We start from the raw sequence: 54,666 nt of genomic DNA on the forward strand, positions 1-54,666 counted from the left end.
TGCACGGGAATTAAGGATGAACTGCCCGTACCTAACAGAGAGATTATGTATGCGATATCGAAGGATCATCGGGGTAAGGGGTATACGACGCAGGCAGCACGAGGGTTAATCGAGTACTTATTTGAGCAAACCGATGTAGAGGTGTTGAATGCACTAGCGCTTCTGCGAAATGAACCTTCGAATAAAGTCATCATTAAATGTGGATTCACCTATCAGGGTATCGTTGAAATCGAAGATGAGCGATTCAATACTTACACGCTAAATAAGCAGGATTGGTCTTTTATGCAAAATAACTGCTGTCACAACCGTTAAAATTTTGAATGTAGTCGTTTTGAATGTTGGGGTTATGAGGCTGAGCGGAGATTGCCGCTCAGCCTGTTTGTCTACACCACTAGGCCATCGCCGCCGCGGCCAAGTGAAACGGAGCGGATCCCGTTTCGAAGGTGCGGGGCGCTCAGCTTCCCGTCGATATGGTATTCGCTGATGGCATCGGTATCCTTGAGCATGCTGCCGGTGAGGATGCATGCCGCCGATTCTTCTGGCGCGATGACTCCTTCACGAACAAGCTTGCGCAGCCCGGCAACGGCCGCGGCGGAAGCCGGTTCGCAGCCAATGCCGCTGCGATCGATGTGGGCTTTGGCCGCCATGATCTCCGCGTCACTGACAGCTGCGGTTACGCCCTCTGTCATATCGAGCATACGCAGCGCTTTGAGCCAGCTAGGCGGATTGCCGATATTTAGCGCAGACGCCCGCGTCGAAGGCTTCAGCTCCGGTGTGATCGTCCGAAGGGAAGCTGCTGCCATGCGGTGGAAGGGGCTGGCACCTACTGCTTGAATGACGGCTACTTTGGGTAACTTATCAATGAACCCTAGTGTATAGAGATCATGTAATCCTTGTCCAAGTGCGGCTGCGTTGCTGAGTGCGCCTCCCGGCAGGATGATCCATTCAGGCAGTTTCCAATCAAGATCATGGGCGAGCTCGAAAATAATGCTTTTCTGACCTTCAATTCGCAAGGGGTTAATGGAATTGCACACATACATGCTTTGCAGATCAGCGTTGTTGCTTAACCACTCAATCCCATCGTCATAGGTACCGCTGAACGTATTCACCGTTGCCCCATACGCTAGGGTTTGCAACACTTTATTGGGTGACACCTCATTGCTTGGAACAAGAACCATCGCCTGCTTGCCAGCCGTAGCTGCATACATAGCTAGTGACGATGAAGTGTTCCCAGTTGAGGTGCAGGCGAAGGTAGAATAGCCGAGCCACTTGCCATGCGACACGGCAACGGTCATGCCATTGTCTTTGAAGGAGCCGCTCGGATTCTCGCTTTGAGCCTTTAAGTACAGACGGCGAATACCGGCAAACTCCCTTACCGATGCTGGTTCGTACAACCCTGTATTACCTTCGTTTCTGGTCACAATTGCGGTGTTCGGCAGCTCCGGAGCAATGAGCTCCTTATACCGCCACACGCCGCTGGCCGCAGTACAGTTCCGCATCCCGCGCCGCTTATCGAATTTTCGCTTCAATCGCGCAGAATCCACCTGACTGAAATCATGAACGATTCGCAGTAATCCCCCGCATAACTCACAATGATAATGCATCGGTTTACGATCCAGCATCACCTGGGCACTACATGCTATACAAGCTCCCTGCATCATCCTGCCTCCCTTTAGCTGTTCTTTAATGTTTGTTCGCTTGTGAAGCCGCTTCATACTTCATACAATAAATTGGAATGATTAATAATTCCAATACAGAGTTTTATGGTAATCATAATTAATAGTTATGATATATATATAGGCTTAGGTTAGCTCTGTCTCAATAGGGAGGCTCCAACGAAACGATGAACCTGTATGGACTTATTGTCTTTCACCATGTCGCTGCTTCGGGCAGCGTTACGAGGGCGGCTGAAATTCTTCGTATCAGCCAGCCAGCGGTTACCGCTCATGTGCGCAATATGGCAGCAGAAATTGGACTCACGCTGTTAGCGCCTAAAGGAAGAGGGATTTTGCTCACCGAAGCAGGCGAGCGTCTGGCAAAACACGCGGCTAAGGTATTCGCGCTTCAGAATGAGATCATGCGCGATCTCGACCTTTACTGCTCCGGTGAAGCAGGGGAGCTTCGCATTGCGGCAACCTCTTTGCCTGCGAACTTTCTGCTTCCCGAACAATTGGTTTCCTTCAGAGCCGAATGCCCAGCTGTCCAAGTCACCATGCAGACGCTGAACGCAAGCGATGCCCTTGGTGCACTTCAGCATTATAAAGCCGATATCGCTGTAATTGGTGGCGGAGGAGAGTCTCGCCCAGGACTGGAGCGGAAGCTGCTGCTGGAGGATGAGCTCTGGTTTGTCGTAGCAGCGCATCACCGTTATGCGGGGAAGCGAATAGCTTGTGCAACACTGATGGAAGAGCCATTCATTATGCGCGAACCCGGCAGTGCAGCGCGCGATAGACTACTCTCATTATGCCGCGTTCAAGGAACGAACTTGCCTAGAGCTGCCTTGCAGGTGAACGGTGTACATGAATCACTTCATGCCGCTGCGGCCGGACTTGGCGTATCATTCGTATCTTCGCTTGAAGCAAAACGAGCCGTCATGCGCGGCGAGCTGGCCCGAGTTGAAGTGGAAGGCGTGGACCTGCGCAATCCCATCGTGGTATATACGAGGGAAGGGGAAGCGCCGCCGCCTGCTGCACAGCATTTTATCCATGTGATTATGAAGCAAGTGGAGGTGATGGTCTGATCGAAGTCGTTTGTCGATGGAATGCGGACCATCATGTGCGAGGATGAATTTAATTTGCTCCATTTAACGTTCCGTTATGTACTTGCATAACGAGGAGTCCACGTTAGTTGACCGTAAGACTCACGTACTTTTTGACATTGTATCCAATAAAACTTACTGACATGCGGCGATTTGCCATACATCGTTCGTCCCCAGCCGGCACACTCTAATCAGCGTGTTCGTCAATCTAACGAAGAGGCGAGGGATCAATACCTTATGGCAAAGCTCCTGTATATTACTGCTCATCCTCATGATCACCAGGCTTCGTATAGTATGGCTGTCGGCAAAGCATTTATCGATTCCTACAAAGAATCTCACCCGCAAGACGAGGTTGAACATTTGGATCTGTACAACACCCAAATCCCCAATATCGATGCTGATGTGTTCAGTGGTTGGGGCAAGCTTGGGGGCGGGAGCAGCTTTGATAAACTGAGTTCGGAGGAGCAGCAGAAGGTAGCACGGCTGGGCGAATTGTCAGATCAGTTTGTTGGGGCGGACAAGTATGTGTTCGTCACGCCGATGTGGAACTTCTCTTACCCGCCAATTATGAAGTCTTATATTGATGCGATCTGCGTTGCGGGCAAGACATTCAAATATACGGCGGAAGGTCCTGTTGGTCTCCTGCCGGACAGATCAGCTATTCATATACAGGCTAGCGGTGGTATATATACGGAAGGTCCGGCTATGGATTTCGAAAGCGGGCATAGACATTTGTCCAAGATTATGCAGTTCATCGGCATTACGGATTTCAAAGGCATCTTCGTTGAAGGCATGGCCGCAAAGCCCGATCAGGCTGCCTCCATTAAGGAGAAGGCGATCGCAGAGGCGCAGAAGGAAGCCAAAGTATTCGGCAAGCAAACAACAGGCGCAGGGAAATAACAAACCCGAACTCCTTCCGCTACAGGTGCAGATTTCAGAGCACTTGTAGTGAAGGGAGTTCTTGTGTATACATATAAGAAGATACGGCTGTCGCCGGAACCTGATTAATTCTATAATAGTACTAACAAGAGACACTGATCAGTTCGGCGTCTCGGTGATGTAAGATATGCATCGTATCTTTCTCTACAGGCTGAAGATGAAATCGGCAGCGGCTCTGCTGATACTCGGCGGGTTGATTTTATCTCAAGAGAGGATGGGTTTAGGTTGAGTCAAGACGCGGTATGGATGTCAGAACAAGATCGTGTAGTCTCGGTCGTCAAACAGATCGGGCAGCGGATTGAAACGCTGGAACAACAAACAGCGGATACAAGAGAAGAAATGGTCGATATTCGCAAAAACTTCTGGGATGAAGTAACCGTCAACTTCGAAGATTCGGTTGAAATGGCGGAATCCTTTGCAAGCTTGAAGCAACAGGCGGAGGTTCTCTCGGAGCGTGAACGGACGCATCGTCAAGCTGCGATGCAGCTTAAGACGCTGAGGAAGCTGAAGTCGTCGCCATATTTTGGACGGATTGATTTTCAAGAGGATGGCGAGGGTGTTGATCAAGTATACCTCGGCATAGCATCGCTTCGTGATGCTGCGGATGAGGATTATCTTATTTATGATTGGCGTGCGCCCATTGCGAGTCTCTATTACGATTATCCCCCAGGTCCGGCTCAGGTGGAGACGCCCATGGGAACGGTTCACGGAGAGCTGAAGCTGAAGCGACAGTTTGTCATCCGGGACGGGGAGATTCGCAGCTTATTTGATACAGGTGTGACAATCGGTGACGAGCTGCTGCAAGAGGTGTTGGGCAAACAGTCGGATGCAGCCATGAAGAGCATCGTCGGCACCATTCAGCGGGAGCAGAATCGAATCATCCGTGATGAGCGCAGCCGTCTGTTGCTCGTTCAAGGTGCAGCGGGGAGCGGTAAGACTTCTGCAGCGCTGCAGCGCGTGGCCTATTTGTTGTACCGGTTCCGTGGAACACTGAGCGCCGATCAAATCGTGCTGTTCTCACCGAACCCGATGTTCAACAGCTACGTTTCGACGGTATTGCCTGAGCTTGGTGAAGAAAACATGCAGCAAACGACTTTTCAAGAATACTTAGCGATTCGAATGGGAAAATCGTTCAAGCTGGAAAATCCATACGCACAGCTGGAGTACGCTCTTACGGCGGAGCAGGAAGCCGGTTATCAGGCCCGGATGGCGGGTATTGGCTTCAAAGCATCGACTGACTTTGTCGCGATAATTGAGCGGTATTTAGGTGTTCTGTCGAACGAGGGGCTGAAGTTCCGCGATGTTACTTTTCAAGATGAACTGCTTGTTTCAGCGGATCAGATTAGTGAGTACTTCTATGCGATTGATGGCTCTGTAGCGATTCCGAATCGGCTTCGCCTCGTTGCGGAATGGCTGCTCGGTTTATTGAAGGAGCGGCAGCAAGCTGCTCTGGAAGAGGCGTGGGTGGATGAAGCGGTCGAGCTGCTGGATAAAGATACGTATATGAAGGCTCACCAAAGCTTGAAGCGGCAAAATCGTAAAAACAGAGAAGATACGTTCGACGATTTCGACCGGGAACGTGAGCTGCTCGGTCACTATGTCGTTCAAGAGCAGTTTAAGCCAATTCGCGCTCGCGTGCGGAAACTTGCTTTTGTCGATTTGAAGGCAGCGTATGTGAAGCTGTTCAGTGATCCTGCATTCGCAGCGAATTTGTCTGATTCCATTGGCAAGTCATTGCCTCAGGAGTGGACTCAAATATGTAAGCAAACGACATCGCGGCTGCATAATCGGACCATGGCTTATGAGGATGCCACGCCGTTCTTATACGTTATCGAGCGAATTCGTGGATTCCAAACGAATACATCAGTGCGTCATATCCTTGTGGATGAGGTGCAGGATTATACCGCTTTCCAATTTGCGTATTTGAAGCGGTTATTTCCGTTTAGCCGTGTAACCGCGTTGGGTGATCTTAATCAATCGATTAATGCGCATACAGCATCGGATGAGAGTACAGGTTTTGCCGCGCTTGGAGCACTGTATCCGCAGGAAGAAACGGAAACGGTGGTGCTCAAGCGAAGCTACCGCTCCACGCGTCCCATCGTGGAATTTACCAGCCAGCTCATACCCGGGGGCAGCGAAATCCAGCCATTCAATCGGGATGGCAATCGGCCGACTTTAACGGTAGCGGCTGACTATGAGGATTTGCATCGTCGCCTTAAGGCTCGCATCGTTGACCTGGTGGCAGAAGGAAACCAGACGATTGCCGTTATTTGCAAGACAGCCGTGCAAAGCGCAATCGCTTACGATGCACTTCGTGATGATGGTAAGGTCAGGTTGATTGAAAAAGAAACAACGACCTTCGAACCTGGCGTTGTCGTCATCCCATCCTACCTTGCCAAAGGGGTGGAGTTTGATGCGGTTCTGGTGTATGATGCATCTGCTGCCTCCTCAGGCTACACAAGGGAGAGCGAGCGCCGGTTGTTCTATACCGTGTGTACACGCGCGATGCATGAGCTGCATCTGTTTGCTGTAGGTAGCACACGAAGTCCGTTTCTGAGTGAAGAAGCGGCAAAATACTACGATGTTCCAGGCACTAGGTCTTCTGACAACACGCCGGTTCATACTTTATAAATGTGAAAGAGGTATTATTCGTGGATTATATACGAGCTACTACTACTGATTTGTTAGAAGAAGCGATTGCCGTACGATTCAATGTGTTTGTGGATGAGCAGAAGGTGCCTGCGGATTTGGAGCGGGATGAATACGATGATTCACCTGAAGCCTGTCATCATTTTGTCGTGAAGGATGACGGCAAAGCTATCGCAGCCGGAAGATGGAAAGAATATGAGCCGGGCGTAGCGAAGCTGCAGCGTATTGCCGTTCTGCTGCCTTACCGTGGGCACGGTATAGGTAAGAAACTAATCGAAGTGATGGAGCAGGATGCTCGCGAGTCCGGCTACACTTCATCCATATTAGGCGCGCAATGTACAGCTGAAGGCTTTTATCAGAAGCTGGGTTATGTGACGGAATCGGAAGAGCCCTTCCTTGACGCCAACATCCCGCATGTGAATATGCGCAAAGTATTCTAATACGGAAGTCATTTGACAGATAAGACACCTATAGAGAAGCCGGCAGTTGATGCCGTGTCTCTATGGGTGTTTTTTTATACTTGAAACCAGATTACCATTTCTTGCATCCTACAAATCGAATATGCGATAATCGCGAATAGAAAGCAGGTGTAGGTTCGTTGAAGCGCGTGTTGATTATCGGCGGGTATGCTTTAATTATTGCGATTGTTTGGTATAACAAAACCGAGCTTCTGAGTTGGATGAAAGAAGGGGATGCGCCGCTTCTGTTGATCATGCTGCTTGTAACCGGCCTTGCATGCATACCCATCGTCCCGTTCAGTGTTGTCATTGGAACGATGGGATTTCTGTACGGGCCTTTGCTTGGCGCACTGCTTAGTTTACTCTGTGCATGGCTTGCCGCGCTCTTCATGTATGGCTTGTTCCGTTACGCCCTTCGTGAGCGAGGGCGAGAGCTGCTTCGTCGTTATAAACTGACTGATCGCTGGACGACGATGGTGGAGCGGCACCCGTTCCGATCCATTCTGCTTGCAAGGCTGATGCCGATTCTGCCGCAAACGGCAGTGAATTTGTATGCAGCCGTTGCAGCGCTCCCATTCTTGCCCTACATGCTTGCAACTTTATTCGGCAAAATACCGGCGATGCTCATATTTGCTTTCATCGGTGATCACATTTCGGGGGATTGGCAGTCGCTGCTGCTTGTGGCAGGCATATATGTCCTATTTCTGCTCACGGTTTATGGTTCTTTTCGGTATTGGCAAGCAAGGGGGGCCTGACGATGAATGACTTACATCAAGCTATTGTGCTGCGAGAGGCAGGGCAATTAGAAGAGGCGCGTCAGCTGCTGCTTAAATTGGTGAAGAAGGACATAGACGATCCGCAAGTATGGTATCAGTGCGCATGGGCACATGATGTATTGGAGCTCGAACGAGAAGCCGTACCCTATTACCAGCAGGCGCTTGCACTTGGAATCTCTGGCAAAGACAGACAAGGCGCTTATCTGGGACTTGGCAGCACGTTTCGAGTGTTAGGGCAGTACGTGGAGGCTAAAGCGATCTTCGAGCAAGGACTCGCCGAATTTCCGGAGTGCCGAGAGCTTCACGTCTTCTATGCGATGGTGCTGTACAACTTGAAGGATTACGGCGGGGCAATGGCAATCATGATGCGAGAGCTCGCTGAGACGAGCGAGGATGCAGGTATTCGCGATTATAAGCGAGCTATTCTCTATTACTCGAGCAAGCTGGATGAAGTGTTGGACGTTCAGTAGCTTATCGCTTATCGCTCTAATCCAAAGGAGGACTAAATAATGACGCAATCGAACTCACTTAACCACACTGCAGCTTTAAAGCCTTTATTTACGCCATTTCAGCTGGGAGATCTTACAATACCGAATCGTATCGTGATGGCACCGATGACTAGAGGGTTCTCTCCTGATGGAGTGCCGGGTCAGAATGTCGCTGACTATTACCGTCGCAGAGCTGAAGGTGGCGTAGGACTGATCATCACGGAAGGCACGCTAATTAATCATCCTGCTGCGTCAAGCAGTCCCAATTATCCTAGTTTCTTCGGTGAAGCAGCGCTGCAAGGCTGGGCTCAAGTTGTCAAAGCTGTGCATGATGTCGGCGGCCTTATATTTCCACAGCTGTGGCATCAAGGTACTGTCCGACAAATCGGCAATCTTCCTAATGTGAATGCATTACCTGTTGGTCCGTCAGGACTTACTGCTGAAGGTGTTAAAGTAAATGAACCGTTGACGCAAGCGGAGATCACTGAAATTGTTCAGGCTTTTGCCCAGGGAGCCGCTGATGCGAAGAGGCTTGGATTTGATGGAATTGAAATTCATGGCGCCCACGGATATTTAATCGATCAGTTTTTCTGGGACAAAACAAATCAGCGTACGGATGAATATGGGGGAAGCCTTGTAGCTCGCACGCGATTCGCGGCTGAAATCATTGCAGCCTGTCGTCTTGCGGTAGGTCCTCATTTCCCTATCTGTCTGCGCATCTCGCAATGGAAGGTTACGGATTACAATTATAAATTGGCTGCCAATGCAGATGAGCTTGCACAGTTCTTAGCGCCATTAGTTGAAGCCGGCGTTGATATGTTTCATTGCTCTACACGCCGATTCTGGGAACCGGAGTTTGAAGGATCCGAGCTTAATCTGGCCGGATGGGTCAAGAAAATAACCGGAAAACCGACGATTACTGTCGGATCTGTTGGACTTGACGGCGAGTTCCTCGGGTCCTTTGCAGGGAAAAGTTCCGGTAATGAAAGTATCGACAAAGTGCTTGAGCATTTGGGACGGGAAGAATTTGATCTAGTTGCCGTAGGGAGGGCTATTCTTGTTGATCCAGAGTGGCCGCGGAAAATAATAGAAGGCAGGAAGGATGAACTGCTGCCCTTTACTTCGAATGCATTACGTACATTATCTTAATCGATATGACTTCTTACGCAATCCCTTCAAGTAATGGAGGGGTTGCTTTTTTTATTCTAAATTGTGTGCATCTTTATAAAAAAGTAAAATTTTAGAATTAATTAAGTTCGAAGCTGGTGAGTTTCGTTTAGGATAGAGATATAAACTAGGTGATCCCACTGGAGGTGGAGCAGCGTGTTGAACAAGATCACGAATCCGTATATTGAAATCGTCGGTTATGCCGCATCCATCTTCACGACTGTGCTTTGGCTGGTGTTAGTTTGGAAAGACCCTTACTTCGAGGGGATGAACAAGGTTGACCCCACCGATTCCTTTCTGATGTTAGTTCTGCCCGCTTGTTTATTTGGCATTGGATTATTGCAATCTCGGGTCATCCTCATGCTCGCTGCGTTTCTTTGGAGTGTCCCGTTCAGCATTTTTATGTTATTCTCTTCCAGTATGTATGTCTTGTTTGGCGTTTGCTGCATCCTCTATTTGATTTGTGCTGTTCTGTCACGCATGAATAAGATTCGATATTGGTAGAGACGAGAGACCCAGTGAAACATTATTGCAGATCAAGACGTTGGTAGGATATAAACCGAAATGGGGTTTCCTCCCAATGGAAGGCGAGGTGTACGATGAGTCGAATCCGCAGTTTGAATCCCATACCCGATCCTTATTCGAGAAGGCGTTCGGGCATAAGTTCTAAGCGAGTGATGCGTAGTCTCGCGTCGGTTATTGTTTTGACACTTCTCGCAGTCATCCTGCTTATTCACTCCCTGTATCTATTTAATCCAGTAACGTTTCATCGAGATAATGTGACGTTATACAGCTGGTGGCATTATCCCAAATCAATGGTGATGGAAATCGCAGATATTGATAAAGCGTGGAAGACCGTAGTCGTTACCGATCCGGATGAGATTCGGCAGATTTATATGGAGCTTAAGTCTGCTACGGAAACAGAGAGTACGAGTACGAAGCAGCTAGGCAAACACTTCGTCATCACCACGCGACACGCCGGCACTTCTGGGAATATAGGCTGGATTGATCAGTTTAGCGGATATACGGAAGGCCGTACACAGATTAATAATGGGAAGCAAGTCGTAAACGGAAGTACGCTTAAGACAATGCTGGAGAGACTGATGACGGAGCAGGAGTGAGGCGGGACGATCTGTTTTCAAGGCGTGGCGGAGCAACCGTAACGATTATAAAACTCCGATTCTTATCTAGTTCGAAAAGAGGGATTCCATGCCAAAAGGTCAGGATGCTTCAGGAATCATTATCATTAATGAGCAGAACAGAGTACTGCTGGTTCGTCAAACGTATGGGAAGAAGAAATGGTCCATTCCCGGCGGCATGGTCGAAGATGGCGAATCCGCATGGCATGCGGCCGAGCGGGAGCTGCAAGAAGAAGCTAATATTAGAGTTCGCGACATGGAGCTGTCCGGGCTCTATTTTCAACCGCATAAGAACCGATACATTTACACGTTTAAGGCAGATCATTATGTTGGAACCATACGCGTAGATAATACGGAGATTGATCAGTATGGATTTTTCGATCTGGAAGCGCTGCCGAGGCCGATCTCCAGCTTCACCATTCAACGACTTAAGGATGCGATCACACATACGAAAGCTGTCTTCATAGAAGAGATGATTGATAAGTATGAGATTTTGTATTAATAGCATTGTGCAGCATTAGACTGCATCTAGCCAGTAGAACTTCTAGAATGTTATATACTTTGCAACATTGTCTCTGGATGCCCAAGGATAAGATTGATTTCATAGATTAGTTTCAATTGGACAACGATCCGGGAGGCGCCAATGCAGAATTCGATTAAAGCTGTTATTTTTGATTTGGATAATACGATTCTCGATCGAACCCGAATGTTTAGCGATTTTACGAATGCGTTCCTGGGTCATTACTTCAATCACCTTGAATCGACTCAGCCCGTCTATGACCGGATGATGGAGCTGGATCTGGATGGCTACAAGGACAGAAATGTGTTATTTGCTGAGCTGCTTGCAGAACTGCCATGGCAAGATACGCACACCCATGCGGACTTAGCAGAGTACTATAAACGTGAGTTTATCAAACATGCCATCTTAATGGATCAAGCTACGGACGTCATCTCTCACATAAGAGAAAAATATCGAACAGGGTTAATCACCAATGGGAGAAATGCCGTCCAATATGGAAAGATAGAGCAATTGGGCATTCGGGATGCGTTTGAGTTCATTCTTGTGTCGGAAGAGGCAGGGGTGAAGAAGCCGGATGCGCGAATTTTCCAAATGGCGATCGATAAACTTCAAGTGACAGCTGAAGAATGCATCTATGTCGGAGACCATCCGATCAATGATATTGAAGGAGCATCAATTGCCGGGATGCGAACGATATGGATTAGAGGCAAGCATAACTGGATAGATGATTTGAAAGCCAAACCATTACATACGATTGATCAACTCAGTGAACTGATTGAGCTTCTGTGAGGAGGACGCTGATTAATCAATCAGGGAGGACAATACCATGTTGACGTTCATTACGGAGCTTCCGACGGATTATCCGATTGGCGGCGTACATTGTGTACCCATTATGGAGAATGGCAACTTGATCATGGTTTGGGATCGTGAGGAGAAGGTGCTGACAACCGTCGGAGGCAGGTTGGAAACGAATGAGTCTTTAGATGAGGCTTTGAATCGGGAAGTGCTGGAGGAAGCGGGGATTGAACTGACCGAGCGACGGATTCCTTTTGCCAGCTGGTTCTGGAAGGAGTCTGGCGGATATACGATCTATTATTTAGTTGAGGTGAAGAGGTTTGTCGCTATGCCCGAAGGGTTCGAGAAGACGGGCTACGTGATCATGAATTTCGAAACCGCCATCGATATGATAGCGAGTATTGAAGGCAGACAGGAAAGGATTGCTATTATTCGTCGAGCTGGGGTATTGTCAGGACTGCTCAAAGAAGATGCTCAATCTTAGTTTGGAGGCGATGACGTGACGGTTAAAGCTGTTTTCTTCGATTTATTCGAAACCTTAATCACTGAATTTGAGCAGGGCAAGAGAATGTCGAATCGGAACTATGATTACAGTACGTTACTCGGCATCTCAAACGCAGACTTTAAGAAAGAGTGGAGCCTTCGCCAAGAGAAGCGCATGAATGGGCATTTTGATACGTACGAGGAAGTGCTTAGAGATATTGCGTTATCCAGAAACCTGGAGATGAATGAGGAATCTATCCGATATCTGTACCAATCCAGAATAGAAGAGAAGAGGCTCCCCTTCCATGCGATTCAAGATGAAATTATCGAACTGTTGACGGTGCTTCGCAGCCATCCAGTCAAGCTCGGCTTAATAAGTAACTGCACGGAAGAAGAAGTGCCCTATTGGCCCGATTCCCCGATATCGGCATTCTTCGATGATGTTGTGTTCTCTTTCGACGTCAAATGCAGCAAGCCGGATGCCAGAATCTATGAGATCGCTTGTGAGCGATTGAATGTGAAGCCTGAAGAATGTGTATTCGTTGGTGACGGTGGCTCGAATGAATTGGAAGGGGCATCTCGAGCGGGAATGCGCGTGTATCATGCCTTCTGGTTCAACACTTATGTGCAAAGTGATTATCGTAAACTACGAAGCCCGAAAGATCTCGTTAATGAACTTTGGTAGGCGCGCGGTTATAGTATGATCGAGAGAGGAAGTCCCCATGGAGCTAAGGCAAATGGCAACGGTGTTCTTGTTTCATGACAATCATGTTCTAATGATGAAGAAAACAAGCAGCAGGCTCTATCAGCATGAGTTTTATTCGGGGTTAGGCGGGCATCTGGAGCCAAGTGAGCTTAATGACCCGAAGACAGCCTGCCTCCGTGAGGTTCAGGAGGAGTCGGGAATTCCGGAGCTGAACATCCATGATTTGAAGCTCAGATATGTGTTGCTGCGCGTGAAGGATGGAGAGATTCGGCAGCAGTTTGTCTATTTTGGACGGACAAGCGACAGGCAATGTGTGCCTTCTGAGGAAGGCGAACTGTTGTGGGTTGAAGAGGCGGAATTGCTGAATCTCCGAACCTCCTCAATCATTCATTTCATGCTGCAGCATTACTTCGCTCATCGTCAATCCGACGAAGTCATGGTTGGAACAATCGCCTTAAACGATGAACAAGAGCCTATTATGCAATGGGCACGAATGCAGGATCCGATTGTTTTCTAGTTGTGCGAAATACCGTTACCAAACCTGGTAATGGTATATTTATTTCCGAAGAGGTGTGTGGGTCGAATGAACATTCGCGAAGCCTCGATTGATGACTGTGAAGGAATCGCCAAGGTCCACCTGGAAAGCTGGCGGACAACCTATGCCGGTTTGGTTTCCGATTCCTATTTGGCAGGGTTGACATTGGAAGGTCGTACGCGTAACCGGATTTGGACATTCAATAATCCCAATCCTGATCAAATTACGCTCGTTGCCGAAGAGGAGAACGGCCGTATTGTCGGTTTTGTCGATGCTGGGAAGAGCCGTGAGCCGGATTGGGGCTATGAAGCCGAAGTGTATGCCATCTATCTCTTGAAAGAAGCACAGGGTCAAGGCTACGGAAGCCGTCTGTTCGGCGCTGCTCGGGACGAGATGAAGTCAAGATCTTATTCCTCGCTCATGCTCTGGGTATTGAAAGACAACCCATCCCTGCAGTTCTATACTAAGCTTGGCGGTGAAGTGATCGGAAGCAAAGACATTCAAATTGGTGAGCAGTTTCTGTTGGAATCGGCGATTGGTTGGAAAACCATATAAAGGGAAGGTGCAGAGCAAGATGTCGTTTCCTATTCGAATCAGACCTACCGCTTTGATTATCGAAAATGATCATGTATTGCTTATTGAATACAGCGAACAAAAGGATCGGTTCCATTATAATCTTCCCGGCGGAGGTGCCGAGCCGGGGGAATCGGTAACGGAAACGCTGGTTCGCGAATTGTGCGAAGAAGCCAATATCGAGATCGATATTGGTCCGATCGCGTTCGTGTACGAGTTTGCACCGCATCGACAGTCGGGGGAGTATGATTCGGTAACGCCATGTCTTAATCTTATTTTTGACTGCTCGATTCAAGAGGGATCCGTGCCAAGATTGCCGGATATCCCCGATCCGACGCAGGTAGGCGTTCGCTGGGTTAGTCTTCAAGAACTCGAAACCATTACGCTGTATCCCAACATGAGTACACTTATTATCGAATACGCCCGTACGAAGAGATCCATTGCATTGGTTGAAGACCATCAATTAGAACGGTATGCTAATAACAGGTAATAACTTGACCAATTACAAAAGGAGCTGTTGGCAAAATGATTCAAACGACATTGATTGCTGAACCAGGTAAACAGGAGTATTTCATGAGCGTTACGTTCAACGCGCCGCGGGAGCTTGTTTTCAAGACTTATACCGATCCGAATACGATTGCAGAATGGTGGGGGCCAAGACGCCTAACTACGACTGTCGACCAAATGGATGTCCGAAAAGGCGGCGTATGGCGATATGTACAGCATGACAGCAAAGGGAATGAATATGCGTTTAGCGGGGTTTATCATGAGAGCGTTGCACCTGAGCGCCTTGTACAGACGTTCGAATTTGAAGGTATGCCAGGTCAAGCCGGGCTTATTGTAGTGACTTTCGAAGAGCTCCCAGATGGCAAAACAAAGCTGACGGAGCAATCGATTTTCCCGTCGCTTGCCGCCCGCGATGGCGTGCTTCAATCCGGCATGGAGGCAGGGGCGAAGGAGCTTTTTGAACGTTTTGCCGAGCTGCTGGCGAAGCTTCAAGCGTAACTTGAATGATTAACCGGAACGAGGGTGATATAACCTTGTTAGACAAATCGGTTCCTTACTTTAACATCATTATGAAGCGGTCACCGGGTAAGCCGATCGCTGAGGCTGTGCTACCGCCGGGCTATTCTTTTGTCCCTTATGCGTCTGGCCTTGAGCAGGCTTGGGCCGAAATTGAGACTTCGGTGGGGGAATTCGATGATCCCGCGGCGGCGATGGCTTATTTTCAGAACGAATATATCATTCATCCGGCGGAGCTTGCGGAGCGGTTGACGCTGCTTCAGAATCCGGACGGGCAGTTCGTTGGTACGGTCATGGCGTGGTGGAATGGCGATGGGGACGAGAGAGTCCCTTCTCTGCACTGGCTGTCGGTAAAGCCGGGCTATCAAGGATTAGGTCTTGGTCGGGCGCTTGTGTGTCAGTGTCTGCAACGGTTGCTCGAAACAGAAGGCGACGAGAATGTTTACTTACATACGCAAACATGGAGCTATCCCGCAGTCGGATTATATCTCAGCATGGGATTTGAGCTTGTACGAACGGGGAGCTTCGGCCGCTATCGGAATGATTTTGAATTGGCGGAACCTATCTTGCTCCAGCATCTGAAGGGATATCGAATAAGTGACTGAGTGAGGTGGGAGCGGGATGTTGCCATCCTTGACGATGAAAAGTGAAACGGCCTACACCTTGAATTTTCTTGTGTACATTCAAAATCTGTATCTAAACCAACGAAGCGGACAGGGCGATGAGCGCTATAAATTTCCTTTTCTTTCGGAACGAGAGATTCCGTTCTTGGCTGATTTTGAGAGGGAATTTGCGAAGGTGTGGGCGGAAGCCGCTACAGCACGTATAGCCGAGGTGCCCTTTCATGATCTGAACATGTTCAAAGCGCATCGGGAGCTGGTGTACGAGAGGCTGTTCGTGCAGGAGGAAGACAATGATCGCCACTATGACGAAATCCATCAATCTTTCCTTGCTTGGTGGAACAGCATGGCCGGGAGGTTCGCGCTGGAGAATGCTTTTGACATTCGGAGGCTATATGCAGCACTGACCACTGCTGTTCAAGCGAGCGGCTGCGAAATTCGCAAAACGTTCGATATTAGCATTTTGTATGACGCTTGCACACTAGGGGACGAAGAGGTATTTTCGTATTTTGCGATTATGCCTTATGCGGATTGCTTATTGAGAGAGGATGTCCTTGTGGATAAATTGATGGCTTGTTTACATAACTAGAGGTTGGAGAGAGAGCTATGCAGCTTGAACGTATAAATCATCTTTGTTTCTCTGTAAGCAGTTTAGAGCGTTCCGTTTCCTTCTATGAGCAAGTGTTCGGTGCCAAGCTGCTGGTGGTCGGGCGCTCACTTGCTTATTTTGACTTGTTCGGTTTGTGGATTGCTTTAAATGAAGAGCGGGACATCCCCCGAAATGAGATTCATCAGTCGTACACGCATATGGCCTTTACGATTGCGGAATCAGACTTTGATGCTTGGCTTGCGAAGCTGGAAGGGCTTGGTGCGAACATATTGCCGGGCCGGTCAAGGGAAGCGGAGGATCGTCAATCCATTTATTTCACCGACCCGGACGGACATAAATTCGAGCTTCACACAGGAACGCTGGAGGAGCGGTTGGAGCATTACCGAAACACAAAGCCGCATATGACGTTCTACACGTAGGCTGTCCCGTGACTTGATTACTGCCACTCTAGAAACTCTAGACGATTGCCGAAAGGATCAACGACATAGAATCGTGTGACGCCCTCGTCTACCCGCGCCTCATCATCGATGACATGAATCTGATTGCGGAGCAAATGATTGCGCAATTCATGAATGCCGCGAACGTGGAAGGCCGGATGCGCTTTGGTGGCGGGGACAAAATCACGCTGCACCCCGATATGGACTTGGTGGATGCCGCATTGAAACCATACGCCGCCGCGCTGTCGCAGCGGCTCAGGCTTGGGCAGCTCCGGCCAGCCGAGCACATCGGTGTAGAAGCTGCGAGCTGCTGATTCACAGCCTTCGGGTGCTGCAAGCTGAACATGGTCAATGCCTTCGTAATGGTAGGACATAGAAGGTTCCTCCTTGTCGTTGTAGCTTGAAAATGGTTTCATTCTGCGAAACTTAGTTTCAAAAATAATCATCTCAATCATAGTGGAATTCGATAAAACGGTCCAGCATAAAAAAGCTCAGCCCCGACTTGCGGAGCTGAGCTTCATAGTAACGAATGGCCTTACGCTAGTGCAGCGCCTCGTCTCCGACATCGCGCATTAATTGTTCCATCTCAAGCGTGAGCGATTTAACAATCTGCTCATAGTCCGGAGAATGGTATACGTTGCGAAGCTCGTAGGGATCCTCGGCAAGATCAAACAATTCCCATTCCGGCGGCTTCGATTCGTCGCGGGAACCTGTTGTACCGAGTGCCTCGGCGTAGTAATAAATAATCTTATAGCGCTGCGTTCTCATCCCGTAATGGGCGTACACCTCATGTGCACCGTCAAGATGCATCCAATAACGGTAGTACATAGATGTTCTCCAGTCCGCCGGTGTTTCGGCGTTCAGTACGGATCTGAAGCTGCGGCCTTGCATCGTCTCCGGGATCAGGTGGGCGGCGTAGTCCAAGAAGGTTGGCGCGAAATCGACATTCAAGATCATGGTGTCGCTGGAGGTTCCGGCTTGAATGGCCCGAGGATAACGGATCAGGAATGGCATGCGCAGCGATTCTTCATACATAAATCGTTTATCGAACCAGCCATGATCACCCAAGAAGAAGCCTTGGTCGGATGTGTAGATGATAATCGTATCGTTTGTTTCGTCTTCTTCATCCAAATAATCGAGCAAACGTCCCACGTTGTCGTCAACGGAGGCAATGCAGCGTAAGTAATCCTTGATGTACCGCTGATATTTCCACTTCTTTTCCTGCTCCGGTGTTAGCCCCGCGGGCGGTGCGCCTTTGGTATCTAGTTCATGCAGATCTTCGATGCGCATCTTTGCGTTTACGGCAGCTTGAGAGCGAGTGGCATAATCGTCGTAAAAGGTTTCCGGCTCCGGAATGTCGATGGCCTCGTATAAGTGCATATGCTTCTGATCCGGCTCCCAGTGACGATGAGGCGCCTTGTGGTGGCACATGAGCATGAACGGCCGCTCTTTATCCCGGTTCTTCAGCCAATCTAATGATTTGTCGGTAATAATATCAGTTACATAGCCGTCAACTTGCTGGGACACGCCCATCTCGATCATGACGGGATTGTGGTACTCTCCTTGGTCGGGAAGGACGCTCCAATAGTCGAAGCCGGTCGGATCGTAGTTGCCGCCGTGACCGAGATGCCATTTGCCGACAATTGCGGTTTGGTAGCCAGCCTTCTGCAACAGCTTCGGAAAGGTTGTCATGCGCCCATCGAGTGGGTCGGCGAGCGTCTTGACGCCGTTCATATGATTGTATTGCCCGGTTAGTATGGCTGCGCGGCTCGGCGTGCAAATCGAGTTGGTGCAGAAGCAATTATCCAAACGCATGCCGCCTTCCGCGATGCGGTCTATATTCGGCGTTTCATTGATTTGGCTCCCATAGGCGCTGATGGCGTGGGAGGCATGGTCATCTGACATGATGAACAGAATGTTCGGTCGTTTCGGAGTATTCGTGGTCAATTTTCATCTCTCCTATCCTCTTAGAAACGTTTCGATAGACTCAAAGGTATTGTATAATATTCCCTTGGAAGCGTCTACAACGGTGCCGATACGGGCAGACCGATTACGATATGCAAGGAGATGACAAAGATGGATGAACAACTTAAATCCTGCTGCTGTGCAAGCAGGGGTAATGTTTCCATAGTGGCTCCGGAATCCACTGCGTCAATCGGGCGCAGCGTAAGTGCGGATCAACAACAACGATTACCGGAGCTTGCGTCGTCATCGCAGGCGAACGAGAATATGGTGCTCATCCCCGGAGGGGAATTTCTGATGGGAACGGATGATGCGGAAGGTTTTGCGCAGGACGGAGAAGGTCCAATCCGAAATGTGAAGCTGGATGCATTCTACATCTCTCGTTATGCGGTTACGAATGAGCAGTATGCTCAGTTTGTGACAGCTACCGGCTATGTGACGGAAGCGGAGAAGTTCGGTTGGTCTTATGTGTTTCATCTACTGGCCACTGACGCTGTTCGTGAAGCGGCGGCTGGTTCACCTCAAGGCACGCCATGGTGGCTGGCGGTTAATGGCGCGTATTGGGCACAGCCGGAAGGACCGGACTCCAACATCCTGGAGCGTGCGGATCATCCGGTTGTGCATGTGTCTTGGAACGATGCGACAGCGTATTGCTCGTGGCGCGGAGGGCGACTGCCTACCGAGGCGGAATGGGAGTATGCGGCAAGAGGCGGTCTCGTACAGAGGCGTTACCCGTGGGGGGATTTGCTGAAGCCGGATACCGAACATCTCTGCAACATTTGGCAGGGGAAGTTTCCTATCAAAAATAATGCAAGCGACGGCTACCATGGAACCGCGCCTGTACATGCTTATAAGCCGAACGGTTACGGGCTGTATAACATGTCCGGCAACGTGTGGGAGTGGTGCAGTGACTGGTTCACTCCGCAGTATCACCGAGTTACATCGGCGGTCAGTCCTCATTATTCGAAGCCGACGCATGCGCGCTCCATGCGCGGGGGCTCCTATTTGTGTCACAAATCGTACTGCAACCGATACCGGGTAGCCGCGCGAAATTCCAATACACCGGACAGCTCTACCGGCAATTGTGGTTTTCGCATCGTTGTTGCAGGCGAGGGAGGCAATCAGCAGTGAGTGATCCGATCATTGTTGTTCCTTATGATGCAGAGTGGGTAAACGAGTTTCAGGAGATTGGTCTGCGACTGCGCGAGGCACTTGGCGAAACAGCGCTGCGAATTGACCATATCGGTTCAACGTCGGTTCCCGGATTGGCTGCCAAACCTGTAATCGATATTCAAGTTTCGGTCCGCTCACTTGAGCCGGTGGACTTGTATCGCCATGGTTTTGAACTGCTGGGTTACAAGTTCAGAGCGGATAATCCGGAGCTCACCAAACGCTATTTCAGAGAAGGAGCAGGTATGCGGCGCACGCATATCCATGTCCGAGAAGCGGGCAGTTTTGGGGAACAATTCGCCCTGCTTTTCCGCGATTACCTGAGAGTCCATCAAGATGAAGCAGACGGCTATGCGAATGTGAAAAAGAACCTGATGGCGCAATTCTCGCAAGATCGGCAGCGCTACGTCGATGAGAAAGATCCTTATATCTGGGCTATCATGCGCAAAGCCAGCGATTGGAGTCAACGTATGGGCTGGAAGCCGGGGGATTCGGATCTATGATGAAGGTTGATTTTGTAGTCTGGAGGCATTATTTTCTGCATAACCAGCAGAACTTGAGAGCGATTGATTGGGACGATTCGTATCGGCTGACGGAGGCTGAGCGAGGGTGCATTCAGAAATCCATTCAGCAGTTTCAGCTCGGCGAGAGCTCCGAAGGCAAACATCTGATTCATCAGGCGAAGCGTTATGCGGTGCGAACCGGGAATCATGATTATTATGAGGCGGTTACTGCTTTCATCCGTGAGGAGCAGCGTCATGCCAGAGACCTGGCTCAGTTTATGAGAGGTCAGCAATTGCCGTTAATTCGCGGTCACTGGGTAGATCATGTCTTTCGCAAAATGCGCCAATTTGCCGGGCTAGAGCTCTCTGTCATGGTGCTGATCACCGCTGAAATTATCGCGAAGGTCTATTATATTGCACTTCAGCGAAGCACGAGGTCGAAAATGCTGCGGGACTTATGCGATCAGATTTTGCAGGATGAGGAGAAGCATGTCGAGTTTCAATCGGAGACGCTCTACAAGCTGGGTGAGGGCAGGCTGTCAGTTATGAATCGCTCCTATAGGCTAGCCCATCGTCTGCTTCTTGAAGGTACGCTCGTCGTGGTTTGGCATCAGCATCGAAGTGTTTTTCGGGCCGGCGGGTACCGATTTCGTGACTTTCTGGCAGCGTGTCGAAAGGAATTTCGCTTATCAAGCAGCATAGCCGCCGGAATCACACAATCGGGGAGGACGTTTGAGGGATGATTCGGATTATGGAGCTGAGTGATCAGCCGCAAGCTTTTATCGATGAGGCGATTACCTATATCTGGCGTCAATGGGGTACCGAGCATAATTATGTGTTTTATCGCGACTGTATCGTTCACGCGCTGCAAGGTGATGTGGATGTGCCGAAATTTTATGTAGCCGTTGATCAGGAGAAGGAGCAGTTTATCGGCATATGCGGCGTGCTGCGCAACGATCTAATTAGCCGGCAGGACCTGTTTCCTTGGCTCGCTTGTCTCTATGTAGATCCGGGCCACCGGGGCAAAGGGCTTGGCAGTCGTCTAATGTTGCATCTGGAAGAGGAGCTTGTCGGCAAGGGTTATACGCAGCTTTACTTAAGCACGACACTTGACGATTATTACGAGCGATACGGGTGGAGCTACTTCAGCCAGGGTTATTACATGGATGGGAGCGGCACGAAAGTGTATCGCAAACAGCTAGGCGGATAAGTCTATGGCAATAGGAGGGAGAGGGCAAAGTATGATCGTGGTCAAAACGATTACACCTGAAGACGTGGAGTTGTACTGGCGATTACGGCTGGAAGCGCTCCTTGACAGTCCGGAAGCGTTCGGAGCGACGTATGAGGCATCGGTTGACACGCCGATTGAATCGGTTAGAGCACGGATTCAAGTGACCGAGGATCAGTATGTATTAGGAGCGTTCACGGAATCTGGTGACCTAGTCGGCATGGTCGGATTTCGGAGGGAAGAGTCCGTCAAAGTGAAGCATAAAGGCTTCGTGTGGGGGATGTATGTATCTCCGATCGCACGCCAGCAAGGTGTCGGACGTCTGTTACTGCAGGAGTTGCTGAACCGGGGGCGTGAGTTGGACGGGCTGGAGCAAATCAATCTCATGGTCGTTACGGGGAACGAGCGGGCGAGAGGTTTATATCTGTCGCTGGGCTTCGAGGTGTACGGCTTGGAGCGCAGAGCGCTTAAGTATAGAGGGATCTATTACGATGAAGAACTGATGGTGTATACGATCTGATTTGGATAAAGGGAGGTTATCAGGATGGTGATTGTACGTCCATATGAGTCGGAGTCGGATTTGGAGCCGCTTACCGCGCTGATGTCTGATCTGGGATCGCCGTCGACGCTTGAGGATATGAGGCTTCGAATGGCGCATATTGAGGGGAGTCCGAATTATTTTACATTTGTGGCGGAGCTTGAAGGTACTGTAGTCGGGATGGTCGGTCTGAGGATGCAGTTCAGCTACGTCAGCAATGAAATTAAGACTCAAGTATCTTCGCTGGTCACGAAGAAGGAGTTCCAGGGTCGCGGCGTCGGCCGAGCCTTGCTTGCGCATGTGGAGCAGTGGGTGCAGGAGCAAGGCGGGCATTTTATCTACTTGAACAGCGGGATTAAGGAAGAACGATTGGAAGCTCATGAATTTTACAAGAAGCGGGGCTACAGTATTACGGGGTATCGGTTTGCAAAGAAGCTGCAGCGTTCGTAGAACAAATTGCAGGGGACGTAGAACAGGATGACGATTCGTCAATTAAGCGCGGATGAAGAGCTGCCGTATGAGTTGCTGCTTCTGGCTGATCCGGAACGTGCCGCGATTGATGCTTATGCTGGGAGGAGTATCTGTACGGTACTGGAAGAGGACGGACAGGTGATCGGTGCTTATCTGCTGCTCGCGACTCGGCCGAAGACAGCTGAAATTATGAACATCGCCGTGCGGGAGGACTGCCAGGGCAGAGGTCTCGGCAGGAAGTTGATCGAGCATGCCGTAGCGCAATGCAAGGAGCAGCGGTATCGCGCGGTTGAGATTGGGACGGGCAATTCGAGCTTAAATCAGCTTGGATTGTATCAGAAATGCGGGTTTCGCGTGATTGGCGTGGAGACGGATTATTTCGTCAAGCATTATGCGGAGCCGATTGTGGAGAACGGGATTCCATGCCGGGATATGATCCGGCTGCGGATGGAATTGGCGTTAGTGTAGAAAGGCAGCGATAATAGCTGCCTTTTCTTACTACAATGGGTATGTTAAATGTTATTGTTAACAGTCATTTCTTAGGGGTAAGCCCGTTGAAAAGTTTCTCGAGTTGAGCGATATAGCTGCCTAAACGTGTACTAATCTCAGACCTCACTAAAAACCTCATTAATGCAAACTGATGTTCATAGCCTCGATAGTAAAATTTATAGTGTGCGGCATCGTCGACGCGTTCTTCCTCAATGACTTTAATTTGATTTCCCCTTAATTCTTTGCGGATTCCGGCCAAGTCTGAATGGATGGCATTTAACAGTGTGTTTGCTGCTGCCGCATAAATTGTCTTCAAGGAGTGGTTCGATCTCTCGATCTCAAGCCGATTGTTCTCAACCACCGTCATCATAATCGGTAAAAGTACGGAGTCACGTACCAAGATCAGTATCTGTTGAGGGACCTTCTGGGATGCTCCTTTATCAGGTTCGCTAAGCTCGTTCAGCTGATCACGATGCTCCGGAGAAATAAACTTCGTGCTCCAACGACCGTTCCCCTCGAGAAATTTGCTCATTTATAGTGCCCTCCAATTTTGTGAGCCCGCTCACGCGCCTGCCCAGATTTAAGGAGCGATGCGGCGCTTAAAATGGCCGCCTCGCCGAACCGTTCTTTGATGTTATCCTTGGTTGCGGCGAGTGCGTGCTGTCTGGGTAAGTCTTCAAACAGGTCCAGCTGGTACACGCTATTGTCTGTTAACTGGGAGAGGTCCACGGCAAGATGTGTCAATGGATTGCCGTCCCAGTACGACATAAACAGTTTCTGTGCAGCTGCGAGTATGTGATGCTCCAAGCAACTGGAACTATTCAGTGTTGTTTGGCGGCTGAAGCCGTTAGTTTTAACCCCGTCCGTTGTACCCGCACTGACAGTGACTGTTCGCCCTTTATACTTGTAGTATCGGCTTGTGCGGCATACCTCGATCACGAGTTCGAGCAAGAGCGGCTCAATGTCCTCTAAGGTTTGGTAAAGCACCCAAGGCAAAGCGCGGCCTCTTGTGACCGACTTCGGCTTGCCAAACGCTCCGGTCACGACAGGGCTAGGGTCAATGCCGCGAGCAGTCTGCCAGTAATAGATGGCCTTAATATCGCTCTGTTTGCCCATCCTCTGCTGCATCCGCCGTTTAAAGTCATGAAGCTCCATCCTGGCTAAGTCGCCAATCGTATAAATCCCCATTCGTATAAAGTGCACGGTCATGCGAGAGGCGACCATAAACATACTGCTGATCGGCAGGGGCCATAACTCGGATTCCATATTGTCGTAATCAAGTGTGAAAATCCCGTCCTGCTGCTTTTTGGCGAAATTGTCCGTTGCTGTCTTGGCTAATATCTTGGTTGGCCCACAGCCAATACGCGTCCAAACGCCGGTGGAGAGCAGCACCTTGCTTTGCATTTGGTTCGCAATCTCGAGTGGAGATCCGTAGAGCGAGACTGATCCGGTGACATCCAGAAACTGTTCATCAATCGAGAACGGCTCAACAAGCGGGGTGAATGACTTGTATATTTCCGTAATGAGCAGCGACACGTTGATATACGTCTGCATCCTTGGCCGAATCACGACGAGGTGAGGACACTTAATAACGGCTTCACCCAACCGCATGGCTGTAGAAACACCGTAAGATTTGGCAAGCGGGCAAGCAGCCAATACGATACCCGATTTACGATTGGGATCGGCGCCTACAATGACAGGCTTATTCGCATGTTCAGGATGCGAAGCCTTCTCTACCGACGCATAGAAGCTTTGGCAATCCGCCAACATGATGATCCGATCTTTAACCGACATCGCGGATCACCGGCTCGTGTGCCAAAATATTTTGCAGCTTAAACAGACGAGGTCCGCCTGATTCTAAGCAAGTTGCTCGTACATGCGTATGGGTAACGGATCGTATTAGGATTTGTCTCTTGGTTATCCGGTCGTTTCTGTCCTGATAAATGATAACTACGGCCATCCCGATATATTTGCTGAGATTTGATTGTAATGATGGCATTCCTATTCGCCTCCATACGAACGTTTGTTCTTTATTATACTACAAACATATGTTCGATATGCAAGGTGTGTTTCTGGAATTTTTCGGATTGATGACATTATATAGATAGAGCAACCGCGAAACTGGCAGATGAAGCCGTCATAATTCTTTCGGCAGTCGCTCAAGCGACAAAGAACATTCGCGTAATAAGTACCTTGTCTGTCATCAGTACGGCAGACCCGGTACGCGTATTTGAAGACTTTGCAACACTTGACCTTGAATCCGGTGGACGTGTGGAACTTATTGCCGGTCGCGGAGCTTTTTTGGAATCATTCGAGCTCTTTGGAGCGGACTTGCGAAGTTATGACGATCTATTTGAAAATAAGCTTGACCTGTTGCTGAAGTTAAATGAGCAAGAACGTGTAACCTGGAATGGTCAATTCAGATCTGCACTATTTGATGCGCAGATTGCGCCCCGACCGTATCAGTCCAAGCTTCCAGTGTGGGTTGGAGTCGGAGGTACGCCAGAGAGCGCCGCTAGAGCCGGAAGATTAGGTTTTAACCTGGCACTTGGCATATTGGGCGGAGATTCAAGAAGATTCAAGCCGTTGGTGGATATTTATCGAGCTGCCGGCAAAGCTGCGGGGCATGATTCATCGAAGCTACGGGTTTCGGTCACTGGTCACTCCTATATTGCTCAGACATCCACTCAGGCGTTGGACGAGTTTCACATCGTAACGGGAGACATCGAGAAACTATCCGGTCGCCTAGCGCAAAATCTTGAATCTATTCTTTCAAGCGCCTTCAAGTAAAATAACACTACACAATGTGCAAAACAAAACAGGTCAACCTTACAAGTGATATCGTGACCTGTTTATAGTTGAACAATATTTTGATAAGGAAGCATGCACACGGTTTGGCAAACTGAGTCATAAAATAGTAATACAATAAATTCCATTTGAGCCAAATAAGAAACAAGCCGCGGTTTTGCGGTTTGTTTCTTATTCTATCAACTAGCAAGTCTTAGCAAAAAGCAACTGCTTATTTATTCTTCGTTATGCGTGTCAATGACTTCATTTAACACAGAGGAATGCTCGTTGCTAGCTGCAACAATCTCTTGATCAACGTCATGCTGGCCTTGGATTTCTGCGGCTGCCTTGGCCTGTTGATTTAATTGTTTCTCGGCTTGCCCGATTCCGGTTGCACCTTGATGGCCACTACTGGATGTCATTATTTACTACCCTCTTTCCCTATATGCATTAAAAGCACCTATATCATGTGTAAAATTAGCCGAATGATACGTTTTTTGATGTTTATCGGTTGAAAAGAACATTGTCCGAATGTCGACGATAAAGTTTAATGATGTCATGAAATTAATAGGAAGTTCAGCACAACGGAAAGGGACAGGATATATCAAATATAAATCATATTTTATGAAGCTGCAGAGTTGCAGCTTTTTTATTTGTCCATCTGAAGTTGGACAGATACGATGGACTGCCACTAGTTCTTCATAATAACGAATGGCACGATATAACTGCTGTAACAGCCCTAAATCCTTGGAATGTATAATTAAATTAGGAATACACAATCTAGATTTAACTTTTCGAAAGGGTGAATGAATAAATGGCTAATAACAAGAACTATAATCATAACCAACATAATCGTACCGATAATAACGGACAGCGACAGAATAAAGTTCATGGTGGCGAGTTCCGAAATGGGCGTCTCAGCCAGATCAAAAATAATAATCCTGATGGTGATGCTGTGCAAAATGAATTTTTAAGTCAAAAAGAAGAATAATGGCATTAGCGTATGTTGATTGTTGGGTAAAATAAATTCATCCCATCAACTCTCCCATGAAACCGTACCAAGTATCCTACTTGGTACGGTTTTTAACTTCAATTAATTCAGTACTTTTCTACAAAATAAAATTGCTTTACAAACGCCTTAAATCACGAGAATAGAGGTAAGCAATTTGGATACTGAGATGCATTACGGAAGCGATTATCATGGTTTTCCGGTTACTTCCATACGAAGTGGAGAGGGTACCGAAGTAAGGCAAGACTTGTTCCAGCTGACGGTTCAAATCGCAAATGTGGCATTCATCGGCAATCCGGAAACAAAAGATTGGATACTGGTGGATGCTGGAATGCCGAATTCTGCAGATTCTATCATTGCAGAAGACAGGTTCGGAATCAATTCCCCTCCGAGAGCGATCGTTCTGACACATGGTCGCCATCACAGGGCATGGGAAGCCGGTGGAAGGAGAGACCTTAACAAACGGACTACGTAGACTGGCTATCAATTTCGATCAGATGGCCTTACCGAATTAATTTCTCAAAACAAGCCCGCCAATATGGTCTTCATGCCCATAGGAAACGATCATAGCCCGAATTTGTCTTGGTTCTTGAGCAAAAAGGAAATATTTAGAGGTGAGTTTCTAAAGCGTTTAATGGGAATGCTTCGGACGTTATTATCAACGGAAAAGTGGTGGAACTATGAAAGCCTTAACTTATCAAGGGATGAAAAAAGTAAAGGTTAAAGAAGTAGAGGATGCCAAACTCATTAAAGCCGATGATGTCCTTGTGCGCATTACGACAACATCCATTTGTGGTTCGGATCTGCATATCTATAATGGGGAAATTCCTAATATGCCTGACAATTTCATTATCGGTCATGAGCCAATGGGGATAGTGGAAGAGGTAGGAAAAGAGGTAACGCGTGTCAAGAAAGGTGACCGCGTGATTATTCCGTTTAATGTCGCCTGTGGTCAGTGTTGGTATTGCAACCATCAACTAGAAAGCCAATGCGACAATTCAAACGAGTTTTTACATGGTGACACAGGGGGTTATTTCGGTTATTCCGACACCTATGGCGGATACGCAGGCGGCCAAGCTGAGCTTATGCGGGTGCCATATGGTAATTTCGTTCCCTTTAAGGTTCCTGAAGACGCGGAGATGGAAGACGAGAAGATATTGTTTCTATCCGATATTGTTCCAACTGCTTACTGGAGCGTCGAAAACGCCGGAGTAAAACAAGGCGACACCGTCATTATTCTTGGTTGCGGGCCTGTCGGTCTTCTGGCTCAAAAATTCGCATGGCTTAAAGGTGCGAAAAGGGTCATTGCCGTGGATCATGTAGGCTATCGTCTGGAGCATGCTCGAAAGACCAATAAAGTAGAGACGTTCAACTTCAAGGAAACGGATAATCTTCTTGGCCATTTGCAAGAAATAACAGCAGGTGGAGCGGACGTCGTGATCGATGCAGTAGGGCTGGATTCCGAGAAGACGCTCTTGGAAAAAGTGGAAACACTGCTTAAGCTACAAGGCGGTGGACTCGGTGCATTTAGGATGGCTACAAAGTTAGTCCGCAAAGGTGGCACAATCCAAGTAACCGGGGTGTATGGAATGAATTACAATTTCTTTCCGTTCGGCGATTTGTTTGCACGTAACATAACTGTGAAACTTGGGCAAGCGCCGGTTATCCATTACATGTCGGAACTTTATAGACAAATCAAAGATAACGTGTTCGATCCGACCGATGTTATCAGTCACCGGATTAGCCTGAATGAAGCTGAGCATGGATACAAAGTATTCAATAATAAAGAAGACAACGCGATGAAGATAATTTTGAAACCTTAATGATTATAGCGGGATATAGTGGGTGAAAAAACTGATTCCAATAAAGGGATATCTTGTTGTTTGAATATTGGAACTAACTGTCTTGCCCTCCTTCGAATAGTTGGCTTTTATGCAGGAGACTGTAAAGGGAAGGAAGACGAACCAAAGGGAGGGCAATAACGACATGTATTACTACAAAGAAGAATTAATAAACAAGATTGAAGTGGATCAACCTGATCCTGCAGCTGCGAAAGTTTTGCAAGAGACTCTTGGTGGTCAGTTTGGTGAGGTGCGAACAATGATGCAATATTTCTTCCAAAGCTCGAATTTCAGAGGCAAAGAGAAACAATTCCGCGATTTGCTGCGAGGTGTGTTCCTGGAGGAAATCGCTCATGTTGAGCTCGTTCCATGGGGGCAAAAAGTTCTCTTCCAGTTGATGCTGGCGGTAACCCCTGGAATGGATCTTGGGTCTACAGTCACGGAAACTTAATCAGCGATATGCTAAACAACGTCGTTCTGGAATCAACGGGGGTTTTGCAAAAAACAAGAATATATGAGATGAGCTCAAATAAGACTTTCCCTAACTACGACATCAATAAATATCCTGAATGTCGTAAATACGTGGACATGGGATATCATAATGTTCAGTTTAATTTCAGAATGGATCAGACCCGCATTGGGGAAGTGCTTAATGGCAATTCACCAAGTCGTAATGTCAAGAATTCAGCGTAACGCCTCCACCGGTTGGATTTACAGTGCCTCAACTGCCTGACATGCCTAACGAACATAGCCCAGGTTTGGTAGATATGATGAGATAAGGAAGTTAGGCGTACAAAGGATGTGACATAACGGATGAAATGTGTATATTGTGAAAACTTGAAGCAATTCAAAGGAACAAAACATAAGTGTTATATTTGCTCTATTATAAAGACGCGTTAGTGGAATAGCCTCTAGATCCTTTAATAGTTCGTTTAATATGGTTCTAGGGGCTAATTAGTTATGGAGGAGGGGGACAGTGTTCTTCTTTAGTAATATATCAGGTAAAGGATGCTTATATAGTTTAATCATTATGTTGGTATGTTGTGGATTGTCCTTATTGATTAGTAGAGCATTTGGTTTTTCCTTCTTTCTTTTCATTCCATTTATCTTACTGCCATTTATGTTTAAAGGAAAATAGCTGCTTGTTCCGGAACCGTTCGAGGGAAGATCTCTTACTAACGTACGTATGAATGGGTTTTCTTGGTCAGGTAGATTCCGAATAAAATCTCACATCGAGGGCAAGCTTTGCATAGCAGTATAATCTAATTCAAAAGGAGTGCGGCGAAATGAAAAAGATATTCTATACATTTGTGGTTGTAAGTTGTTTTGCTTTGATGCTGGGAATGGGCATTGTGAGTGCGACTGGAACAACGACAAACGGATACGGTACTGGGGTTCGTACAAATAGCACAGATATGGCAAGGAACGATTATAACGCGACCTCAGTAAATAACGGTGGGGACTACAGAGCTACAGCTTTAGCTGATGATGACAATGACATGGACTGGGGATGGCTAGGTCTTCTTGGCTTAATTGGCTTAGCAGGACTAAGAAGTCGCAATCGTGAACGCGACGGAGCGCGTTAACACCCGCTACGACTAAAAATTAGAAGACGATGGCCGCTCATTATTGAGCGGCTTTTTCCATGCAATACATACTCAACGACTTAGCTGGTCAAGGATAAACCACACTAAACTTATAGGTTCATTTTGGTGGGGAGAATCGTTCAGGGCATTGGAGCTGCTGGTGCATTTCCGATCGTAATCCACTGGTCGGCGATATGTTTGATACCAAGGAAGAAGAAAGTAGTGGGCTTGGCATTATCGAAACCTCCAACACCTTTGGTAAAGTACTGAGTCCTGTTTTGGGTTCTGCACTTGCCCTGGTCGTCTGGTTCCTGCCACTTGCTGTAATTCCTTTCATATCCTTTGTATCTATTGTTTCTGTAATTTTCCTGGTTAAAATGCCAAGTCCAAGCAGTTCGACTGATGATAGTGATTCAGTCAAGGATAAGGATAACCGGTTTAGTACGTTCGTCCGTACCACTGTATCGTTACTAGTGGAAAAAGGACATTGGGTCTACGCCATATTTGCAATTGGCTGCTTGGTCATGTTCATTATGTTTGGCTTTCTTTATGACCTATCATCCGTACTGGAAGACCATTATCGAATTCATGGCATCAAGAAAGGATTATTACTTGCAATACCCTTAAGCGCAATTTGTGGATTATCTTATGTGACTGGAAAATTCGTCGGAGAAAATAAGCACCGGATGAAGGTATTCAGCGTTATTAGGCTTATTGCTTTATTGGCAGCAATGCTGATTTGTGCGCTTGTTAATAGCAAAAGCCTGTGGTTTCTTATTTCAATGATGTTCGTAAGCGGAGGTGGCATTGGCCTCGTGCTTCCAAGTCTAGATGCACTTATTACAGAAGGAGTTGAGAAGGAGCAACGTGGAACGATTACTTCCCTGTATAGTAGCGCACGCTTCATTGGCGTTGCTCTAGGCCCATTAATTGCTTCGGTAATGATCCAGCATCAAGAATGGCTATTCTATTTATTCGCCGCTTGTGCGCTCATCTGCTCGGCTTTGGATATATTTATGCTTAAGCCGAAAGATGCGAAGAGTAAGAAAGAGATGGATAAGCAAAAGAATAAACATAGTAATAAACATAAGAAAAAGAAAGGAAGCCCGTCGTTATGACGGGCTTCCTTTCTTATTTTCGACTCTCTTCAAGCCGAGGCCTATTGATAACAAAAGGAGGAGGAACAAGCCATCCCTTTTCCTTGCTTAATCGAAGGGCCTTTAATCCAATTACCGCTTTCGTGTCATGGTATTTCGCAAACAAAGCACCGATGTCTTATATGCTTCGGCTCACTGCTTACTAATTCAAATTTACGATCTGATTGATATCCGTACCTTCCGTATTTTTTCCCAACAGCCTGCTGAACAGAAACTTGGCCATCTTAAACTTGTTGCCAGTATCCCAATACTCGGCGGTTTCGGCTATTACCTTAATCAGAACGAGGTTCGGATCGTCATAGGTTGTCTCCAGCAGTTTCTCGTAAGCTACGTTCCAAAATTCTTTTATTTTCTCGGTACTGCCCACGAGTTCTGCTTGACCTCGAATGGAGACGAATGATTTACCCGCATATGAAACGTTAACCTGCCGGTTGTGAAGCAGTTCTTCAAACTTGCCGGTATCTTTCTTGGTTAGAAACCAAAGGTTACCGTCGAACTCGACATCCTGAGTCTTCATGGGACGTGAAACCAGTCCATCCTCCGATACTGTTGTTAGCATCGCTATTTCAATGTCTTTGATTAATTCACTTACTTTTGTAATCGCTTCTTGTTTGTTAGCAATTGTCTCCATAGGCAAATCCCCTTCTGTAATAATTAGTCTGAGGATTATATTCCCAAGCTCAATCACACTTTATTCATTTTAGGCAAGAACGCACCGGAAGGATCGCTGATTTTTTTCGTAAGTATTTATCATGCCATTTCTTCGTGTTTATCAGATTCTCCAGTCTCTTATTGAGATTTTTGAGTATGGACAAAAGGAAGAAAATAGCTTTGGAGCTTTCCAGCCCGAATTATTGGCTATTCTGGTAAGAAGAGTGCGATTGACACTTTGAGTGGGCGAATTGCAAAAGATGGAATTTAAGATATACACCGTACCATTGAGGAGACAGTCCATACATTCAATTTAGCAACGAGGTGTGATAATAATGAAAAAGATTCAAAAAGACGCAATGCAAATTACCGGAATTGTTCTGAGTCTAATCGGTCTTGCAACAGTTATACAGCCGCTCGCTAATCCGCTTGAACGAGAAGAACACCACTATAATTGATAGCAGGTTTTTGAAGTTCAGAATATTAGCTATGAATTTAGTCCTTTTGAAGGTTAAGTCAATTCAGTGAAGTACAATTTCTTGTTTCGGAATATACTGGTTTTTGAAGTAAAGTGCCGGTGGAAATTAGTTGGGCACGATAGAACAACAAGAACCTGATATCGCTTAAATCATAAGGCTGGAGGGGGTTGACGTACAAAAGGCCCATATAGCGGGGCTACGCCGAAGTGAACGATCAGAGCAACTGTTCGTAAGCGGGAGCAAAAAGCAAATGTACGTCAAAAAGCCGCTCCGATCGGTCGCGAGACCTTTCGGTACGGCTTTCTCATTTTCAACACCCGGCAGCAACCGCCGCTACTTGCCGTTCTCAAGAATTTCCTCGGTGCGATCTTTATACTCGTTGCTTCCTTCGATTACGATAATCTTTTTTAAGTACATCATAGTTGTATTGTTACTCTAAATTTGTCTTTCTGGTGTCCGCCGTCTCAAAGCTGACAATCCCCACATCAATAGAGGCAGACCGATCATGAAAATAGGCAGCATAATACGGACGGCGATCTTTTGCGGGAAAACGATCGAGGTTTCCACGACGTTTAGCGGAATAAACGTTATTCCGTAAGCGATGCATGCTATAATCCAGGTCATTCTCTTCCAATTGCGGACGCCGAACAGTTGAGCGGAGCCGTGTCCGGATATGAACAAGTACAGCGCGAGCTTCGTAAAGACGCTCATAATCCAAATCGTAACCGCGATGGCATCCAAATTCTCGATGATTCCGCCGAGGGAGACGGCCCGCACTAGCATCATCAAGGGATAATTGTTGCTCTGGCTCACCATGGGGCCAAATGAAAGCAAGCTGGCGAAAATCGAAAGCATCGTGAACAATCCGGACACAAGTACGCCGCTCACGGCATACTTTACCGTTTTGCCCTTGGATTTCACGAAGGCGATGATCATAACCAATAAGACGCAGTCGCCGAGAAACGTGAGCGTGGGAATGGAGCCCTTCAGAATGACGAACACGCTGACATCGCCGAAGAATGGCCGAATGGACTGTAACTCCATATTATTGACCGACAGGACGACGGGGAAAATAACGCCAGCCATGACAATCGGTCCGATGACCTCGCAGCAGCGAGCGATCACGCCGACACCGTGGAGGGTTGGATATAGAATCACGGCCAGCATCATGGCGATGATGACAGACATCGGCGTTTCAGGCAATATCGTTTCGGAGAGGAAGAAAGCGAACTGCTTCAAGATCACCGTGAGCAATACGAGCCAGAAGATCATATAGAGAAAACCGATGGCTCGGCCAATCCATCTGCCGAATAGAATATCGCCATAATGTATGACCGTCATTCCCGGGAAGCGAAGAGCCGTCTTGGCGCATACGAGCGCGATCAGGAGCCCGGCTCCCGTCGCGATTAACGCCGATATCCAAGCATCCTGACTGGCGATCTGTATCGTCGGCGCAGTCGTAAGCAGCAGCGTCATCGTAATTTGCGTGCTGGTCATAATCCAGAACAGCTGTCTTTCGGCTATGTTCATGTCCGTCATTGGGCGTCCTCATTCTTTCTGGTTGCTTGAATGCTCGTTTTTCCCGGCTGCCTGATGAATACGTCAACGTCAAAGTCGACCTCGACTTGCGTAAACCGTTCGTCCCAGCTGTTCATCACCTTGCGCCATTGTCCGGGATAGCGGATATGGAAAGCTTTCGCAAATCCAATGGCGTCCGTGCGGAAACGATGCTGCGCCTGCCACAAGGCGCTTCTCAGCTGCTTGGTCATATCCTCCTCGAATCGCTTACCCAGCTTTCTCAATCGATCGTCATCTTTCATGAGGTTGTAATGCGTACTGTTCATCAGGACGTCGCCGTCTACGCGTATCCGAATCGTCATCTTCCATTTTCCGTCTTGAATGCGCGGCTTCCACTTCATCCGGTAATGCCTCATTCGAATGGCGACGATGCCGCCGTTCTCTGTAACGGACATGGTCGCGAATCTGCTGAGCTGCGTATTGGTCAGCCATTTGAAGCCTTGCACATGCGGAGCATCCACGAATCCGACCAGCTTTAAATCCTTAATAACCGCCATGCCTTCAACGCTTATGATGGCCTTCTTGGTTCCGTTCGAGGCGAGCATCATTGTGGTTGCGACGGGAATAACGAATGATCCGGACTCGCCGCTGTTCAACTCCTCCACGATGTGAAGCGTCGAATGCTGCAGGGAAGGCTTTTGGGATATTTTAATCAGCGTTTCGTACGTATTGGGATCTTGGAGCGATTGAATCAATTCCTTTGCCGTTCCCTTGCAGATGAAGAGATTGGCCTGTTCCCGAGGCTGAATATCTCGAACGAGAAAATCCATCTCATCTCGTAACCCGTCCCTGGCAAGCGCCTCTCCGAAAAAATAAGCCTTGGCATGGCTCCACGAGAACCTTCTCGGCAATTGGGCTTGCAGCTCCGCGAGCGCATCCGGCACCGTTTTGCCCGTATTGGTTGCCGTGTATAGCCTGCCTTGGCCGCCACCGTCAGCGCCCCCCGATGAAGAGGGGTTCGGTATGAACACTTGAATCGTCAGAGACACCATGCCATTCTTTTCTTTATCGATCCCGGCGGAAATGATTAAAGCCATATTATTGACCTCTTCCCGATCCCAGCAACCTGTAAGGAGGAACGCGAACAGGCATGGGAGGAGCAAGCGGCGAATAGACGCTAGTTTCACTGGTCTTCCCCTTTCGCCGGCTCCCCTTGACGCTTCGAATTGCCCGGACTCGCGAAAGCGGCTGGACGCCGTTTCATAAATCCGATTGGCGCGCGTATGAGCGTATCCTTAAAGCTGTCGGTTTGTATAGGAGCGATAGGAGTCAGATATGGGACGTCGAAGGAGCGAAGGATGCATAAATGGCTAATGATGACCAAGATGCACAGGATCAACCCGTAGAGGCCGAACATGCCGGACATGATCATGATGGGAAATCGCAAGATGCGGAGCGCGATATTAAAGGCGTATTGCGGAAGCATGAAAGAAGCGATCCCCGTAATCGCGACGATCATGACCATAGGCGCCGACACGAGTCCCGCTTGAATGGCAGCCTGTCCAATCACGAGCGCGCCTACGATGCTGACCGCCGACCCGATCTGCTTGGGCAGCCGAACGCCGGCCTCGCGAAGCGCTTCGAAGGTGATCTCCATGATGAGCGCCTCCATGAGCGCGGGAAAAGGAATCTCTTCCCTGGATTGGGTGATGCGCAGCAGCAGGGTGGTCGGTACCATCTCCTGGTGAAACGTTAACGTGGCTACATACACGGACGGAGCAAGGAGCGCGAACAGGAAGAAGAGATAGCGAAGCCACCGGATCAGCGTACCGATCAGAAAGCGCTCATAATAGTCCTCCGGCGACTGCAGCATGGACCACAGGGTAGTCGGAGCGATCATGACGAAGGGCGTATGATCGGTGATAATCAGCACTCGGCCCTCCAGCATGGCCGCGACCGCCACATCGGGGCGTTCCGTCGTTTGCAGCTGCGGAAACGGGGAAAAGACGCTGTCCTCGATGAGCTCTTCGATCATTCCGCTCTCGACAATGCCGTCGATCTCGATTCGTTGCAGCCGGTGTTTGACGCTGGCTACGATCTCTTCTTTTGCGATGCCTTGCAAAAACACGACGCTTATATCGGTCTCGGAATATCGGCCGAGCGAGAATGTATCGATTTTCAGAGCAGGCGTCTTCAGACGCTTGCGCAGCAGCGTCAAATTGACGATTAGCGTCTCGGTAAAGCCGTCCCGAGCTCCCCGAATGACCGATTCCGCTTGCGGTTCTTCCACGCCTCTTTTCTCGCAATGGATAAGCCCTAGGCTTAGCGCCCCCGGGATGCCATCTACAAGGAGAAGGGGCCGGCCGCTGAATAATTCAGGCACCATTTCTTCATAGGTAACATGCTCCTTGCTGTCCATAACCGTAAGCCAGGCACGCAACTCCGTCAGCGAGGACGCGGAGAGCGCATTATCCGGCTCCATCATTCGCTTTAACACATCGTGATCGATCGAAATGACGTCGGCAAGCCCGTTAATGTAGACGATCGCAGCCTCTCGGGAGTCGGAAGCGCGGAACCGGTGATAAAGAACGTCGCCGCAGCCTTCAAACTGCGCTTGAAGCCGCGGCAATACAACGGCTAATTCCGCGGCAAGCGGCCCTCGGATCGTCGGCTCGGCTTGTACCCGTTGGCCGATGCGATCGGCTAGACTTCGTTTCTTCATCCTTTCTCGCCCTCCGTTCCCACGTTCTGGATATCCTATGTTTTGCTCTAAAAACAGTCAAATTATCCGAGTTTGGAAACGATGTACTTCTTTTGGAGTTACAAACAAAGCCAACAAAACAATTCACTTGAGTTGGGCGTGTTACTGGCTCGTTTTAACTCAGTAGGCGACGTCTACTATGGCGCCGGACTTGAGGTTGAACGAGAGACGAACTATTATTAGCATGATGAGCGGTGAAACATGGATGCCTGCTGCTTAGTAACATCGACAAAGTTGATCAACTATTAGGGTAGTTTAGAGGAGGTGTTGGGGGTGAAACCGAATATGCAGAATAGAAGCGTCATTTACTTGATTTCAGGCCCTCTTGGAGTCGGCAAATCCACGACTTCAAAAGAACTGGCACGCAAAGTCGGGCAATGCGTGTTAATTGAGGGGGATATGTTGCTTCATTTGCTCAAGGAGGAGCTGCCCCTCTCATGGGAAGATAAATTACGCCTCACTTGGGATAACATTTTAGCTTTAACGAGAAATGTGATACGGGATCATATAAGCGTCGTCATCGATTTCGTCGTCGAAGATGAATTTGATTGGTTCTGCGAACAAATTGCCGACCTGGACGTAGTCCTTAAGTATATTGTGCTCCTAGCCGATCAAGAAACCATCATCGAAAGGTTGACGATTAGAGGGGATCTGGATGCTTTGGAACGTTCATTGTTTTTAATGAACAAAATGGAGCAATCGCCATCCGCAAACCGCTTTGGTTACAATACGACGGGAAGCCGGCCCGCGGAAACGGCAGATGAAATCCTAAAGAATACCCGGTATCAGGTTGAGCTTAAACCATTGTAAATTCAAGCGATTGCACGCGTCCATTTAGATTTAACATCGCCTAAAGAGCCTGTAAGGTCGCAGGCTTTTGTCAGTTCTGAAGATTTATTGCTGCAGAGCAACTAATGCATAGATTCTTGCGTTAAAGGTGTAAAAAGCGACGAAGGGAAGCGTGCCCCATGAAGCGAATGACCCTTACTGTACTACTGGCTATTCTACTGTTAACGAGCTGCGGCCGCCACATGGAGCCTAGTGGCAATGTGCAAGGCGGCAACGCCAATAATTCCGTTCAAGTAACCGACAATGAAGTGAAAGGTTCCGGGACCATCGATCCGCTGAGCGAGCCAGGTGAAGTTCGCAGCTTTCTCCAAGACAATGAGATTCCTAACGGCGATATTTATTTGAAGGACGGGCTTCTCTATATCAATCTCGTCAAACCGACCGAAAGTGGCGAGCAGTTGCTTGCGGACCGCTATAAAGCGGGGACATACAAGACGGTGCGCGTTACGCATTCGATTGAGGAGCTGCAGGCAGCACAAGATAAGCTAGGCAATCAGGAGCTGTTCAGTAGACTAAACCTATATTCGACTAGTATGGATGTCATCAAAAACAAAATCACCATATCGATGCCGGATTCGAGCGAAGCTGAAGCAAAGCGAGAAATCGAGAAGCTGATTGATCCCGCTCTGATTGAATACGACATTCAAAAGCTAAGCGAGAAGCCCGACGTCGTCGGCACAATCTCGAAAATCGACAACGAGTCGCATCGCATCCTAGTTCTGGAAGACGGCAAGGCCGAGCCGAGCTACTGGTTTAGCTTCAACGATCATTCGGAGATGGTAGACAGCACCGGGCGCACAGCCACCTTTGACGATTTAAAGGAAAAGGGCAAAGTGCGGGTATGGATCAACGGCGCAGTCATGGATTCCTTCCCGGCGCAGGCGGGAACCCGCAGACTTGAGCTCGTTGCCTCGAATTAAGGCGCGGATGGATAGGGGGTCTGGTCTGCTTCAGTAATTTATGATTTTGAAGCATGGGCTGATCATTATAGTACACGACAACACTAGAGTTGTTTCTTTTAACAGATTCGGAGGGTCTAATGAAACGTCGAACTAAACGGATCAGCGCGATTATCAGTGCGGCTGCGGTTGTATTTTTATTTTACTGGCTTGTCGGCATTCCGGCCGCATGGTCGATGCAAATGGCGGATATCGCGAATAACACGGAGAAGTTTACGGATAAGCACGGTTATGCCGTTCCGGGGGAGTATTCCGTTTCCGTCGATTTGGGCGATTTGGAGAGCAACTTGGGTAAAGAGCTGTACAATGACGGGGCGCACCGCATCTATGTGATGTGGATGGATAATGTCGACTTGCAAGGTGGAGGTTATCGGATCGGATTTCGATCGGTCGGAACTTATTCGCGTAACGGAGCCTCATTAATATCAGGTACGCATCACAAGACAGTAGGCGAACATGAGTTCACCTACGATATGACTGCAAAGATGACAGCCGAATATAAGGGAAACATGTATGAAAGCGCCACGTATGGCACCGGCGGTCTAAATTTCAAGGATGGGGATGAATTTTCTTTCTATCTTTTTCCGAATGATGCGTATACGAAGGATGGGATCACGCAAGACGAAAAAGGCATTGTCCGGTTGACGGTCACGGGACTTTATCAAAATCTATGGTCCAGAAAATAGGAAGATTAGGCTGGCGAACTTATTAAGTGCCATGCCTAATCTTTAGCATGTTGCATCAACGGCAGCGTGATGAAATACGTGGTACCTTCTCCTTCTTTGCTGCGAACCTCGATCTTGCCGTTCATGCCCCGGATGACGCTGAATATTACCATGGTGCCAAGACCGGTACCCTTGTCTTTGGTGGTGTAATAGGGCGACCCTAGTCGGTTAAGCTGTTGCTCATTCATACCGATCCCGGTATCGGCGATCGTGATGGTAACGATTTGTTTAGGCTCATTGACCATATAAGTCAAGGTCAACATGCCCCCGCCGGGCATCGCCTCGATGGCGTTCTTGCCGATATTGATGATGGCTTGTCTGAACTTAGACTTGCTGCCGTATACCGTTGCGGGGAGCTTGATGTCCGTGACGATCTCGACGTTCTGTAAATTCGCGTAGGAGTTCAGGATTTGGGATGCCTTGATAAGCGCTTCCTCCAGGACAATTGGTTCCAGCCTCTCGTTCTGCGGTTTAGCGAGCGACAAGTAATCGGAAATGATCGATTCAGCCCGGTCCAGCTCCTCGAGCGTAATGGCGGAGAACTCTTGACGCTTCCGATCGCTGAGTGCCGGATCGGACATTAATTGGATGAAGCCGCGGACGGACGTTAACGGGTTGCGGACTTCATGCGCTACGGACGCCGCAATTTCGCTGACGACCTTCATTTTCTCGGCGTGGATGATCTCGTCTTGCATCCGAATTTGAGTGTGTATCATTTCAATGATGAAGACCAACATCACCGCCATAATGCACTGAACGAAGATGATGGGCAAACTCGGAACAAACGACGCTATAAAAAAGGAAGTATTCCCTTCGAGCAGGGCATACAGATTGACGACCGTCACGCGCAAGAAGAAGCATGAACCGGCAACAAGCAGCATTCTCTTCTTAGCGCCGGCTTTCTCGTACAACCTGATTAGGATCAGCAGCAGCACGATTGTCGGCAATAGCGAAAGGAAGTAATGAAATAGATCGATATCGCCCAGAATCTGCCGGTAAGCAAGCAGACTGCCGAATAAGAGCAACATCGTATAAAGGCCGCCGTAGAGAGAGCCAATCACGAGTGGAATACCTCTTAGGTCGAGCACAGAATCGAAGATTCTAACCGGAAAGGTCATGGTAATGATCATGGGAATCAAGAATAATACAAATACGAAGAGCGGGTGCTTGCGTTTATAGAAAGGACGGTAGAAAATCAAAGGCAGGAAGATAATGAATGCATTGAGGATGAATGCGGAATGTGAGAGCATGAGGTTGCTCCTTTTCTGTGTGCTTGCTCTTAATTTCGAGAAAAGGTCCGTAATTTCCTTCAAATTAAGGAGAGAATTTACGTGCAAGAAGCCAAATTCACGAAAAGAGGTGCTGCTGTGCTGCAAACGGTTTTAGGTCGAATTTCAGCCAAGGATGCAGGACGAATTTTAGAACATGAGCATGTCATGGTAGGGTTTGTTGAAGACGCGAAGCTTACACCGAACATGTATGACCGTGACGAGGTGGTCACATCCGTCCTTCCGTCCTTGTTAAAGTTGAAGGAAGCCGGATGCAGCACCATGGTGGACTGCGCACCGGAGTATTTAGGGCGGGATCCTTACATTCTGCGGCAGCTGTCGGAATTGTCCGGAGTCCATCTAATCACGAACACCGGATTGTATAAGAAGCCGTATTTGCCTTCATTCGTTTATGAGATTTCAGAACATCATCTAGCCGATATATGGATTCGAGAAGCGCGGGACGGTATCGGAGAGAGTAAGGTGTTGCCGGGTTTTATCAAAATCGCGCTTAATGACGGCAGGGCAATCGACGATATTCAATTGAAAATCCTCCGTGCTGCTATGCGAACTTCACTGGAAACCGGCCTGCCGATTCAGTGTCACACGATAGGCCATGATAACGCCCTGCATGCTTACGAGATTATGAAACATGCGCAATTCGATCAGGAACGGTTCATTTGGGTGCATGCACAAACCTTTAAAGTCACTGATGTTTACAAGCGGCTTGCGGAGGCAGGAGGCTGGATTTCCATCGACTCCATATTGCCGGGGACGTATGAGGAGCATGTGGATTTGTTAGGGCAGCTGCTCAACGACGGCGTTGGTGACCGAGTGCTTCTGTCACAGGATACCGGCTGGTACAATGTAGGACAGCACAAAGGCGGAAATTTGCGTCCCTATCATCACTTATTTACCGACTTCTTCCCTGCAGCGGCGGCCGGTGGTCTCGAACCGCATTGGCTCGAGCGATGCGTTACGAGTCATGCTTTTCAAGCCATGAGCAGGCGCTCCTAAACCGAATAAGGGGAGAAGTTTTATCACACATTCCTTAAAGAAAAGAGATCTGCGCCATGATGCCTATTAAAAGAATGGAAGTGGAAGCCGAGCTCCGGAACTTTGTCGGGGCGGAGGTATATATTCACAGCGAAGCGACATCGTTTATGTTTGTGCGCAACTTCAAGGTGCGGGTTACGCATGCTTTTATCGCCGGTGAAGGGTCTTTCCGCGCCGCGCTCCGTTTCGACGGCCACGGCTGGCTGCGGATGGAGGCGCTTACGCATTTCGAGGTGGACGGGCAGGGTTGTCTGCTGCTAGCTGGCTATGACGACAGAGGTCGCATGAATGTCGCGCTGCATCTAGGAAGGGAGCCGTTTCCGGAATGAGCCATGAACAAGTGCTGAAACGCAAGCTGCTTGCTGTATTCGCCCATCCCGACGACGAGTCGTTTATTTGCGGGGGTACGCTGGCGAAATATGCTGCCGAAGGCGTCGAGATCACGCTAGTGAGCGCAACGAAAGGCGATATGGGACGCCGGATGGGTAATCCGCCGTACCTTAATCGCGAAACGATGGCTGCCGCCCGCGAGCAGGAGCTGCGGGAAGCCTGTGACTTCCTCGGCATCGGCAGGCTGATCTTCTTCGGCCTCCGCGACAAAACCGTTGAATTCGAAGACGAAGCATCGCTTATCGAGCGGATTGAAGCGCTTATCCGCGAAATAGAGCCGGATGTCGTGCTGACGTTCCATGAACGGTATGGCGGTCATCCGGACCACTGCGCGATTGGCAAGGCCGCGACGGCCGCCTTCCAGCGTTCCGCGGATAAGGGAGCGCTGTATTTCATTACGTTCGGGGACGCGCTGGAGCATCCGGAGCATTACGGACACACCAAGAACGACGTCATCCGTGTCGATGTGAAGCCGCACAACGCAGCTAAGTTAGCCGCTTTCCGCGCTCACCGCTGCCAGACCGAAATCGACGAGTGGGTATGGCAGTCCGATAAAGCCGCGCTGTCCAGGCTCGGAAAATATGAGTATTTCCTGAAAGGGAACGTCAACTCGCCGTCACGGGCTGACGATTTGTTCTGATTATGTTCCTTCGCCAAGCGCGGAAGCGGCCAGCGTCTGGATAACCGAGCTGTCCATCGGCGGGTTGTGCAAGCCGGCACGGACGTCGCGGTAATAGCGCTCAAGCGGGTTCGTGCGCGATAGGCTGGTGGCGCCGACGATTCGCATCGCGAGATCGACGACGCGGATGGCGTTGTTCGTTACCGTATATTTCGCCAAGCCGAGCTCCGGCTTCATCGCGGTTCGTTCCGTCGGTTCCTTGTCCCATCTGTCGGCCGCCGCATACAGCAGTGTGCGGGCGGTGCGAAGCTCGATCTCCATCTCCCCGATCGTTTGTTGAACGGAAGGGAGGGCAGCAATCGGTTTATCCAAGGAATTAGGCTTATAAGAGCGGGCGAATGCCAGTGCATAGTCGCGTGCGGCAAGGGCAATGCCCATATAACAAGCCGGAATATGCAGCAGCCAACCGCCGCCGTCATCCGTGCCTTTGCCGGTCAGTCGGCCGTCCGCGCCGGTGAAAGCGCCGTCCAGCACTACGTCATGGCTGCCTGTTGCGCGCATGCCAAGCGTGTCCCATGTCTCCACGATTGACACTCGGTCCGACTTATGGACAAGAAAATCGGCCGTACAATCTTCGTCCGGGAGATAGGCGGACACGACGAAACGGTCAAGAATTGGCGCCAGCGTGCTGAACGTTTTGCGTCCCGTGATCCGCCAGCCGCCGTCCGAGGCAACCGCGATCGTTTCCGGACGGCCGCCGCGGCTCGGACTGCCGGAGGACGCCTCGCTGGCGAACGTGTTAATCATCGTGCCATCCTTCACGACAGAGCGGCAAAGTGCTTCAAACGTCTCCGCCGGCCACTTTCCGGTCGTGCGCAAATGCATAATTTGGCCGAGGTGCCAGCCGACGGCAAGCGCAGTCGAACCATCCCCGTATGCAAGCCTTTCTTGCAGCAGAACGAACTCGTACAGAGAGATTTCGTCGCCACCGAAAGCCCGAGGAACGGTCAGCTTTAAATAGCCGTCCTTGCGCAGGTCGGCAAAATTATCAAATGGAAACGAGCCCTCGCGATCATACCTGGGCGCTCGCTCCGCGAAACGGGCTGCCAGTCGCTCGACGAGCGCAGCTCGATTGCGTTCTTCATCGTTGCGAATGGGGCTGTCAATGAATCGTTTCATTACGGCTCACTCCTTCTCCTCGTAGTATAACAACCTAATCAAGGATAGCGCGAGCACGTATATAAGCTGATTCATGTTCACTATGTTGAAGGTTTTCGGTTTCTGAGAATTTTGAACATTGTGGGAGAAATTACCTTTGCTATAATTAGGCTAAGAAAACCTAAGCAGCAGGTGATGAAGCATGCGTTACCAGGAATCCGTGCAGCGAGCGATTGATTATATCGAAACCCATTTAGAGGAGGAAATTGATCTCGCAGGCTTGTCAGAACGGTCCTATCTCTCTGTCGCACAATTGTACCGAGTCTTCTCCGCGCTTACCGGGCACCCGATTAAGGACTATATACGAAAAAGAAGAATGAGCGTAGCTGCCGATCACCTGAGAAACTCGAAGCGATCCATCGAGGATCTCGCATGGGAAAGCGGGTTCGAGTCCTATCACTCATTCGCAAAGGTATTCAAGAAGATTGTCGGGCTGACTCCATCAGCGTATCGCCAAGCTGACATTTATTTCAGCTTCGAACCGATTCGGTTGGAGGAACGGGTCGCTTACATGGAGGATAGGGAGCAGAGCGAACGTTTTCCGGACGTCAAAGTGATCCGGTTCATGCCGGAGAAAGTCTATGCCTACTTGCATATTTCGGAACAGAAACTGGAAATGGAGAATGAGGCTTTCCGAGTCGTTAATGAATTCTTAGTTGATTCCAAATCAGTTTCAAAGATGAGGATTTTCGGTCACAACGTCGATCTTCCGGAAACAGAAGGCAAGACGCAATTCGGTTACCAGGTGCTTGTGTTCTGCGAAGAAGGGCAAATTCGGCATCATGCTTTCGCGGAGGAGGCATTCGTCGGAGGTCTCTATGCCGTGAGAAAAGTCTCCGCCAAATCCCCGAAGATCGTTCAAGAGAGTTGGAACCAGCTGCTATCCGAATGGTTACCTAAGAGCACGTTCGAAATCGGTACGCATGCGTACGTCGAAGAATTCATCGCCTACAACGGCAAAGTTGCGCGAATGAACCTCTATCTCCCGGTACAGCGAAAGCTGCGCAACGAATCCATTGTAATCGTGAGTCTTCCGTCGACGGAAGCGTACTTCTGCAAAGAACAGGGGTTTGGGGCTCAAGAGGTCGCCGAATGTCGATTAATCGACTGGTATGGCAAGCAGTCTTCCGGCCCTAGCTGGAATGATGAAGGTTATTATTACATGTCGTACCACTATGGCGCCGGCGATTCCGAGACTTACTGGTGGGAGAATGGAATCCTTGTAAACGCTGAGGTAAATGTGCCAGAGACGGGTCTCGAGCGTAAGTGCATGGGAGCGGGATTGTATGCTTGCCGTGTATCCAAGACTTACGGACAGCTAACCGGCATACTGGATACGATGCATCGGTGGATTGCGGTTAACGCAGCGTATCGGTTCGATGAAGCCAGGCAATGGTTTGCCTCCTATCATCCATTGGAAGACGGGGATATCGAGCGGGATACGCTCGTTAACATATATATTCCAATCCTATTGATAGAGGAGTGAATTTAAGATGGGGTCTGTTACTTTGAAAACTCCAATTCGGACGGCTACAAACCAGAAAGGGTGCGAACAATGAGTCGCGATCCATTACGCACAGATATACCGAAAGACTATCGGCCGTTGATGGTACCGAAGGCTTTTAAATTGATTAGTGGAGGAAAAATCATGAAAGAACAACAGCAATCCATAGCGGAATCATTATCATCGAGTCCTATCAAGAACAAAGTCGGAAGCGTGTTCGTCCCGGTTCGGGATATAGAGAAGTCGCGCGATTGGTATTGCACGATTCTTGGGCTCAACGCAGCCGACGTTTCAATTTTATCCGGTCACCTGTGCCCGCTGCCGATGGAAGGCACCGGCCTCATATTGGATACGATGCCGCAATGGGGTGGGCAAGAGCCGGGTGGAGCACCATCAATCGAGACGCCGGCGTTTATGCTGATGACGGAGGATTTGCAAGGTTCCCTGGACTACATGAAGAAACTCGGGGTCGAGCTTGTCACGGAAATTGAGCATGACCATTGGTTCGTCGTGAAGGATCCGGACGGGAACAAGTTGATGATTTGCCGGGAATGATGCTAATGGCCGCCCCTTGCAACTTTCGCGGGAGTCTTCCCGTCGATAGGCATGAGGTGATGATCAGATGATGAGAAAAGCGGCAATTATTGGATTAGCTTTGCTGCTGCTGACGGCTTGCGGCCGAGTGGGAAGCAGCGGTCATACCGAAAGCGGTCAGACGTATGAGGCCGGAGATGATTTTCCAAAGGTGACTGAACCTTACGAACCCGAACAGGCGATACAGAACGGTGACGTTGTTAATCTGCATGGGAAATACTCGAATTTGGAGAAATGGAATCAATTTGTGAAGCATGTGAACGAAAAACAAGCCGGTCGCATGAATGTGCGGATTACCCAATATACGATTGAAGGGAGTCCGATTTTCTATGAGCTTACCTACGACGGGAAGCAGATTCATTATACGTTTGACAATAGCATGGATGCCTTCGGAAGTGATCTGGGCAGACCGAGTACGACATGTGAGGGCTTGGACACGAAGGAGAACGATCAAGGACAGTCGTTTGTTGTGCTGTCTGGCTGTGTAGACCAGAAGACGGCGGATACGTTCTACTTCGCAGCTAATGCCAAATGATCATTACGGTTGAAGGTGGCCTCTGCTTCCATTAGAATAGGAGGACATCAGCAAGAGGAAAGGCGTTCACATGTGGAAGTATACGTATCATCTATTTCGTGATCTATCTCCGGGGGTTAAGCGATTTATTGCCACGGAAAGTCTGTTTGGCATCGGGGCAGGCATCCTCAGCCTCATACTCAATCTGCATCTGCTTGATCTCGGATTCTCCAAAGGTGCAGTCGGTCAAATAACGTCGCTCGGGGCGCTCACCATCGGGCTGACAAGCTTGCCGGTTGGTCTCATCGTACAGCGTGTCGGACGCAAACGAATGCTGGTTATTGGGATGCTGCTCTCCTTTGTTTCGCTCGTTGTGTTTGGTTTCGGTACGAGCAGGGCAGCCGTCACAGCGGCGCAGCTCATCTGGTCGCTTGGGGTTACAGCCATCGTGAATTCAGAGATTCAACTGATCTTCCAATATTGCAAGAGCAAGAAGGAAGAGACGAATGCTTACTCCCTGTTATTTGCCGTATTCACGCTGTTCACGGGGATCGGCACACTGCTTGGCGGGTTTCTGCCGAACTGGATTCAGGGCAGTACGACGGTGTATCAATATGCGTTCTTCGTAGCAGCAGGCTGTTTTGCACTATCTGCGATCCTAAGAGGAATCTTATTACCGACGCCTAGCCAGGCACCGAAAGTAGGGCAAGAGAAGCAGAAGGAAGACGTGAAGGGAGAGGTCGGCAGACGGCAAAAGAAGCGGCATGCTGTTTATTTTCTGCTTGCGCTTTCGCTGCTCATCTTTAATTCCGGCTTCACCTACGGATTGCTCAGTCCGTTCTTGAATGTCATTCTGAAATTCCGGTTTGAGATGAATGATGACACCATCTCCGGTTTGCTGGCGCTATCCGGATTCTTCTTCTTCATTGGCTCGATCATAATGCCGTATTTCATCGAGAAGCTGGGAAGCCGCAGAAGCTTCATCATTCTGTTTCTCTACAACATTCTGATTGTGGCGTTGATGGCTGTAGCAATTCCGGCGGCGCCATTTGCAATTCTGCTCATGCTGCGCGGGACAGGCTTTACAATGTTAAACAACCTCATAGACAGTAATTCCATGTCCGCAGTAGCCGAGGAAGACCGCAATTTATTCGCGGGCATGCGAACGGTATCCCGCAGCATCGGCAATACGATTGCTTCCTTCTGGGCCGGGTATATTCTGGCCGGCGATCATTATTCGCTGCCCTTCGTACTGACGGCGGCAGCTACGCTGCTTGGTTTTATCGGCTATACGTGGTTTATTCAAGGGATGCTGGAGCGAAGAGGGCAGAGTGATCAGGCAAGACAAGGAACGGTTGAAGCGTAAGCGAGAACACGCAAATAAACGGCAAAGGCGAACAATCAGCCTTTGCCATTTATTTGTGAATCCAGCAATTGATTCGTCTTGGATTTCATGGCCGAAACGACCATTCGCTTGTGACGAACCGCGAGAAGCAGCACTTGTGCCTGCTGCCTGTGGGAGAGTTGTTTGAAACGGTGATCCTCCTTCAAGTAAGCACGCACGATTACCCAACTGGAAGGGGTTAACCGTTTGAGCATATTCTTCGAAGAAGCAGGTTCAGCCGCAGGCGGTTTGCGGGAGAAACGCTGCAGCCAATACTGAAGGCCGGCTCCAAGCTTCGATTCATTGACGATACAAGGAGCCGTCAATTTCTTCGTATGGTTGCGCAAATATTCGTAACGGTCATTGCCGAGCAGGATTCGATATTGGCCGTCCTTACGGTCTCTCTGCACGACGATGAGATGCAGGCCATCCCACATCAAATGGCGCAAATACCGAAGGCGGGCGGTCATGCCGACTGGCAAGCCGGGTTTGATTTTGCTCAGCGGGATGTAGCGGACTGTGAAACGCATCATGATCCCCTCCCTTATTGGAGGATATGGGGGCATCCATTGTCCTAGTCCTCGCGGCATACGCTACTTGCCTTTGCGAGACAATGCAGCAAGTGTGTCCCATTGTTCATCGGTGACATCGGCTAGACCGTTGAACTGGCCTGCACCTTGCAGCCATTCACCACCGTCGATCGTTACGACCTCGCCGTTGATGTAGCCGGCGTAGTCGGAGATCAGATAAGCAGCGAGATTGGCGAGCTCCTCCGGATCGCCGACTCGCCCGAGCGGAATTCGGCTGAGCAAGCGCTGCTCAATCTCCGGCGTAGGCATCAGGCGCGACCAGGCACCTTCCGTTGGAAAAGGTCCAGGTGCAATAGCCACCTGCCGAATTCCGTGTGGTGCCCATTCGGCAGCAAGCGAGCGGGTGAGCGCAAGCACGCCGGCTTTGGCCGCGGCTGAAGGCACGACGTAGCCGGAACCGCTGGAAGAAGAGGCGTAGGTGGTCACGATATTGAGCATCGTTCCAGAGCTGCCTTGCGCAATCCAGCGTTTACCGAGTTCTAGCATCGTGTAGAAGGTGCCGTGCAGCACGGTTCCGAGCACGGCATCCACTGCACGGTGGGAGAGGCGTTCGGTTGGACTGATAAAATTGCCGGCAGCATTATTGACAAGAACGTCGATATGGCCGAAATGACCTTCAACTGCATCCATCAGCGCTTGCACGGCAGCAGGATCACGAACATCACAGCTGTGGTAGTACACAGGTTCCGCTGCAGTCCAGGCAGAGCTCATTTCCAAACTTGCTCGCTGCAGCACCTCTTCTCGGCGGCCGGAAATGGCCAGTTTAGCGCCGAGGGAGAGAAATTTGTCCCCCATCGCACGGCCGAGACCGGTGGCTCCGCCTGTAATGAGCACGACTTTCCCATTCAATAAATCAGGTACAAAAGGTCCCATAAGCCGATTCTCCTTTATATCAGACATGCGGCAATTATGGTTATAGGTATGTCAGTAGGGCAAGCGGCATGACTGCATGCGCTCCAATGTTAAGTGGCGATTTGGCGAAGCTCCGGATAGTCCTCCAAATAACCGGCATGCTTCAGCTCAAGCAGCGCTTTGCGGATCGTTGACTCATTCTCATCGGATTGATCGGATAGGGCAATAAGCTCGGCTACGCTAGTGCTTGGATGTTCCTTGCAGTAGGTGAGCAACCCTTTCGCGGACCAGGACAGTCGATCGTCCTGAAATTCGCCGATTAAATGCCGAAACACTTTATGGGAGATCAGCTTCTGCTCGGTAAGATCCTGCATGGCTTTAATGACCTGCTTAATGGTCATTCGGCCCTTGCGGGCCATGTCAGGCACGCTCAAGGATAACGAGTCTGACGCGCCGGAACTGAGCACGATGTACGTCATTTGGGCATAAATATCGAGATTGGGCATCGAGAAAATTTCTCCGGAAACCGTGAAGCTGCGCGCCGAGGCTGCAGAGGATTCTTGCGACATATTGATCTTCCTCCATTTGGCAGAATAGATGGTATGCCTATACAATACGCGCAAGCAGCCTTGAATCAGGGGTATATGAAAAGTTTCTAACCTTACTTACCGATACATTTTCGCGCGGCATTGTGAGCCATGCGGTGCAGGGCGTTGTTCGTCTTATGACGGTGCATATGCGTGATACGGATCTCAATTTCCGGGTGCTGGGCACGCAAGCGCTTAAGGATTGCATGAATGGCATCTCGAACCACGGCATAGCGAGCATCGGCAAAATAAGCCTTCGTGAGCAGCCGCTCTATGGCGTGACAATCGGTGAAAACAACGGCAGATTTGGGCATGGGATGGAGCTGTTCCTCTGTTAAGGCATGTGCAAGCCATTCCAGACTGTAATAAATCGCCTGCAGTTCGCCATAATCGGAGCCGAGCGCATAATCATATTCGAGCCTCTTAGCCTGCACGCGAAGGGTTCGGTTGAAAACAAACGTGCAGGCAACCGCATGATTATGCTGCTCGGAACCGGAGTAGTCGCAATACAGCGAAATCATGCCGGAGTTGACTAGGTTCGCTCGGACTGCCGGCGTAGAATAAGCTTGTCTGGTTAAAGCATCCATCGTAGAATCCATCGTGATTGAGCACCGCCTTTTGCATTTTCTCAGTACCGGTGAGTGGCGTTGGCACTTACAATAGTTAGCATGGACAACAAAGCTGAGGGGCAAAACCGTGTCATGTGACAAAACAAAAAAGGGACAACCGATGCAACTCCGGTTGTCCCTTTTCTCCATGTCATCCACGACCTAAGGCAAATCAAGCAGCGTCTCAAACTCCGATAGATCCTCGCTATTTTCTTTATATATTCTTCTCCAGCTCATCACGACTTCATCAATAATACTAATTAATGCGGGATCGAATTGCGTTCCGCACGCCTCTTTGATTCGTTCAATCGCATCGTTAACGGATGCGGCTTGGCGGTACGACCGGCTTGATGTTATAGCATCGAATGTATCGGCTATGCTTAATATCCTTGCTTCAAGCGGAATATCAAGACCTGCGGCTCCGGTCGGATACCCTTTTCCATCCCACCGCTCATGATGATAGAGAACGCCGGGTTTTAATTGTCCCAGACCTGGAATTTTCTCCACCATCCGGCCACCGACAACCGTATGCGACTTAATGATCTCGTATTCTTCCTCCGTTAGTTTCCCAGCTTTCGTCAGCACCGATTCGGGAATGTTAATCTTTCCGATATCATGAAGCAAGCCGGATAACCGAAGCGTCTGCATACGCTGCTTATCCTGAAACTCGGGAAGTCTTGCGGCCAGCTCGACTGCATATTTGCTCACTCGCTCGCTGTGACCGAAGGTATAGCTGTCTTTGGCCTCGATCGATACAATGAACGTTTTGACAACCTGCTCAATCGTTGTTTCCATGGAATGAATAATCAGATTAACTTGATTGTTGTACAGCTGATCCAATTGTTTCGGCAGCAAGTAGCTGAATGTTCCGACGACCACATAAAGCAGTGCCCGATTGGATATGTCGATGGAGTCAAACACGCCGCTAACGAGAGGGTGGTTCAGATCTACGCCGAGCATCATGACAAAGCCAACAGCCGAATAAACGAACAATACTCTCAAATTACCATACATGCCCGCCAGAATAGGGATGACTAGAAAATAGCCCCATGCCTCTCTGTAACCGGACCCATAATATAAGCTGCAAATGACAAGAACACTAAAGGATAGAACGACATGCTGCATAATGATCGGCTTGATTTTGATAAACCGGTTGAGCGTTAGTATAACGACCAGAATAGCAACCGGAATGAGCAGAAATTTGATCTCGGCTCTCGAATACGGCATATGGAGCAGACGAAAAACGGAATTCCATCCAATGCTTAGAAGCAAATAGATGAGTGCAATCTTCAATATGTTTAAGCTGAGATTTCGCTGATGTGTTTTGTAGTACGAAGACAGTAGTTTTTTTCGTTCGCTCAGCATACGTCCATCCCATCCGGAGTAGTAGACTCCAATTCTTAAATCATACGATCACGTACACCTGATAACCTCTATGAATACGACAAACCTTTGGTATAGTGGATATATAATCCATTTGAACTAGGAGATGATAGATGAGGAGAGAAAAGTCCTATAGCAATCGACAACCTTGAGCCATTCAATCGCAGCATGAGATATACAGATTATTAAAATCAGTGTATCACTCAGCATTCGACAATAAAAGACCAAATGCAGAAAGAAGCAGCCGAACTTTTCATACTATTTTGCTGAAATATCGTACAAAAATCCAAAATAAGGGAGATTATACTTATGAAAACAGATAATCAATACTTTTACAGCGTTGCAAGAGGTAAATTACGTGAAAAAGCGATTAAGCTGCATGTCGAAAGATATATTGAAGTTGGTTTTTTTAAAAAAAACGAGAAAGATCCCTATCAAGCAAATTCTACCTATTTTACTTCGCAATCTATAGATTCGGATGAGGTGGTTGGTGTTACCCGTTTAATTTTCGAAAAGCTGGATGAGTTGCCTACTCTGCAAAACTTTCGCATTTTTGACATTGAGCGAATCAAACTTCAACAGCTTGATCTGATTCGGTATGCCGAACTGAGCGCATTTACTAAATTGCCTGCACATGACGTAGCGCTTGGCTTGCTGAAGACTGCCTTGCAACATTCACTTCATATTGGCATTACCCACTGGGTTTGCTGCGTTGATGAGAGAGTCTATAATTATATGAATCGGATTTTCAAATTCCCATTCCGACTTATCGGAGAATCACGCGTCTATCTGGGCTCGAATACGATCCCATGCGTTCTCGTGCTGGATGATGTATTGAAGACGGTTAGAGAAGAGCGTCCTGCGCTATACGATTATTTAGTTGAACAGGAAACTCGCTATTTGGAGGTGCTTAATTAATGAAAGAGCAATTTACCCGTAATTTAGGCATTATGTCTGAAATCGACATGGACAAGCTTCAGCATTCGACCATTGCGATTGCCGGCTGCGGCTGCATTGGCGGCTTCTCGGCTGAACTGCTTGCGCGAATGGGAATTGGTCGCCTCCTGTTGGCGGATCCCGACACTTTTGATATTTCCAACATTAACCGGCAGTGCGCAGCAACCTATCATACCGTCGGTATATCCAAAGTGACTGCACTCAAAAATCATCTGCTGGCTATTAACCCGGACCTCGAAATTATTGAATATCCAAACGGCGTCTCGGAAGCAAACGTTGGCGAATTCGTTCAAGATGCTGATTATGTCATCGATGCGATCGATTATTTCGCCTTTCCCGATGCGGTTGCGCTGCACCGCGCAGCCCGCAGCCATGGCAAGTATATTATTACGGCAGCGGCGCTTGGGTTTGGCACTACCGTACTCACATTTGCACCGGATGGGATGACGCTCGAACAAATCGCCGGCATCTCGGAAGATATGCCGATCGAGCAGTTGATAGGCGCAACATTCCCGCCGTCCAGCTATGCGGATAAGCTGCCTTCTTACGTGACGGCTGCCCATCTCCAAGAATGGCTGACGAATAGGACGATCCCAACGATCAGCGTCGGCCAAGCCTTAGGTCCGGGTGTGCTCGTATCGCAGCTTGTTCTCCATCTGCTAGGCAGGAAGAAGCCGCTGCTTGTGCCGGAATCTTTTCAATTGCAATTTGAAATGTAGTTTTAATATTGACCAAAAATTACCTTGCGCATATAGTTGAATTAATTTAATGAAGGTGAGTGATTCTTATGCAAATGCGTCCATTCCTGAACAAAACGGTGCGGAAGGGATAATCCAAAATGAGTCCCTTTCGTGAACAATGCAAACTCATGGAGGGAAGAATCGATGTCGTATAGCTATTATGGGAAATTATGTACCGAGGTTTATGATTTAACGAAGCGGGTCGGTCAGTCTATAGGCGGCGATCTGGAATATTATCAAGAACGGCTGAGCTCTTGCAAAGGGAAAATTCTCGAAGCTATGGTGGGTTCGGGGCGCGTCATTATTCCTCTGCTGGAGGCGGGAATGCCTGTTGACGGCGTGGATTATTCACCCGAAATGCTGGCATCTTGCCGCAAACGGTGCGAAGACCGAGGGCTGAACGTCAGATTATTCGAATCCAATCTCGTAGAGCTTGACTTGCCCGATCGCTATGAAGCGATCATTATACCAGCCGGCTCGTTCTTATTAATTGAGAATCGAGAGCAATCTATTGCCGCGTTAAAGCGGTTGTATGAGCATCTGCAGCCGGGCGGCAGACTGTTGGTGGATCTATTTCTGCCGGATACTCATTTTGAAAGTGGTGGGTTCAGCGGATCATCGACCTTTCATTTGCCGGATGGGGATCTGATCACGATGGAGGGCAAGCTGCTGGAAGCGAACTTCTTTGATCAGTACAAAGTGTCCTTATTGAAATACGAGAAGTGGCGCAAGGGTGCTTTGATCGAGACGGAGCTGCAGCGTTTTGCCTTGCGGTGGTACGGCGTTCACGAGTTTAAGCTCGTGCTGGAGAGTATCGGTTTCACGGATGTGGTCGTGTCGGCAGATTACGAGTATGGCCGGGCTCCAAGTAATGGGAAGCAGAGCTATGTGTACGAGGCGATAAGGAAATAAAAGATGAGGGCTGATTCAAAAGCGGGGTTGTGGCTTTTGGAGCGGCCCTTTTTTATGGTGAGGTGAATCTTAGTCGCCGAGTTGGTGGGGGGAGTAGTGGCGGCTTATCGAGAGTCGGATGTGGCGACTCT

General features: G+C 48.9%; 65 protein-coding genes and 3 pseudogenes (1 of these 68 cut by a window edge). 49 read left to right on the forward strand and 19 right to left on the reverse strand.

The features are described from left to right. A protein-coding gene (locus AC0YNS_RS03485) for a GNAT family N-acetyltransferase (protein ID WP_475779625.1) crosses the window boundary here: on the forward strand, window positions 1-312 show its 3' portion. The gene continues 282 nt to the left of window position 1, outside the view; the window shows 312 of its 594 coding nt (coding positions 283-594); the start codon falls outside the window, past its left edge; the stop codon is at window positions 310-312. Between the two features lie 71 nt (window positions 313-383). Here the strand turns inward: AC0YNS_RS03485 and thrC are convergent, their stop codons facing one another. Beyond that, complete coding sequence (gene thrC, locus AC0YNS_RS03490) at window positions 384-1,658, reverse strand: threonine synthase (protein ID WP_475780098.1); 1,275 nt, start codon at window positions 1,656-1,658, stop codon at window positions 384-386. A 185-nt stretch (window positions 1,659-1,843) separates the two neighbouring features. Between thrC and AC0YNS_RS03495 the strand changes: the two genes are divergently transcribed. The 20 genes from AC0YNS_RS03495 (at window position 1,844) to fosB (ending at window position 16,658) form a co-directional block, all read left to right on the forward strand. Continuing rightward, window positions 1,844-2,740, forward strand: coding sequence for a LysR family transcriptional regulator (locus AC0YNS_RS03495; protein WP_475779626.1), 897 nt, complete (start codon window positions 1,844-1,846; stop codon window positions 2,738-2,740). A gap of 255 nt (window positions 2,741-2,995) precedes the next feature. Then, window positions 2,996-3,658 (forward strand): FMN-dependent NADH-azoreductase, encoded by a 663-nt coding sequence (locus AC0YNS_RS03500; protein ID WP_475779627.1) that lies wholly within the window; start codon window positions 2,996-2,998, stop codon window positions 3,656-3,658. Between the two features lie 285 nt (window positions 3,659-3,943). Beyond that, a complete protein-coding gene (helD, locus tag AC0YNS_RS03505; RefSeq protein WP_475780099.1) occupies window positions 3,944-6,328 on the forward strand; it encodes an RNA polymerase recycling motor HelD in 2,385 nt (794 codons plus the stop codon). Between the two features lie 20 nt (window positions 6,329-6,348). Next, on the forward strand, window positions 6,349-6,786 hold the full coding sequence (locus tag AC0YNS_RS03510) for a GNAT family N-acetyltransferase (RefSeq protein ID WP_475779628.1): 438 nt from the start codon (window positions 6,349-6,351) through the stop codon (window positions 6,784-6,786). Window positions 6,787-6,953: 167 nt separating this feature from the next. Beyond that, window positions 6,954-7,559: a TVP38/TMEM64 family protein gene (locus tag AC0YNS_RS03515; protein WP_475780100.1), complete on the forward strand. Its 606-nt coding sequence runs from the start codon at window positions 6,954-6,956 to the stop codon at window positions 7,557-7,559. A 2-nt stretch (window positions 7,560-7,561) separates the two neighbouring features. After that, the gene (locus tag AC0YNS_RS03520) at window positions 7,562-8,050 is read left to right on the forward strand and encodes a tetratricopeptide repeat protein (RefSeq protein WP_475779629.1); all 489 of its coding nucleotides are present in this window, start codon (window positions 7,562-7,564) and stop codon (window positions 8,048-8,050) included. A gap of 39 nt (window positions 8,051-8,089) precedes the next feature. Beyond that, entirely contained in the window at window positions 8,090-9,217 is a 1,128-nt protein-coding gene (locus AC0YNS_RS03525; protein WP_475779630.1) for an NADH:flavin oxidoreductase, read from the forward strand. Window positions 9,218-9,391: 174 nt separating this feature from the next. Beyond that, entirely contained in the window at window positions 9,392-9,739 is a 348-nt protein-coding gene (locus AC0YNS_RS03530; protein ID WP_475779631.1) for a hypothetical protein, read from the forward strand. Window positions 9,740-9,834: 95 nt separating this feature from the next. Next, complete coding sequence (locus AC0YNS_RS03535; RefSeq protein ID WP_475779632.1) at window positions 9,835-10,356, forward strand: hypothetical protein; 522 nt, start codon at window positions 9,835-9,837, stop codon at window positions 10,354-10,356. 88 nt (window positions 10,357-10,444) lie between these two features. Beyond that, window positions 10,445-10,876 carry an NUDIX domain-containing protein gene (locus AC0YNS_RS03540; protein WP_475779633.1) on the forward strand — a complete coding sequence of 144 codons (432 nt, stop codon included), beginning with the start codon at window positions 10,445-10,447 and terminating at the stop codon, window positions 10,874-10,876. 141 nt (window positions 10,877-11,017) lie between these two features. Next, window positions 11,018-11,683: an HAD family hydrolase gene (locus tag AC0YNS_RS03545; RefSeq protein WP_475779634.1), complete on the forward strand. Its 666-nt coding sequence runs from the start codon at window positions 11,018-11,020 to the stop codon at window positions 11,681-11,683. Between the two features lie 37 nt (window positions 11,684-11,720). Beyond that, on the forward strand, window positions 11,721-12,173 hold the full coding sequence (locus AC0YNS_RS03550; RefSeq protein WP_475779635.1) for an NUDIX hydrolase: 453 nt from the start codon (window positions 11,721-11,723) through the stop codon (window positions 12,171-12,173). Window positions 12,174-12,188: 15 nt separating this feature from the next. Next, a complete protein-coding gene (locus AC0YNS_RS03555; protein WP_475779636.1) occupies window positions 12,189-12,857 on the forward strand; it encodes an HAD family hydrolase in 669 nt (222 codons plus the stop codon). Window positions 12,858-12,894: 37 nt separating this feature from the next. After that, window positions 12,895-13,395 (forward strand): NUDIX domain-containing protein, encoded by a 501-nt coding sequence (locus tag AC0YNS_RS03560; protein ID WP_475779637.1) that lies wholly within the window; start codon window positions 12,895-12,897, stop codon window positions 13,393-13,395. Between the two features lie 66 nt (window positions 13,396-13,461). Next, complete coding sequence (locus AC0YNS_RS03565; protein WP_475779638.1) at window positions 13,462-13,968, forward strand: N-acetyltransferase family protein; 507 nt, start codon at window positions 13,462-13,464, stop codon at window positions 13,966-13,968. A 19-nt stretch (window positions 13,969-13,987) separates the two neighbouring features. Beyond that, window positions 13,988-14,476 (forward strand): NUDIX domain-containing protein, encoded by a 489-nt coding sequence (locus tag AC0YNS_RS03570; RefSeq protein ID WP_475779639.1) that lies wholly within the window; start codon window positions 13,988-13,990, stop codon window positions 14,474-14,476. A gap of 35 nt (window positions 14,477-14,511) precedes the next feature. Beyond that, complete coding sequence (locus AC0YNS_RS03575) at window positions 14,512-14,991, forward strand: SRPBCC family protein (protein WP_475779640.1); 480 nt, start codon at window positions 14,512-14,514, stop codon at window positions 14,989-14,991. A 35-nt stretch (window positions 14,992-15,026) separates the two neighbouring features. Further along, window positions 15,027-15,614 carry a GNAT family N-acetyltransferase gene (locus AC0YNS_RS03580; RefSeq protein WP_475779641.1) on the forward strand — a complete coding sequence of 196 codons (588 nt, stop codon included), beginning with the start codon at window positions 15,027-15,029 and terminating at the stop codon, window positions 15,612-15,614. Between the two features lie 16 nt (window positions 15,615-15,630). Further along, window positions 15,631-16,218 carry a hypothetical protein gene (locus AC0YNS_RS03585; RefSeq protein ID WP_475779642.1) on the forward strand — a complete coding sequence of 196 codons (588 nt, stop codon included), beginning with the start codon at window positions 15,631-15,633 and terminating at the stop codon, window positions 16,216-16,218. Window positions 16,219-16,235: 17 nt separating this feature from the next. Beyond that, on the forward strand, window positions 16,236-16,658 hold the full coding sequence (gene fosB / locus AC0YNS_RS03590; RefSeq protein ID WP_475779643.1) for a metallothiol transferase FosB: 423 nt from the start codon (window positions 16,236-16,238) through the stop codon (window positions 16,656-16,658). Window positions 16,659-16,675: 17 nt separating this feature from the next. Here fosB and AC0YNS_RS03595 read toward each other — a convergent pair whose 3' ends face one another. Together AC0YNS_RS03595 and AC0YNS_RS03600 are read right to left on the reverse strand one after the other, a co-directional pair. Continuing rightward, window positions 16,676-17,050, reverse strand: coding sequence for a VOC family protein (locus AC0YNS_RS03595; RefSeq protein WP_475779644.1), 375 nt, complete (start codon window positions 17,048-17,050; stop codon window positions 16,676-16,678). Window positions 17,051-17,216: 166 nt separating this feature from the next. After that, on the reverse strand, window positions 17,217-18,623 hold the full coding sequence (locus tag AC0YNS_RS03600; RefSeq protein WP_475779645.1) for a sulfatase family protein: 1,407 nt from the start codon (window positions 18,621-18,623) through the stop codon (window positions 17,217-17,219). 129 nt (window positions 18,624-18,752) lie between these two features. Here AC0YNS_RS03600 and AC0YNS_RS03605 point away from each other — a divergent pair, with 129 nt between their 5' ends. Genes AC0YNS_RS03605 through AC0YNS_RS03635 form a run of 7 tightly spaced genes read left to right on the forward strand, consistent with a single transcriptional unit; the run spans window position 18,753 to window position 23,016 of the window. Continuing rightward, a complete protein-coding gene (locus tag AC0YNS_RS03605) occupies window positions 18,753-19,769 on the forward strand; it encodes a formylglycine-generating enzyme family protein (protein WP_475779646.1) in 1,017 nt (338 codons plus the stop codon). Then, the gene (locus AC0YNS_RS03610; protein WP_475779647.1) at window positions 19,766-20,311 is read left to right on the forward strand and encodes a GrpB family protein; all 546 of its coding nucleotides are present in this window, start codon (window positions 19,766-19,768) and stop codon (window positions 20,309-20,311) included. Before AC0YNS_RS03605 ends, AC0YNS_RS03610 begins: the two co-directional genes overlap by 4 nt. Further along, window positions 20,308-21,054 (forward strand): ferritin-like domain-containing protein, encoded by a 747-nt coding sequence (locus AC0YNS_RS03615; RefSeq protein WP_475779648.1) that lies wholly within the window; start codon window positions 20,308-20,310, stop codon window positions 21,052-21,054. Before AC0YNS_RS03610 ends, AC0YNS_RS03615 begins: the two co-directional genes overlap by 4 nt. After that, window positions 21,051-21,521 (forward strand): GNAT family N-acetyltransferase, encoded by a 471-nt coding sequence (locus AC0YNS_RS03620; protein WP_475779649.1) that lies wholly within the window; start codon window positions 21,051-21,053, stop codon window positions 21,519-21,521. The genes AC0YNS_RS03615 and AC0YNS_RS03620 overlap by 4 nt, the downstream gene beginning before the upstream one ends. 31 nt (window positions 21,522-21,552) lie before the next feature. Further along, window positions 21,553-22,059, forward strand: coding sequence for an N-acetyltransferase family protein (locus AC0YNS_RS03625; RefSeq protein ID WP_475779650.1), 507 nt, complete (start codon window positions 21,553-21,555; stop codon window positions 22,057-22,059). 24 nt (window positions 22,060-22,083) lie between these two features. Further along, the gene (locus AC0YNS_RS03630; RefSeq protein ID WP_475779651.1) at window positions 22,084-22,527 is read left to right on the forward strand and encodes an N-acetyltransferase family protein; all 444 of its coding nucleotides are present in this window, start codon (window positions 22,084-22,086) and stop codon (window positions 22,525-22,527) included. Between the two features lie 27 nt (window positions 22,528-22,554). After that, complete coding sequence (locus tag AC0YNS_RS03635) at window positions 22,555-23,016, forward strand: GNAT family N-acetyltransferase (RefSeq protein WP_475779652.1); 462 nt, start codon at window positions 22,555-22,557, stop codon at window positions 23,014-23,016. A gap of 64 nt (window positions 23,017-23,080) precedes the next feature. On the opposite strand, the gene AC0YNS_RS03640 is transcribed toward AC0YNS_RS03635, so the two are convergent. From AC0YNS_RS03640 to AC0YNS_RS03650, 3 genes are read right to left on the reverse strand one after another with little or no spacing between them, the layout of a single operon-like run. Then, window positions 23,081-23,569, reverse strand: a complete 489-nt coding sequence (locus AC0YNS_RS03640; protein WP_475779653.1) for a YhjD family protein — start codon at window positions 23,567-23,569, stop codon at window positions 23,081-23,083. Continuing rightward, entirely contained in the window at window positions 23,566-24,831 is a 1,266-nt protein-coding gene (locus tag AC0YNS_RS03645) for a DNA polymerase IV (RefSeq protein WP_475779654.1), read from the reverse strand. The genes AC0YNS_RS03640 and AC0YNS_RS03645 overlap by 4 nt, the downstream gene beginning before the upstream one ends. Continuing rightward, the gene (locus AC0YNS_RS03650) at window positions 24,821-25,036 is read right to left on the reverse strand and encodes a hypothetical protein (protein WP_475779655.1); all 216 of its coding nucleotides are present in this window, start codon (window positions 25,034-25,036) and stop codon (window positions 24,821-24,823) included. Before AC0YNS_RS03650 ends, AC0YNS_RS03645 begins: the two co-directional genes overlap by 11 nt. Window positions 25,037-25,176: 140 nt before the next feature. Here AC0YNS_RS03650 and AC0YNS_RS03655 point away from each other — a divergent pair, with 140 nt between their 5' ends. Continuing rightward, window positions 25,177-25,827 carry an LLM class flavin-dependent oxidoreductase gene (locus AC0YNS_RS03655; RefSeq protein ID WP_475780101.1) on the forward strand — a complete coding sequence of 217 codons (651 nt, stop codon included), beginning with the start codon at window positions 25,177-25,179 and terminating at the stop codon, window positions 25,825-25,827. Between the two features lie 233 nt (window positions 25,828-26,060). Here the strand turns inward: AC0YNS_RS03655 and AC0YNS_RS03660 are convergent, their stop codons facing one another. Next, window positions 26,061-26,246 (reverse strand): hypothetical protein, encoded by a 186-nt coding sequence (locus AC0YNS_RS03660; RefSeq protein ID WP_475779656.1) that lies wholly within the window; start codon window positions 26,244-26,246, stop codon window positions 26,061-26,063. A 392-nt stretch (window positions 26,247-26,638) separates the two neighbouring features. On the opposite strand from AC0YNS_RS03660, the gene AC0YNS_RS03665 reads away from it, so the two are divergent. The 6 genes and pseudogenes from AC0YNS_RS03665 (at window position 26,639) to AC0YNS_RS03690 (ending at window position 31,378) form a co-directional block, all read left to right on the forward strand. Next, a complete protein-coding gene (locus tag AC0YNS_RS03665; RefSeq protein WP_475779657.1) occupies window positions 26,639-26,815 on the forward strand; it encodes a hypothetical protein in 177 nt (58 codons plus the stop codon). A 175-nt stretch (window positions 26,816-26,990) separates the two neighbouring features. Beyond that, window positions 26,991-27,248, forward strand: a pseudogene (locus tag AC0YNS_RS03670) (MBL fold metallo-hydrolase); the annotation flags it as partial. A gap of 265 nt (window positions 27,249-27,513) precedes the next feature. Beyond that, window positions 27,514-28,656: a zinc-dependent alcohol dehydrogenase gene (locus tag AC0YNS_RS03675; RefSeq protein ID WP_475779658.1), complete on the forward strand. Its 1,143-nt coding sequence runs from the start codon at window positions 27,514-27,516 to the stop codon at window positions 28,654-28,656. A gap of 163 nt (window positions 28,657-28,819) precedes the next feature. Continuing rightward, a pseudogene (locus AC0YNS_RS03680) lies at window positions 28,820-29,453 on the forward strand (manganese catalase family protein). Window positions 29,454-29,960: 507 nt separating this feature from the next. Beyond that, window positions 29,961-30,260, forward strand: a complete 300-nt coding sequence (locus AC0YNS_RS03685; protein WP_475779659.1) for a WGxxGxxG family protein — start codon at window positions 29,961-29,963, stop codon at window positions 30,258-30,260. Window positions 30,261-30,442: 182 nt separating this feature from the next. Continuing rightward, window positions 30,443-31,378 (forward strand): MFS transporter, encoded by a 936-nt coding sequence (locus AC0YNS_RS03690; protein ID WP_475780102.1) that lies wholly within the window; start codon window positions 30,443-30,445, stop codon window positions 31,376-31,378. Between the two features lie 13 nt (window positions 31,379-31,391). Here AC0YNS_RS03690 and AC0YNS_RS03695 read toward each other — a convergent pair. Further along, a pseudogene (locus AC0YNS_RS03695) lies at window positions 31,392-31,535 on the reverse strand (DUF3231 family protein); the annotation flags it as partial. Window positions 31,536-31,559: 24 nt separating this feature from the next. Further along, entirely contained in the window at window positions 31,560-32,048 is a 489-nt protein-coding gene (locus AC0YNS_RS03700; RefSeq protein ID WP_475779660.1) for a pyridoxamine 5'-phosphate oxidase family protein, read from the reverse strand. 355 nt (window positions 32,049-32,403) lie between these two features. Here AC0YNS_RS03700 and AC0YNS_RS03705 point away from each other — a divergent pair, with 355 nt between their 5' ends. Further along, the gene (locus tag AC0YNS_RS03705; RefSeq protein WP_475779661.1) at window positions 32,404-32,526 is read left to right on the forward strand and encodes a hypothetical protein; all 123 of its coding nucleotides are present in this window, start codon (window positions 32,404-32,406) and stop codon (window positions 32,524-32,526) included. A gap of 456 nt (window positions 32,527-32,982) precedes the next feature. On the opposite strand, the gene AC0YNS_RS03710 is transcribed toward AC0YNS_RS03705, so the two are convergent. From AC0YNS_RS03710 to AC0YNS_RS03720, 3 genes are read right to left on the reverse strand one after another with little or no spacing between them, the layout of a single operon-like run. After that, window positions 32,983-34,086, reverse strand: a complete 1,104-nt coding sequence (locus tag AC0YNS_RS03710; protein ID WP_475779662.1) for a GerAB/ArcD/ProY family transporter — start codon at window positions 34,084-34,086, stop codon at window positions 32,983-32,985. After that, window positions 34,083-35,252 carry a Ger(x)C family spore germination protein gene (locus tag AC0YNS_RS03715; RefSeq protein WP_475779663.1) on the reverse strand — a complete coding sequence of 390 codons (1,170 nt, stop codon included), beginning with the start codon at window positions 35,250-35,252 and terminating at the stop codon, window positions 34,083-34,085. The genes AC0YNS_RS03710 and AC0YNS_RS03715 overlap by 4 nt, the downstream gene beginning before the upstream one ends. Continuing rightward, entirely contained in the window at window positions 35,249-36,787 is a 1,539-nt protein-coding gene (locus AC0YNS_RS03720) for a spore germination protein (protein WP_475779664.1), read from the reverse strand. The genes AC0YNS_RS03715 and AC0YNS_RS03720 overlap by 4 nt, the downstream gene beginning before the upstream one ends. 312 nt (window positions 36,788-37,099) lie before the next feature. On the opposite strand from AC0YNS_RS03720, the gene AC0YNS_RS03725 reads away from it, so the two are divergent. The 3 genes from AC0YNS_RS03725 (at window position 37,100) to AC0YNS_RS03735 (ending at window position 39,320) form a co-directional block, all read left to right on the forward strand. Then, complete coding sequence (locus AC0YNS_RS03725; protein WP_475779665.1) at window positions 37,100-37,636, forward strand: P-loop nucleotide/nucleoside kinase family protein; 537 nt, start codon at window positions 37,100-37,102, stop codon at window positions 37,634-37,636. Window positions 37,637-37,794: 158 nt separating this feature from the next. Beyond that, window positions 37,795-38,595: a DUF3221 domain-containing protein gene (locus AC0YNS_RS03730; RefSeq protein WP_475779666.1), complete on the forward strand. Its 801-nt coding sequence runs from the start codon at window positions 37,795-37,797 to the stop codon at window positions 38,593-38,595. A gap of 119 nt (window positions 38,596-38,714) precedes the next feature. Further along, window positions 38,715-39,320 carry a hypothetical protein gene (locus AC0YNS_RS03735; protein WP_475779667.1) on the forward strand — a complete coding sequence of 202 codons (606 nt, stop codon included), beginning with the start codon at window positions 38,715-38,717 and terminating at the stop codon, window positions 39,318-39,320. Window positions 39,321-39,355: 35 nt separating this feature from the next. Here the strand turns inward: AC0YNS_RS03735 and AC0YNS_RS03740 are convergent, their stop codons facing one another. After that, window positions 39,356-40,609 (reverse strand): ATP-binding protein, encoded by a 1,254-nt coding sequence (locus AC0YNS_RS03740; RefSeq protein ID WP_475779668.1) that lies wholly within the window; start codon window positions 40,607-40,609, stop codon window positions 39,356-39,358. 81 nt (window positions 40,610-40,690) lie between these two features. On the opposite strand from AC0YNS_RS03740, the gene AC0YNS_RS03745 reads away from it, so the two are divergent. Genes AC0YNS_RS03745 through AC0YNS_RS03755 form a run of 3 tightly spaced genes read left to right on the forward strand, consistent with a single transcriptional unit; the run spans window position 40,691 to window position 42,713 of the window. Beyond that, window positions 40,691-41,644 carry a phosphotriesterase family protein gene (locus AC0YNS_RS03745; RefSeq protein ID WP_475779669.1) on the forward strand — a complete coding sequence of 318 codons (954 nt, stop codon included), beginning with the start codon at window positions 40,691-40,693 and terminating at the stop codon, window positions 41,642-41,644. A gap of 56 nt (window positions 41,645-41,700) precedes the next feature. Next, complete coding sequence (locus tag AC0YNS_RS03750; RefSeq protein WP_475779670.1) at window positions 41,701-42,012, forward strand: DUF1806 family protein; 312 nt, start codon at window positions 41,701-41,703, stop codon at window positions 42,010-42,012. Further along, a complete protein-coding gene (locus AC0YNS_RS03755) occupies window positions 42,009-42,713 on the forward strand; it encodes a PIG-L family deacetylase (protein ID WP_475779671.1) in 705 nt (234 codons plus the stop codon). Before AC0YNS_RS03750 ends, AC0YNS_RS03755 begins: the two co-directional genes overlap by 4 nt. Here the strand turns inward: AC0YNS_RS03755 and AC0YNS_RS03760 are convergent, their stop codons facing one another. Beyond that, the gene (locus tag AC0YNS_RS03760; RefSeq protein WP_475779672.1) at window positions 42,714-43,871 is read right to left on the reverse strand and encodes an acyl-CoA dehydrogenase family protein; all 1,158 of its coding nucleotides are present in this window, start codon (window positions 43,869-43,871) and stop codon (window positions 42,714-42,716) included. A gap of 181 nt (window positions 43,872-44,052) precedes the next feature. Here AC0YNS_RS03760 and AC0YNS_RS03765 point away from each other — a divergent pair, with 181 nt between their 5' ends. The 4 genes from AC0YNS_RS03765 to AC0YNS_RS03780 all read left to right on the forward strand — a co-directional run bounded on the left by AC0YNS_RS03765 (window position 44,053) and on the right by AC0YNS_RS03780 (window position 47,888). Further along, window positions 44,053-45,396: a helix-turn-helix domain-containing protein gene (locus AC0YNS_RS03765; protein ID WP_475779673.1), complete on the forward strand. Its 1,344-nt coding sequence runs from the start codon at window positions 44,053-44,055 to the stop codon at window positions 45,394-45,396. A gap of 162 nt (window positions 45,397-45,558) precedes the next feature. Next, window positions 45,559-45,969, forward strand: a complete 411-nt coding sequence (locus AC0YNS_RS03770; protein ID WP_475779674.1) for a VOC family protein — start codon at window positions 45,559-45,561, stop codon at window positions 45,967-45,969. 67 nt (window positions 45,970-46,036) lie between these two features. Further along, window positions 46,037-46,543 carry a DUF4362 domain-containing protein gene (locus AC0YNS_RS03775; protein WP_475779675.1) on the forward strand — a complete coding sequence of 169 codons (507 nt, stop codon included), beginning with the start codon at window positions 46,037-46,039 and terminating at the stop codon, window positions 46,541-46,543. 70 nt (window positions 46,544-46,613) lie between these two features. Further along, a complete protein-coding gene (locus AC0YNS_RS03780) occupies window positions 46,614-47,888 on the forward strand; it encodes an MFS transporter (RefSeq protein ID WP_475779676.1) in 1,275 nt (424 codons plus the stop codon). Window positions 47,889-47,923: 35 nt separating this feature from the next. On the opposite strand, the gene AC0YNS_RS03785 is transcribed toward AC0YNS_RS03780, so the two are convergent. The 5 genes from AC0YNS_RS03785 to AC0YNS_RS03805 all read right to left on the reverse strand — a co-directional run bounded on the left by AC0YNS_RS03785 (window position 47,924) and on the right by AC0YNS_RS03805 (window position 51,908). After that, window positions 47,924-48,439 carry a hypothetical protein gene (locus AC0YNS_RS03785; protein WP_475779677.1) on the reverse strand — a complete coding sequence of 172 codons (516 nt, stop codon included), beginning with the start codon at window positions 48,437-48,439 and terminating at the stop codon, window positions 47,924-47,926. A 60-nt stretch (window positions 48,440-48,499) separates the two neighbouring features. Next, on the reverse strand, window positions 48,500-49,369 hold the full coding sequence (locus tag AC0YNS_RS03790) for an SDR family oxidoreductase (protein ID WP_475779678.1): 870 nt from the start codon (window positions 49,367-49,369) through the stop codon (window positions 48,500-48,502). Between the two features lie 89 nt (window positions 49,370-49,458). Beyond that, entirely contained in the window at window positions 49,459-49,917 is a 459-nt protein-coding gene (locus AC0YNS_RS03795) for a hypothetical protein (protein ID WP_475779679.1), read from the reverse strand. A 92-nt stretch (window positions 49,918-50,009) separates the two neighbouring features. Continuing rightward, a complete protein-coding gene (locus AC0YNS_RS03800) occupies window positions 50,010-50,534 on the reverse strand; it encodes a hypothetical protein (RefSeq protein ID WP_475779680.1) in 525 nt (174 codons plus the stop codon). A 171-nt stretch (window positions 50,535-50,705) separates the two neighbouring features. Next, complete coding sequence (locus AC0YNS_RS03805; RefSeq protein ID WP_475779681.1) at window positions 50,706-51,908, reverse strand: HD-GYP domain-containing protein; 1,203 nt, start codon at window positions 51,906-51,908, stop codon at window positions 50,706-50,708. Between the two features lie 327 nt (window positions 51,909-52,235). On the opposite strand from AC0YNS_RS03805, the gene AC0YNS_RS03810 reads away from it, so the two are divergent. The 3 genes from AC0YNS_RS03810 (at window position 52,236) to AC0YNS_RS03820 (ending at window position 54,535) form a co-directional block, all read left to right on the forward strand. Then, window positions 52,236-52,844 carry an N-acyl amino acid synthase FeeM domain-containing protein gene (locus AC0YNS_RS03810; protein WP_475779682.1) on the forward strand — a complete coding sequence of 203 codons (609 nt, stop codon included), beginning with the start codon at window positions 52,236-52,238 and terminating at the stop codon, window positions 52,842-52,844. Beyond that, entirely contained in the window at window positions 52,844-53,602 is a 759-nt protein-coding gene (locus tag AC0YNS_RS03815; protein WP_475779683.1) for a ThiF family adenylyltransferase, read from the forward strand. Before AC0YNS_RS03810 ends, AC0YNS_RS03815 begins: the two co-directional genes overlap by 1 nt. Window positions 53,603-53,767: 165 nt before the next feature. Continuing rightward, window positions 53,768-54,535 (forward strand): class I SAM-dependent methyltransferase, encoded by a 768-nt coding sequence (locus tag AC0YNS_RS03820; protein WP_475779684.1) that lies wholly within the window; start codon window positions 53,768-53,770, stop codon window positions 54,533-54,535. Window positions 54,536-54,666: the final 131 nt, after the last annotated feature.

It is taken from the genome of Paenibacillus sp. J22FR21 (assembly GCF_056269135.1).

What these genes read in the sequence shown, in the direction of transcription:
- AC0YNS_RS03565 (WP_475779638.1), top strand. Translation starts at nt 13,462, where the DNA reads ATGAACATTCGCGAAGCCTCGATTGATGACTGTGAAGGAATCGCCAAG.
- AC0YNS_RS03790 (WP_475779678.1), bottom strand. Translation starts at nt 49,369, where the DNA reads ATGGGACCTTTTGTACCTGATTTATTGAATGGGAAAGTCGTGCTCATT.
- AC0YNS_RS03765 (WP_475779673.1), top strand. Translation starts at nt 44,053, where the DNA reads ATGCGTTACCAGGAATCCGTGCAGCGAGCGATTGATTATATCGAAACC.
- AC0YNS_RS03740 (WP_475779668.1), bottom strand. Translation starts at nt 40,609, where the DNA reads ATGCTCTCACATTCCGCATTCATCCTCAATGCATTCATTATCTTCCTG.
- AC0YNS_RS03520 (WP_475779629.1), top strand. Translation starts at nt 7,562, where the DNA reads ATGAATGACTTACATCAAGCTATTGTGCTGCGAGAGGCAGGGCAATTA.
- AC0YNS_RS03770 (WP_475779674.1), top strand. Translation starts at nt 45,559, where the DNA reads ATGAAAGAACAACAGCAATCCATAGCGGAATCATTATCATCGAGTCCT.
- AC0YNS_RS03705 (WP_475779661.1), top strand. Translation starts at nt 32,404, where the DNA reads ATGAAAAAGATTCAAAAAGACGCAATGCAAATTACCGGAATTGTTCTG.
- AC0YNS_RS03785 (WP_475779677.1), bottom strand. Translation starts at nt 48,439, where the DNA reads ATGATGCGTTTCACAGTCCGCTACATCCCGCTGAGCAAAATCAAACCC.
- AC0YNS_RS03560 (WP_475779637.1), top strand. Translation starts at nt 12,895, where the DNA reads ATGGAGCTAAGGCAAATGGCAACGGTGTTCTTGTTTCATGACAATCAT.
- AC0YNS_RS03500 (WP_475779627.1), top strand. Translation starts at nt 2,996, where the DNA reads ATGGCAAAGCTCCTGTATATTACTGCTCATCCTCATGATCACCAGGCT.
- AC0YNS_RS03750 (WP_475779670.1), top strand. Translation starts at nt 41,701, where the DNA reads ATGATGCCTATTAAAAGAATGGAAGTGGAAGCCGAGCTCCGGAACTTT.
- AC0YNS_RS03630 (WP_475779651.1), top strand. Translation starts at nt 22,084, where the DNA reads ATGGTGATTGTACGTCCATATGAGTCGGAGTCGGATTTGGAGCCGCTT.
- AC0YNS_RS03720 (WP_475779664.1), bottom strand. Translation starts at nt 36,787, where the DNA reads ATGAAGAAACGAAGTCTAGCCGATCGCATCGGCCAACGGGTACAAGCC.
- AC0YNS_RS03735 (WP_475779667.1), top strand. Translation starts at nt 38,715, where the DNA reads ATGAAACGTCGAACTAAACGGATCAGCGCGATTATCAGTGCGGCTGCG.
- AC0YNS_RS03550 (WP_475779635.1), top strand. Translation starts at nt 11,721, where the DNA reads ATGTTGACGTTCATTACGGAGCTTCCGACGGATTATCCGATTGGCGGC.
- AC0YNS_RS03535 (WP_475779632.1), top strand. Translation starts at nt 9,835, where the DNA reads ATGAGTCGAATCCGCAGTTTGAATCCCATACCCGATCCTTATTCGAGA.
- AC0YNS_RS03780 (WP_475779676.1), top strand. Translation starts at nt 46,614, where the DNA reads ATGTGGAAGTATACGTATCATCTATTTCGTGATCTATCTCCGGGGGTT.
- AC0YNS_RS03650 (WP_475779655.1), bottom strand. Translation starts at nt 25,036, where the DNA reads ATGCCATCATTACAATCAAATCTCAGCAAATATATCGGGATGGCCGTA.
- thrC (WP_475780098.1), bottom strand. Translation starts at nt 1,658, where the DNA reads ATGCAGGGAGCTTGTATAGCATGTAGTGCCCAGGTGATGCTGGATCGT.
- AC0YNS_RS03730 (WP_475779666.1), top strand. Translation starts at nt 37,795, where the DNA reads ATGAAGCGAATGACCCTTACTGTACTACTGGCTATTCTACTGTTAACG.
- AC0YNS_RS03570 (WP_475779639.1), top strand. Translation starts at nt 13,988, where the DNA reads ATGTCGTTTCCTATTCGAATCAGACCTACCGCTTTGATTATCGAAAAT.
- AC0YNS_RS03775 (WP_475779675.1), top strand. Translation starts at nt 46,037, where the DNA reads ATGATGAGAAAAGCGGCAATTATTGGATTAGCTTTGCTGCTGCTGACG.
- AC0YNS_RS03635 (WP_475779652.1), top strand. Translation starts at nt 22,555, where the DNA reads ATGACGATTCGTCAATTAAGCGCGGATGAAGAGCTGCCGTATGAGTTG.
- AC0YNS_RS03685 (WP_475779659.1), top strand. Translation starts at nt 29,961, where the DNA reads ATGAAAAAGATATTCTATACATTTGTGGTTGTAAGTTGTTTTGCTTTG.
- AC0YNS_RS03800 (WP_475779680.1), bottom strand. Translation starts at nt 50,534, where the DNA reads ATGGATTCTACGATGGATGCTTTAACCAGACAAGCTTATTCTACGCCG.
- AC0YNS_RS03540 (WP_475779633.1), top strand. Translation starts at nt 10,445, where the DNA reads ATGCCAAAAGGTCAGGATGCTTCAGGAATCATTATCATTAATGAGCAG.
- AC0YNS_RS03805 (WP_475779681.1), bottom strand. Translation starts at nt 51,908, where the DNA reads ATGCTGAGCGAACGAAAAAAACTACTGTCTTCGTACTACAAAACACAT.
- AC0YNS_RS03815 (WP_475779683.1), top strand. Translation starts at nt 52,844, where the DNA reads ATGAAAGAGCAATTTACCCGTAATTTAGGCATTATGTCTGAAATCGAC.
- AC0YNS_RS03820 (WP_475779684.1), top strand. Translation starts at nt 53,768, where the DNA reads ATGTCGTATAGCTATTATGGGAAATTATGTACCGAGGTTTATGATTTA.
- AC0YNS_RS03810 (WP_475779682.1), top strand. Translation starts at nt 52,236, where the DNA reads ATGAAAACAGATAATCAATACTTTTACAGCGTTGCAAGAGGTAAATTA.
- helD (WP_475780099.1), top strand. Translation starts at nt 3,944, where the DNA reads ATGTCAGAACAAGATCGTGTAGTCTCGGTCGTCAAACAGATCGGGCAG.
- AC0YNS_RS03645 (WP_475779654.1), bottom strand. Translation starts at nt 24,831, where the DNA reads ATGTCGGTTAAAGATCGGATCATCATGTTGGCGGATTGCCAAAGCTTC.
- AC0YNS_RS03640 (WP_475779653.1), bottom strand. Translation starts at nt 23,569, where the DNA reads ATGAGCAAATTTCTCGAGGGGAACGGTCGTTGGAGCACGAAGTTTATT.
- AC0YNS_RS03545 (WP_475779634.1), top strand. Translation starts at nt 11,018, where the DNA reads ATGCAGAATTCGATTAAAGCTGTTATTTTTGATTTGGATAATACGATT.
- fosB (WP_475779643.1), top strand. Translation starts at nt 16,236, where the DNA reads ATGCAGCTTGAACGTATAAATCATCTTTGTTTCTCTGTAAGCAGTTTA.
- AC0YNS_RS03615 (WP_475779648.1), top strand. Translation starts at nt 20,308, where the DNA reads ATGATGAAGGTTGATTTTGTAGTCTGGAGGCATTATTTTCTGCATAAC.
- AC0YNS_RS03585 (WP_475779642.1), top strand. Translation starts at nt 15,631, where the DNA reads ATGTTGCCATCCTTGACGATGAAAAGTGAAACGGCCTACACCTTGAAT.
- AC0YNS_RS03675 (WP_475779658.1), top strand. Translation starts at nt 27,514, where the DNA reads ATGAAAGCCTTAACTTATCAAGGGATGAAAAAAGTAAAGGTTAAAGAA.
- AC0YNS_RS03700 (WP_475779660.1), bottom strand. Translation starts at nt 32,048, where the DNA reads ATGGAGACAATTGCTAACAAACAAGAAGCGATTACAAAAGTAAGTGAA.
- AC0YNS_RS03660 (WP_475779656.1), bottom strand. Translation starts at nt 26,246, where the DNA reads ATGACATCCAGTAGTGGCCATCAAGGTGCAACCGGAATCGGGCAAGCC.
- AC0YNS_RS03575 (WP_475779640.1), top strand. Translation starts at nt 14,512, where the DNA reads ATGATTCAAACGACATTGATTGCTGAACCAGGTAAACAGGAGTATTTC.
- AC0YNS_RS03525 (WP_475779630.1), top strand. Translation starts at nt 8,090, where the DNA reads ATGACGCAATCGAACTCACTTAACCACACTGCAGCTTTAAAGCCTTTA.
- AC0YNS_RS03755 (WP_475779671.1), top strand. Translation starts at nt 42,009, where the DNA reads ATGAGCCATGAACAAGTGCTGAAACGCAAGCTGCTTGCTGTATTCGCC.
- AC0YNS_RS03710 (WP_475779662.1), bottom strand. Translation starts at nt 34,086, where the DNA reads ATGACGGACATGAACATAGCCGAAAGACAGCTGTTCTGGATTATGACC.
- AC0YNS_RS03605 (WP_475779646.1), top strand. Translation starts at nt 18,753, where the DNA reads ATGGATGAACAACTTAAATCCTGCTGCTGTGCAAGCAGGGGTAATGTT.
- AC0YNS_RS03625 (WP_475779650.1), top strand. Translation starts at nt 21,553, where the DNA reads ATGATCGTGGTCAAAACGATTACACCTGAAGACGTGGAGTTGTACTGG.
- AC0YNS_RS03665 (WP_475779657.1), top strand. Translation starts at nt 26,639, where the DNA reads ATGGCTAATAACAAGAACTATAATCATAACCAACATAATCGTACCGAT.
- AC0YNS_RS03620 (WP_475779649.1), top strand. Translation starts at nt 21,051, where the DNA reads ATGATTCGGATTATGGAGCTGAGTGATCAGCCGCAAGCTTTTATCGAT.
- AC0YNS_RS03595 (WP_475779644.1), bottom strand. Translation starts at nt 17,050, where the DNA reads ATGTCCTACCATTACGAAGGCATTGACCATGTTCAGCTTGCAGCACCC.
- AC0YNS_RS03795 (WP_475779679.1), bottom strand. Translation starts at nt 49,917, where the DNA reads ATGTCGCAAGAATCCTCTGCAGCCTCGGCGCGCAGCTTCACGGTTTCC.
- AC0YNS_RS03760 (WP_475779672.1), bottom strand. Translation starts at nt 43,871, where the DNA reads ATGAAACGATTCATTGACAGCCCCATTCGCAACGATGAAGAACGCAAT.
- AC0YNS_RS03495 (WP_475779626.1), top strand. Translation starts at nt 1,844, where the DNA reads ATGAACCTGTATGGACTTATTGTCTTTCACCATGTCGCTGCTTCGGGC.